At 64.2% G+C, this 55110-nt stretch carries 56 protein-coding genes (1 of these 56 only partly in view); 20 read left to right on the top strand and 36 right to left on the bottom strand.

The genetic code is table 11. The features are described from left to right. Window positions 1-371 carry the 3' portion of an MFS transporter gene (locus tag AC07OE_RS18350; RefSeq protein WP_495072018.1) on the top strand. The gene continues 856 nt to the left of window position 1, outside the view, so the window shows 371 of its 1227 coding nt (coding positions 857-1227); the start codon falls outside the window, past its left edge; its stop codon occupies window positions 369-371. Here AC07OE_RS18350 and AC07OE_RS18345 read toward each other — a convergent pair. The 9 genes from AC07OE_RS18345 to argS form a co-directional block, all read right to left on the bottom strand. Then, on the bottom strand, window positions 361-792 hold the full coding sequence (locus tag AC07OE_RS18345) for a putative toxin-antitoxin system toxin component, PIN family (protein ID WP_495072017.1): 432 nt from the start codon (window positions 790-792) through the stop codon (window positions 361-363). The two genes, AC07OE_RS18350 and AC07OE_RS18345, sit on opposite strands and share 11 nt — an antisense overlap. After that, entirely contained in the window at window positions 785-2056 is a 1272-nt protein-coding gene (locus AC07OE_RS18340; RefSeq protein ID WP_495072016.1) for a THUMP domain-containing class I SAM-dependent RNA methyltransferase, read from the bottom strand. Before AC07OE_RS18340 ends, AC07OE_RS18345 begins: the two co-directional genes overlap by 8 nt. After that, window positions 2053-3666, bottom strand: coding sequence for an RNA polymerase factor sigma-54 (gene rpoN / locus AC07OE_RS18335; protein ID WP_495072015.1), 1614 nt, complete (start codon window positions 3664-3666; stop codon window positions 2053-2055). Before rpoN ends, AC07OE_RS18340 begins: the two co-directional genes overlap by 4 nt. After that, on the bottom strand, window positions 3666-4442 hold the full coding sequence (gene lptB, locus AC07OE_RS18330) for an LPS export ABC transporter ATP-binding protein (RefSeq protein WP_495072014.1): 777 nt from the start codon (window positions 4440-4442) through the stop codon (window positions 3666-3668). Before lptB ends, rpoN begins: the two co-directional genes overlap by 1 nt. Continuing rightward, the gene (lptA, locus tag AC07OE_RS18325; RefSeq protein WP_495072013.1) at window positions 4439-5047 is read right to left on the bottom strand and encodes a lipopolysaccharide transport periplasmic protein LptA; all 609 of its coding nucleotides are present in this window, start codon (window positions 5045-5047) and stop codon (window positions 4439-4441) included. Before lptA ends, lptB begins: the two co-directional genes overlap by 4 nt. A 75-nt stretch (window positions 5048-5122) precedes the next feature. Then, the gene (locus AC07OE_RS18320) at window positions 5123-6055 is read right to left on the bottom strand and encodes an exopolyphosphatase (RefSeq protein ID WP_495072012.1); all 933 of its coding nucleotides are present in this window, start codon (window positions 6053-6055) and stop codon (window positions 5123-5125) included. Between the two features lie 84 nt (window positions 6056-6139). Further along, on the bottom strand, window positions 6140-6793 hold the full coding sequence (locus tag AC07OE_RS18315; protein WP_495072011.1) for a thiol:disulfide interchange protein DsbA/DsbL: 654 nt from the start codon (window positions 6791-6793) through the stop codon (window positions 6140-6142). A 63-nt stretch (window positions 6794-6856) separates the two neighbouring features. Continuing rightward, window positions 6857-7537: an SPOR domain-containing protein gene (locus tag AC07OE_RS18310; protein ID WP_495072010.1), complete on the bottom strand. Its 681-nt coding sequence runs from the start codon at window positions 7535-7537 to the stop codon at window positions 6857-6859. A gap of 71 nt (window positions 7538-7608) precedes the next feature. Next, window positions 7609-9294 (bottom strand): arginine--tRNA ligase, encoded by a 1686-nt coding sequence (argS, locus tag AC07OE_RS18305; RefSeq protein WP_495072009.1) that lies wholly within the window; start codon window positions 9292-9294, stop codon window positions 7609-7611. A 134-nt stretch (window positions 9295-9428) separates the two neighbouring features. Here argS and AC07OE_RS18300 point away from each other — a divergent pair, with 134 nt between their 5' ends. Beyond that, the gene (locus tag AC07OE_RS18300; protein WP_495072008.1) at window positions 9429-9740 is read left to right on the top strand and encodes a hypothetical protein; all 312 of its coding nucleotides are present in this window, start codon (window positions 9429-9431) and stop codon (window positions 9738-9740) included. Between the two features lie 55 nt (window positions 9741-9795). On the opposite strand, the gene ubiA is transcribed toward AC07OE_RS18300, so the two are convergent. The 7 genes from ubiA to recG form a co-directional block, all read right to left on the bottom strand. Next, window positions 9796-10665 (bottom strand): 4-hydroxybenzoate octaprenyltransferase, encoded by an 870-nt coding sequence (gene ubiA, locus AC07OE_RS18295; protein ID WP_495072007.1) that lies wholly within the window; start codon window positions 10663-10665, stop codon window positions 9796-9798. A gap of 70 nt (window positions 10666-10735) precedes the next feature. Then, complete coding sequence (locus AC07OE_RS18290) at window positions 10736-11692, bottom strand: LysR substrate-binding domain-containing protein (RefSeq protein ID WP_495072006.1); 957 nt, start codon at window positions 11690-11692, stop codon at window positions 10736-10738. A gap of 4 nt (window positions 11693-11696) precedes the next feature. Next, window positions 11697-12593: a DMT family transporter gene (locus tag AC07OE_RS18285; RefSeq protein WP_495072005.1), complete on the bottom strand. Its 897-nt coding sequence runs from the start codon at window positions 12591-12593 to the stop codon at window positions 11697-11699. 6 nt (window positions 12594-12599) lie between these two features. Next, on the bottom strand, window positions 12600-13415 hold the full coding sequence (locus AC07OE_RS18280) for a substrate-binding periplasmic protein (RefSeq protein WP_495072077.1): 816 nt from the start codon (window positions 13413-13415) through the stop codon (window positions 12600-12602). A 32-nt stretch (window positions 13416-13447) separates the two neighbouring features. Further along, window positions 13448-14440 carry a hypothetical protein gene (locus AC07OE_RS18275; protein WP_495072004.1) on the bottom strand — a complete coding sequence of 331 codons (993 nt, stop codon included), beginning with the start codon at window positions 14438-14440 and terminating at the stop codon, window positions 13448-13450. Next, window positions 14437-14925 (bottom strand): SRPBCC family protein, encoded by a 489-nt coding sequence (locus tag AC07OE_RS18270; RefSeq protein ID WP_495072003.1) that lies wholly within the window; start codon window positions 14923-14925, stop codon window positions 14437-14439. The genes AC07OE_RS18275 and AC07OE_RS18270 overlap by 4 nt, the downstream gene beginning before the upstream one ends. A 149-nt stretch (window positions 14926-15074) precedes the next feature. Beyond that, window positions 15075-17222, bottom strand: coding sequence for an ATP-dependent DNA helicase RecG (gene recG, locus AC07OE_RS18265; RefSeq protein WP_495072002.1), 2148 nt, complete (start codon window positions 17220-17222; stop codon window positions 15075-15077). Between the two features lie 56 nt (window positions 17223-17278). Between recG and queA the strand changes: the two genes are divergently transcribed. The 3 genes from queA to tgt all read left to right on the top strand — a co-directional run bounded on the left by queA (window position 17279) and on the right by tgt (window position 20344). Then, a complete protein-coding gene (gene queA, locus AC07OE_RS18260; RefSeq protein ID WP_495072001.1) occupies window positions 17279-18361 on the top strand; it encodes a tRNA preQ1(34) S-adenosylmethionine ribosyltransferase-isomerase QueA in 1083 nt (360 codons plus the stop codon). 137 nt (window positions 18362-18498) lie between these two features. After that, the gene (locus AC07OE_RS18255; protein ID WP_495072000.1) at window positions 18499-19035 is read left to right on the top strand and encodes a fatty acid desaturase CarF family protein; all 537 of its coding nucleotides are present in this window, start codon (window positions 18499-18501) and stop codon (window positions 19033-19035) included. Between the two features lie 73 nt (window positions 19036-19108). After that, on the top strand, window positions 19109-20344 hold the full coding sequence (gene tgt / locus AC07OE_RS18250; protein WP_495071999.1) for a tRNA guanosine(34) transglycosylase Tgt: 1236 nt from the start codon (window positions 19109-19111) through the stop codon (window positions 20342-20344). Between the two features lie 7 nt (window positions 20345-20351). On the opposite strand, the gene AC07OE_RS18245 is transcribed toward tgt, so the two are convergent. The 6 genes from AC07OE_RS18245 to AC07OE_RS18220 all read right to left on the bottom strand — a co-directional run bounded on the left by AC07OE_RS18245 (window position 20352) and on the right by AC07OE_RS18220 (window position 25715). Further along, on the bottom strand, window positions 20352-22109 hold the full coding sequence (locus AC07OE_RS18245; RefSeq protein WP_495071998.1) for a methyl-accepting chemotaxis protein: 1758 nt from the start codon (window positions 22107-22109) through the stop codon (window positions 20352-20354). 47 nt (window positions 22110-22156) lie between these two features. Then, on the bottom strand, window positions 22157-23431 hold the full coding sequence (locus tag AC07OE_RS18240; protein ID WP_495071997.1) for an FIST signal transduction protein: 1275 nt from the start codon (window positions 23429-23431) through the stop codon (window positions 22157-22159). A gap of 30 nt (window positions 23432-23461) precedes the next feature. Next, window positions 23462-24121, bottom strand: a complete 660-nt coding sequence (locus tag AC07OE_RS18235) for a PhaM family polyhydroxyalkanoate granule multifunctional regulatory protein (protein WP_495071996.1) — start codon at window positions 24119-24121, stop codon at window positions 23462-23464. A 90-nt stretch (window positions 24122-24211) separates the two neighbouring features. Next, entirely contained in the window at window positions 24212-24670 is a 459-nt protein-coding gene (locus tag AC07OE_RS18230; RefSeq protein ID WP_495071995.1) for a copper chaperone PCu(A)C, read from the bottom strand. Between the two features lie 30 nt (window positions 24671-24700). After that, window positions 24701-25252, bottom strand: a complete 552-nt coding sequence (locus AC07OE_RS18225) for a YcnI family copper-binding membrane protein (protein WP_495071994.1) — start codon at window positions 25250-25252, stop codon at window positions 24701-24703. Between the two features lie 100 nt (window positions 25253-25352). After that, complete coding sequence (locus AC07OE_RS18220; RefSeq protein ID WP_495071993.1) at window positions 25353-25715, bottom strand: hypothetical protein; 363 nt, start codon at window positions 25713-25715, stop codon at window positions 25353-25355. 136 nt (window positions 25716-25851) lie between these two features. On the opposite strand from AC07OE_RS18220, the gene AC07OE_RS18215 reads away from it, so the two are divergent. Both AC07OE_RS18215 and AC07OE_RS18210 read left to right on the top strand, forming a co-directional pair. Then, window positions 25852-26208 carry a TraR/DksA family transcriptional regulator gene (locus AC07OE_RS18215; RefSeq protein WP_495071992.1) on the top strand — a complete coding sequence of 119 codons (357 nt, stop codon included), beginning with the start codon at window positions 25852-25854 and terminating at the stop codon, window positions 26206-26208. A 62-nt stretch (window positions 26209-26270) separates the two neighbouring features. Then, a complete protein-coding gene (locus AC07OE_RS18210; protein ID WP_495071991.1) occupies window positions 26271-26876 on the top strand; it encodes a MarC family protein in 606 nt (201 codons plus the stop codon). On the opposite strand, the gene fghA is transcribed toward AC07OE_RS18210, so the two are convergent. The 3 genes from fghA to AC07OE_RS18195 are packed head-to-tail and all read right to left on the bottom strand — an operon-like array spanning window position 26877 to window position 29982. Then, the gene (fghA, locus tag AC07OE_RS18205) at window positions 26877-27746 is read right to left on the bottom strand and encodes an S-formylglutathione hydrolase (RefSeq protein WP_495071990.1); all 870 of its coding nucleotides are present in this window, start codon (window positions 27744-27746) and stop codon (window positions 26877-26879) included. Next, on the bottom strand, window positions 27746-28864 hold the full coding sequence (locus AC07OE_RS18200) for an S-(hydroxymethyl)glutathione dehydrogenase/class III alcohol dehydrogenase (protein WP_495071989.1): 1119 nt from the start codon (window positions 28862-28864) through the stop codon (window positions 27746-27748). Before AC07OE_RS18200 ends, fghA begins: the two co-directional genes overlap by 1 nt. Then, the gene (locus AC07OE_RS18195; RefSeq protein WP_495071988.1) at window positions 28861-29982 is read right to left on the bottom strand and encodes a fumarylacetoacetate hydrolase family protein; all 1122 of its coding nucleotides are present in this window, start codon (window positions 29980-29982) and stop codon (window positions 28861-28863) included. Before AC07OE_RS18195 ends, AC07OE_RS18200 begins: the two co-directional genes overlap by 4 nt. 77 nt (window positions 29983-30059) lie before the next feature. Here AC07OE_RS18195 and AC07OE_RS18190 point away from each other — a divergent pair, with 77 nt between their 5' ends. The 4 genes from AC07OE_RS18190 to purU all read left to right on the top strand — a co-directional run bounded on the left by AC07OE_RS18190 (window position 30060) and on the right by purU (window position 33228). Then, window positions 30060-31175, top strand: coding sequence for a DUF3108 domain-containing protein (locus AC07OE_RS18190; RefSeq protein ID WP_495071987.1), 1116 nt, complete (start codon window positions 30060-30062; stop codon window positions 31173-31175). 6 nt (window positions 31176-31181) lie between these two features. Further along, the gene (locus AC07OE_RS18185) at window positions 31182-31913 is read left to right on the top strand and encodes a DUF3108 domain-containing protein (RefSeq protein WP_495071986.1); all 732 of its coding nucleotides are present in this window, start codon (window positions 31182-31184) and stop codon (window positions 31911-31913) included. 87 nt (window positions 31914-32000) lie between these two features. Continuing rightward, window positions 32001-32303 (top strand): BTH_I0359 family protein, encoded by a 303-nt coding sequence (locus tag AC07OE_RS18180; RefSeq protein ID WP_495071985.1) that lies wholly within the window; start codon window positions 32001-32003, stop codon window positions 32301-32303. A 76-nt stretch (window positions 32304-32379) separates the two neighbouring features. Beyond that, entirely contained in the window at window positions 32380-33228 is an 849-nt protein-coding gene (purU, locus tag AC07OE_RS18175; protein WP_495071984.1) for a formyltetrahydrofolate deformylase, read from the top strand. Between the two features lie 10 nt (window positions 33229-33238). Here the strand turns inward: purU and AC07OE_RS18170 are convergent, their stop codons facing one another. The 4 genes from AC07OE_RS18170 to AC07OE_RS18155 form a co-directional block, all read right to left on the bottom strand. Further along, window positions 33239-34924, bottom strand: a complete 1686-nt coding sequence (locus tag AC07OE_RS18170) for a methyl-accepting chemotaxis protein (protein WP_495072076.1) — start codon at window positions 34922-34924, stop codon at window positions 33239-33241. Window positions 34925-34983: 59 nt separating this feature from the next. After that, on the bottom strand, window positions 34984-35823 hold the full coding sequence (gene asd / locus AC07OE_RS18165; RefSeq protein ID WP_495071983.1) for an archaetidylserine decarboxylase: 840 nt from the start codon (window positions 35821-35823) through the stop codon (window positions 34984-34986). Window positions 35824-36091: 268 nt separating this feature from the next. Further along, window positions 36092-36673 (bottom strand): bactofilin family protein, encoded by a 582-nt coding sequence (locus AC07OE_RS18160; protein ID WP_495071982.1) that lies wholly within the window; start codon window positions 36671-36673, stop codon window positions 36092-36094. 113 nt (window positions 36674-36786) lie between these two features. Continuing rightward, entirely contained in the window at window positions 36787-37563 is a 777-nt protein-coding gene (locus AC07OE_RS18155; RefSeq protein WP_495071981.1) for a tetratricopeptide repeat protein, read from the bottom strand. Window positions 37564-37677: 114 nt separating this feature from the next. Between AC07OE_RS18155 and AC07OE_RS18150 the strand changes: the two genes are divergently transcribed. From AC07OE_RS18150 to AC07OE_RS18135, 4 genes are all read left to right on the top strand, one after another. After that, window positions 37678-38550 (top strand): LysR substrate-binding domain-containing protein, encoded by an 873-nt coding sequence (locus AC07OE_RS18150; protein WP_495071980.1) that lies wholly within the window; start codon window positions 37678-37680, stop codon window positions 38548-38550. A gap of 72 nt (window positions 38551-38622) precedes the next feature. Continuing rightward, window positions 38623-40125 (top strand): FAD-linked oxidase C-terminal domain-containing protein, encoded by a 1503-nt coding sequence (locus AC07OE_RS18145; protein ID WP_495071979.1) that lies wholly within the window; start codon window positions 38623-38625, stop codon window positions 40123-40125. Window positions 40126-40128: 3 nt separating this feature from the next. Continuing rightward, the gene (locus AC07OE_RS18140) at window positions 40129-40494 is read left to right on the top strand and encodes a CidA/LrgA family protein (protein ID WP_495071978.1); all 366 of its coding nucleotides are present in this window, start codon (window positions 40129-40131) and stop codon (window positions 40492-40494) included. Continuing rightward, window positions 40487-41206, top strand: a complete 720-nt coding sequence (locus tag AC07OE_RS18135; RefSeq protein ID WP_495071977.1) for an LrgB family protein — start codon at window positions 40487-40489, stop codon at window positions 41204-41206. Before AC07OE_RS18140 ends, AC07OE_RS18135 begins: the two co-directional genes overlap by 8 nt. An 8-nt stretch (window positions 41207-41214) precedes the next feature. On the opposite strand, the gene AC07OE_RS18130 is transcribed toward AC07OE_RS18135, so the two are convergent. After that, window positions 41215-41625: a hypothetical protein gene (locus tag AC07OE_RS18130; RefSeq protein WP_495071976.1), complete on the bottom strand. Its 411-nt coding sequence runs from the start codon at window positions 41623-41625 to the stop codon at window positions 41215-41217. A 208-nt stretch (window positions 41626-41833) separates the two neighbouring features. On the opposite strand from AC07OE_RS18130, the gene AC07OE_RS18125 reads away from it, so the two are divergent. Further along, the gene (locus AC07OE_RS18125; protein WP_495071975.1) at window positions 41834-42130 is read left to right on the top strand and encodes a Bor family protein; all 297 of its coding nucleotides are present in this window, start codon (window positions 41834-41836) and stop codon (window positions 42128-42130) included. Between the two features lie 112 nt (window positions 42131-42242). Here AC07OE_RS18125 and AC07OE_RS18120 read toward each other — a convergent pair whose 3' ends face one another. From AC07OE_RS18120 to AC07OE_RS18105, 4 genes are all read right to left on the bottom strand, one after another. Continuing rightward, a complete protein-coding gene (locus AC07OE_RS18120) occupies window positions 42243-42551 on the bottom strand; it encodes a hypothetical protein (RefSeq protein WP_495071974.1) in 309 nt (102 codons plus the stop codon). Between the two features lie 115 nt (window positions 42552-42666). Further along, window positions 42667-44484 carry a carboxyl transferase domain-containing protein gene (locus tag AC07OE_RS18115; RefSeq protein ID WP_495072075.1) on the bottom strand — a complete coding sequence of 606 codons (1818 nt, stop codon included), beginning with the start codon at window positions 44482-44484 and terminating at the stop codon, window positions 42667-42669. A 33-nt stretch (window positions 44485-44517) separates the two neighbouring features. Further along, the gene (locus AC07OE_RS18110) at window positions 44518-45213 is read right to left on the bottom strand and encodes a ProQ/FINO family protein (protein WP_495071973.1); all 696 of its coding nucleotides are present in this window, start codon (window positions 45211-45213) and stop codon (window positions 44518-44520) included. Window positions 45214-45248: 35 nt separating this feature from the next. After that, window positions 45249-46106 (bottom strand): phytanoyl-CoA dioxygenase family protein, encoded by an 858-nt coding sequence (locus tag AC07OE_RS18105; RefSeq protein WP_495071972.1) that lies wholly within the window; start codon window positions 46104-46106, stop codon window positions 45249-45251. A gap of 104 nt (window positions 46107-46210) precedes the next feature. On the opposite strand from AC07OE_RS18105, the gene AC07OE_RS18100 reads away from it, so the two are divergent. Both AC07OE_RS18100 and rocF read left to right on the top strand, forming a co-directional pair. Continuing rightward, window positions 46211-47218, top strand: coding sequence for an asparaginase (locus AC07OE_RS18100; RefSeq protein ID WP_495071971.1), 1008 nt, complete (start codon window positions 46211-46213; stop codon window positions 47216-47218). Continuing rightward, window positions 47215-48129 carry an arginase gene (gene rocF / locus AC07OE_RS18095; RefSeq protein ID WP_495071970.1) on the top strand — a complete coding sequence of 305 codons (915 nt, stop codon included), beginning with the start codon at window positions 47215-47217 and terminating at the stop codon, window positions 48127-48129. Before AC07OE_RS18100 ends, rocF begins: the two co-directional genes overlap by 4 nt. A gap of 9 nt (window positions 48130-48138) precedes the next feature. Here the strand turns inward: rocF and AC07OE_RS18090 are convergent, their stop codons facing one another. After that, a complete protein-coding gene (locus tag AC07OE_RS18090) occupies window positions 48139-49149 on the bottom strand; it encodes an MBL fold metallo-hydrolase (RefSeq protein ID WP_495071969.1) in 1011 nt (336 codons plus the stop codon). A 62-nt stretch (window positions 49150-49211) separates the two neighbouring features. Between AC07OE_RS18090 and AC07OE_RS18085 the strand changes: the two genes are divergently transcribed. After that, window positions 49212-49616, top strand: a complete 405-nt coding sequence (locus AC07OE_RS18085; RefSeq protein WP_495071968.1) for an MAPEG family protein — start codon at window positions 49212-49214, stop codon at window positions 49614-49616. A 109-nt stretch (window positions 49617-49725) separates the two neighbouring features. After that, the gene (locus AC07OE_RS18080) at window positions 49726-51924 is read left to right on the top strand and encodes a putative bifunctional diguanylate cyclase/phosphodiesterase (RefSeq protein ID WP_495071967.1); all 2199 of its coding nucleotides are present in this window, start codon (window positions 49726-49728) and stop codon (window positions 51922-51924) included. A gap of 12 nt (window positions 51925-51936) precedes the next feature. Here the strand turns inward: AC07OE_RS18080 and AC07OE_RS18075 are convergent, their stop codons facing one another. Then, entirely contained in the window at window positions 51937-54963 is a 3027-nt protein-coding gene (locus AC07OE_RS18075) for an L-glutamate gamma-semialdehyde dehydrogenase (protein WP_495071966.1), read from the bottom strand. Window positions 54964-55110: the final 147 nt, after the last annotated feature.

Raw genomic sequence — 55110 nt, 5'->3', positions numbered from 1 at the left:
CGCGGCTGGGCGCTGCCCTCGTGGTGGCCGCCTTTCTGGCCATGGGTCTGGGCGCGCTGGGAGCGGACAGCCCGCTGTGGCTGCTGGCCCTGGGCGCTGTGGTGTTTGACCTGGGCGTGCAGGCCAGCCTGATTGCGCACCAAACCATCGTCTACAGCTTGGAACCCGCCGCACGCAGCCGCCTGAACGCCGTGCTCATGGGTGGGATGTTCATCGGCATGGCCAGTGGCGCCTGGCTCGGCAGCCTGGCGCTGGCGCAGTGGGGCTGGGCGGGGGTGTGTGGTCTGGCAGCCCTGGCAGCGGCCACCGCACTGGCCGTACGGCTCTGGCCGGTGGCCGGCGCCAGTGCCGAAGCGCTATCTATTCGATAGCTACCCGCGCAGCAGCGCCGAGGGCAAGCAGCCGTTTTGCCATACAAAGCACGGCGTGGTCCTTGCTCAGCACCGGGCAGCGGTGGGCCACGGCGAGGTCAATGAACTTCTGGTCGTCCGGGTCTTTGCAGGTCACGCAGGCCTTGGGCGGGACGTCCACGGTCTGTACCTGGGCATCGCGCGCCTGCAGCACCTGCGCTGCGTCCAAACCGTAAAAGGCCAGCCGCTTGGCGATCTGCGGGTAGGCCAGCACACGTTCCAGTTCGTCGCGCATGGGGGCGGTGGCAACCCACCGCAGGCGCCCGGCCTGCAAGGCGTCGCGAAGCGGCGGCGTGGCCGCATCGTTGAAGACCAGCAGGTCCAGCACGATGTTGGTGTCCAGCACGATCTGGCCCACACCGTCCACCGCAGCCTCAGTCATTGGGCTCCTGGGCAGCAGGTGTGGCCCCCTTGGCCAGGCGGCCCTTGACCATGTCGAACTTGAACAGGCGGCACTCCAGCGGGCCGTTCCACATGGGCACGCGGCGTGATTCCTTCAAACGCATCTTGCTAGGCAGCTTCAGGTCCGGCGTCAGCACCCAGGCGGTCCAGCCGCTGTAGTTCTTCTTCCAGTGGCTGGCCAGTTGGTTGAAGAAGTCCACGCCCTCGTCGGTTTGCGCCAATTCACGCGCGCCAAAGCGGGCGCCCTCGCCCTCCCCAGCCACACCGCCGATGCCGATACGTTCGCCATAGGGCGGGTTCAGCACCATCACGCCGCCGCCCTCAATCGGGGGCATGCGCTGCAGCGCGTCGCCGCCGCGGAACTCGATCACATCGGCCACGCCGGCGCGCTGCGCGTTGCGCTGCGCAAAGTCCACCATGCGGTGCGACACATCGCTGCCGTAGATCAGCGCGGTCTGGCCCGGATCGGGCTTGACCACGTTGGCAGCAGCCTCGGCCTTCATGTCCGCCCATTCCTGCGAACGGAAGGGGCGGTATTTCTCGAACGCAAAGCGACGCAGCGAACCGGCCGCGATGTTGCAGGCAATCTGCGCGGCTTCAATGGCCACGGTGCCGCTGCCGCAGCAGGGGTCGTACAGCGGCATCAGGTCGTCGTCCCCCGAGGCCCAGCCGCTGGCGGCAATCATGGCGGCGGCCAGGGTTTCCTTCAGCGGTGCATCGCCCTTGTCTTCGCGCCAGCCGCGCTTGAACAGCGGCTCGCCCGAGGTGTCGATGTACAGCGAGCAGGCGTCGGTGGTCAGGTGGGCGTAGATGCGCACATCGGGCCACTGCGTGTTCACATCAGGGCGCACGCCGTTGGCCACCTCGCGGAAGCGGTCGCACACGGCGTCCTTCACCTTGAGCGCGGCAAAGTTCAGCGAGGTCAGCGGGCTGTGCTGCGCCGTCACCTCGACCTTGATGCTTTCCTTGGGGGTGAACCACTGCTCCCACGGCACTTGCAGGCCGGCGCGGTACAGGTCCTGCTCGCTCCGGTACTCGGTGTACGACACCAGCACGAGCACGCGCTGGGCCAGGCGGCTGTAAAGGTTGAGCAGCATGGCGTGCGCAAACGAGGTGCGCACGGCCACGCCGCCACGCTGCTTGGTCACGCAACCGGGGGGCAGACCGGTGATCTGCAAAATCTCCGGCGCCAGGTACTCCTCCACGCCGGCTGCGCAGGGGAGAAAAAGGGTCAGTTGGTTCATAGCGCTTTGCGGAGTGAGGCGGGGGCGATCTTCAGGCCCTCGCGGTATTTGGCCACGGTGCGCCGTGCGCACTCGATGCCCTGCTCCTTGAGCATGTCGGAAATCTGGTTGTCGCTCAAGGGCTTTTTGGCGCTCTCGGAGGCGATGAACTGCTTGATCAGCGCGCGCACCGCGGTGCTGGAGGCATTGCCACCGCTCTCGGTGCCCAGGCCCGAGCCAAAGAAGTACTTAAGCTCAAAGGTGCCAAACGGCGTGGCCATGTACTTGGCCGTGGTCACGCGGCTGATGGTGGACTCGTGCAGGCCCAGCTCGTCGGCAATCTCGCGCAGCACCAGGGGGCGCATGGCGAGTTCGCCGTGGGTGAAGAAGTTTTTCTGCCGCTCCACGATGGCCGTGCTCACACGCAGGATGGTGTCAAAGCGCTGCTGGATGTTCTTGATGAACCAGCGCGCCTCTTGCAGACGCTGCTGCAGCGCAGCGTGGCCCGCACCGTCGCGGCCACCACGGTGGTTGCGCAGCACATTGGCGTAGATGTCGTGCACTTTGAGACGCGGCATGACGTCGGGGTTGAGCTGCACACGGAACTTCGGAATGCCGCCGGCCTTGCCGATGGCCACCACGAGCACGTCGGGCACGATGATGTTGCGCTCTACGTCCACAAAGCGGCGCCCGGGCTTGGGCTCCAGCCGGGCGATCAGCGCAATCGCCTCGCGCACCAGCGTGTCGCTGCCCACACCCATCTGCACCAGACGCTTGATGTCGCGCCGCGCCAGCAGATCCATGGGCTGGCGGCAAATGCCCAGCGCGACCTGCAGCACCTCCAGGCGGTCATGCTCGCCATCTTCTTCGGCATTGGCCAGCAAATGGGCTACTTGCAGACGCAGGCATTCGCCCAAATCGCGCGCCCCCACGCCCACAGGCTCCAGGCTGTGCAGCAGGCCCAGGGCCACGGTGAAGTGGTGCGCCAGGTCCTGCAGTTGTTCTTCGTCGCCGGGGTTCAGGCTGCGCGCCAGGTCTTCCAGCGGGTCTTCCAGGTAGCCATCGTCGTTGAGGGATTCGATGAGAAAGCGCAGCGCGGCCGCATCGGTGGCATTGGTACGCAGGCTTAGGGCCTGGCGGTGCAGATAGGCTTGCAGCGATTCGGTGGAGCGCGCCAGCTCGGTGGCGTCCTTTTCTTCGTCGTCACCCAGGTTGTTGGCCTTGGCCTTGGCGTCCACACCCCACTCGCCATCGTCGGGCGTCATTTCGGTGGTGCCGTCGCCTTCCCAGTTGGGTTCGTCGCTGCTGCTCAGCGGCGCCGCTTCTTCATCGCTGGAGGCTCCAGCCCCCGTGGATGTTGCGTAGTCAGCTACAGAATTAGGAGCGTATTCAGCGTCACCGGTCTCTGACAGCCGATCGCCTTCGCTCACCGTTGCGTCGGAGGTGCTGAGCCCGAAGTCCTCGCGCTCGGCCCGGTCCTCGGTCAGTTCCAGAAACGGGTTTTCGTCCAGCATCTGCTCCACCTCCTGGCTCAGCTCCAGCGTGGAGAGCTGCAGTAGACGGATGGACTGCTGCAACTGGGGCGTGAGCGCCAGGTGTTGGGAGACGCGTAAGGAAAGACCCTGCTTCATCACATCTTGAAGTGTTCGCCGAGATAGACGCGGCGCACATCGGCGTTGTTCACGATCTCGGAGGGGGTGCCCTGCGCCAGCACATGGCCGTCACTGATGATGTAGGCGTGGTCGCAGATGCCCAGGGTTTCGCGCACGTTGTGGTCGGTGATCAACACCCCGATGCCGCGTCCCTTAAGGAAGTTGATGATGCGCTGGATCTCGATCACCGCAATCGGGTCGATACCGGCAAACGGCTCATCCAGCAGGATGAAGCGCGGCCGCGTGGCCAGCGCCCGTGCAATCTCCACCCGGCGCCGCTCACCGCCCGACAGGGCCAGCGAGGGCGATTCGCGCAGGTGCTCCACACGCAGATCCTGCAGCAGTGCGGTCAGGCGTTTTTCAATCTCGACCGACGTGAGCGGCTCGCCCGCCTCGTCGCGCTGCAGCTCCAGCACGGCGCGCACGTTGTCTCCCACATTGAGCTTGCGGAAGATGGACGCCTCTTGCGGCAAATAGCCCAGTCCCAGGCGCGCGCGGCGGTGGATGGGCATGTGCTCGATGGACTGGCCATCAATTGTGATGTCCCCAGCGCTGGCGCGCAGCAGGCCCACGATCATGTAGAACGAGGTGGTTTTGCCCGCACCGTTGGGGCCCAAGAGGCCGACCACTTCGCCGGTGCGCACGGCCAGCGAGACATCCTTGACCACCTGGCGTTTGCCATAGGATTTTTGTAAATGCCGGGCTTCCAGCCGCCCGGTACTGGTGTCCGGGGCTTCTTGGGGAATGTCGCTCACTGGGCGGGCTTCTCAAGTTGCGGCGTGGCACGCAGGGTGGCGCCGGGCTGGGGCGGCGTGGCGGCCTCGGACTCGGGTTTGGGCGTCAACATGGCGCGCACGCGGCCGGCCGGGGCGGCAGCCGTCTTGGGGGCGCCGTCCACGGTGAATTTGTCGGTCAGGTTTTCATAGAGGATGACGGCGCCCGTCACCTCATCGGCCAGCGTGGCCCCGCGCAGGCGGCGCAGCTGGGCTTTTTTGACAAAGCGCACGGTGTCGGCCTTGCCGTCGTACTCGATGGTGTCGCCATCACCTTCAATGAACTCGTCCAGGCCTTCTCGCTTTTGCCGGAAAAACGCGGGAGTGGCGGTCGAACCGGTCACCACGCCGTACTGGTAGCCATCGGGGTCCTGGCGCACCTCAATCTGGGCGCCACGGATCAGGATGCTGCCCTTGGTCAACACCACATGGCCGGTGAAGACACTGACCTGCTTCAGGTCGTCATAGCGCAGGGCATCCGCCTCCACGTTCATGGGCTTGTTTCGGTCGGCTTTTTCGGCCCACGCAAGGCCGCCTGCGCTGGCAAACACCAGCGACACGGTCACAGACAGGATGGTTTTTTTCATAAAGGCACGAAACTTGCTCGAAAAGCGCTTCGGCCATTGTACCGAGCGCTTTGCGCATTTCGCGCCTTGGCGGGTTCAGCCGTCGGCGTTAATTTTTTTGACCAACGCCTGCAACACTTCGGCAGCCCGGTCGTTCTCCACCTGGCAGGTGCCCGCATTGGCATGGCCGCCCCCGCCGTAGGACAACATCAGCTCGCCGATATTGGTTTTGGAGCTGCGGTTGGTGATGGACTTGCCGGTGGCAAACACGGTGTTCTGCTTCTGCAGACCCCACAACACGTGGATGGAAATATTGGTCTGCGGGAACAGCGCGTAGACCATGAAACGGTTCACTGCAAAAATGGTGTCTTCGTTGCGCAGGTCCAGCACCAGCAGGTTGCCATGCACGGTGGAGCAGCGCAGCAGCTGCTCCTTGGCCTTGGCGGCGTGGTCAAAGTACAGCTCCACGCGCTCCACCACATCGGGCAGCTGCAGAATCTCGTCAATGCCGTGGTGGCGGCAGTACTGGATCAAATCCATCATCAGCTGGTAGTTGCTGACGCGGAATTCACGGAAGCGGCCCAGTCCAGTGCGCGAGTCCATCAGGTAGTTGAGCAGCACCCAGCCCGTGGGGTTCATGATCTCGTCGTGGCTGAAGCGGGCCGAATCGCCCTTGTCCACGGCTTCCATCATGTCGTGGAAGCGGGCCGGAAAGCGGCTGGCGCCGCCATAGTGGTCGAACACCACGCGCGCGGCCGAATCGGCGTCGGGCAGGATGATGTGGTTGGGGCGCTCGCCCGTGTTGCGCACGGTCTCGGACTCGTGGTGGTCAAAAGCCAGGTGCACGCCGGGCACATAGGGCAGGTTGGTGGTGATGTCGCGGTCGGACACCTCCACCTTGCCATCCTGCATGTCCTTGGGGTGGACGAATTTGATCTCGTCGATCAGGTCCAGCTCGTTGAGCAGCACCGCACACACCAGCCCATCAAAATCACTGCGGGTGACCAGCCGGTACTTCTGATGTGCCATGGGGAAACTCTCCACAAAGGGGTTGAATGACAAATCATTCTAGCCCTGTGGATTGCCTCTGCGGCCCGCGCAGAGGCGTGTTTTTTAGCGGGCGGTACGCGCTTGGACGATCAGCGCGTCCACGATCTGCAGCGCGCGCTGCATGTTGCCGGCGATGGAGCCATCGGTGTAGTAACGGCCAGCCACACCCAGGGCGGGCACGCCTTCCACCTTGTAGGCGTTTTGTAGCTGGGCGGCCTTGGTCGCCTTGGTAGCCACGCTGAACGAGCTGTACTGCTCGACAAATTTGGCCTTGTCCACGCCCTGCTTGGCCACCCATTCGACGATGGCATCACCACCGCTGAGGTTTTGCCTCTCCACATGGATGGCGGCAAACACCTTGGAGTGCAGCTTTTCCACCAGGCCCATGGCCTCCAGCGCGTAGTACAGGCGCTGCTGGGGCACAAAGCTGTCCTGGAAAGCCACAGGCACGCGGCGGAAGGACACGTCCTTGGGCAGCTTGGGAATCCAGGCCTGCAAGGTGGGTTCAAACGCATTGCAGTGCGGGCAGCTGTACCAGAAGAACTCCACCACCTCGACCTTGCCAGCAGGGGCCTCCACGGGAGCGCGGGGGTCCACAGGCTGGTAATCAGTGCCCGCTTGCGGGGCTTTGGCCTGTGCCTGGGCGCTGGCGGCCCACAGGGCGGAAGATGCGATGGCGGCGCCAGTGGCGGCTTGGGTAAATACGCGACGTTTCATGGGTTCAAAAGCTCCAAAGTGCCTGGATGGGAGTGGACTGGGCGGGGAAAGTTCCAGCGCTGCTTAGCGCTGCACGCGCACCAAGGCGGTTTCCAGACCGCTCTTGTCCAGCTTGTCTTTGGCTTTGTCGGCGTCGTCCTTTTTGTCGAACGGGCCTACCCGCACGCGGAACACCGGGCGGCCCGACTGCTCGCGCTCGGAGATCTTGGTCTCAATGCCGCTGAGCGACAGCTTGGCGCGGTGGGCCTCCGCATCTTCAGCGGTACGGAATGCGCCCACCTGCACAAAGTAGGTGAATGCATCGGCCTCGCTGGCTGCGCCCGCCTTGGCCTTCGCCAGGTCGCCCAGGGGGTCTGCCGACACAGCGGGTTTGAGTTCGCCCTTGGCGTCCGGCTTGGCGGCCTTGGCATCCTTGGGGTCTGCCTTGCCATCGGTCTTGGCATCGGCTTTGACGTCTGCCTTTGTCTCCGGCTTGGCGGCCTTGGCGCCCGACGCGGCAGAGGCCGGTGCGGCAGCAGTGGGCACCGCAGGCGCAGGGTTCTTGCCGTAGAGCAGCGCGTTGGGATCCCAGTTCTTGTTCTTCTGGGCTTCGGCCGCGTCCTGGTCGGCGCTGCGGCTCTGGCTCTTGTTGATGAAAGGCACGGGCACCTTGGTGACGTACACCGCCACGGCCAACGCGGCCCCCAGGCCCACCACCACACCGACGATGAAACCCACAATGGTTCCGCCACGTTCAAACTTCATGTGCTGCTTTCTCTCTCTTAATCAGTGAGGGTCACAGCACATTGCTAGGCAAGTGGTCTGACCCCCAAGTCTCACATCTTTTGCGGGGCACTCACGCCCAGCGCCGCCAAGCCATTGTGCAATACCTGCGCGGTGGCTGCGACGAGCGCCAGACGCGCCAGTTTTACCGCTTCGTCGTCCACCAGGATGCGCTCGGCATCGTAGTAGCTGTGGTAGCTGGCGGCCAGTTCGCGCAGGTAGAAGGTCACGTCATGCGGCGCGTTGTCGGCCGCTGCGGCGGTCAGCATCTCGGGGTACTTGGCCAAGAGCAGCATCAGGGCCTGGGCCTGCGGGCTGTCCAGCGCCGACAGGTCCACACCCTTGAGGCTGGCTACATCCCCACCCCAGGTGGCCAGCACCGAGCAGATACGCGCATGCGCGTACTGCACGTAGTACACCGGGTTGTCGTTGTTCTTGGTGACGGCCAGGTCCACGTCGAAGGTGTATTCGGTGTCGGGCTTGCGGGACAACAGGAAGAAGCGCACGGCGTCCTTGCTGGTCCATTCGACGAGGTCGCGCAACGTCACATAGCTGCCCGCGCGCTTGCTGATCTTCACCTCTTCGCCGCCCTTGACCACGCGCACCATGGTGTGCAGCACGTAGTCAGGGTAGCCCTGGGGAATGCCCACGCCTGCGGCCTGCAGGCCGGCGCGCACGCGGGCGATGGTGCCGTGGTGGTCCGTACCCTGGATGTTCACCACCTTGGTGAAGCCACGCTCCCACTTGGCGATGTGGTACGCCACATCGGGCACAAAGTAGGTGTAGGTTCCGTCCTGCTTGCGCATGACGCGATCCTTGTCGTCGCCATAGTCGGTGCTCTTGAGCCACAGCGCGCCGTCCTGCTCGTACGTCTTGCCGGCGGCCTGCAGGCGCTTCACCGCGTCGTCCACGCGGCCGCTGGTGTAGAGGCTGCTTTCCAGGTAGTAGTTGTCGAACCTCACCGCAAACGCCTGCAGGTCCAGGTCCTGCTCGTGGCGCAGGTAGGCCACGGCGAACTGGCGCATGCCGTCCAGGTCGTCGATGTCGCCACTGGCAGTGAACTCACGGTCGTCGGACTTGACGGTCTTGCCCGCCAGGAAGTCGGCGGCAATGTCGGCGATGTAGTCGCCGTTGTAGGCTGCGGCCTTCTCGCCGCTGGGCCATTGGTCGTCACCGGGCTTGAAGCCCTGGGCGCGCAGATGGGTGCTGCTGGCCAAGGTGCCAATCTGCACGCCCGCGTCGTTGTAATAGAACTCGCGGTACACATTCCACCCCTGGGTTTCCAGCAGGTTGCAGATGGCATCCCCCAGCGCGGCCTGGCGGCCATGGCCCACGTGCAGCGGGCCCGTGGGGTTGGCCGACACAAATTCGACCAGCACGCGCTGGCCGTTGGAGGGCTGGTAGCCAAACTGGGCGGCCTGGCCCAGCACCTCGCGCACGATTTCCTGCTTGGCCGCGGGTTTCAGGCGGATGTTGATGAAGCCGGGGCCGGCGATCTCGATGTCCTGCACCCACTGGGCATACACGGGTGTGGCCAGCAGCGCGGTGCGCAGGCTCTCTGCCAGGGCGCGGGGATTTTGCTTCAGCGGCTTGGCCAGTTGCATGGCGGCCGTGGTGGCGAAATCGCCGTGGGCCGCCACTTTGGGGGATTCGAAGGCGGCTTTGGCACCCGCGCCAGGGGAGAGGGTGTCCAGACAGGCGGCCAGCGCCTGCAGAAGGTCGTGTTTGACAGTGAGCATCTGCCGATTTTACGGGGCTGCCCCGAAACCCCGACCAGCGGTCAACGGCGCTGTCATCTTTTCGTTATAAGCTTCAAACCGTTAGGGGTTTTCTGCAACGGCGGCCTCGCTGCCACTTTTTGATAGGACGACTGATGAAACAACTGATCTCCCTCGTGGCTCTGGGTCTTGCTTTGGCCGTGGGTGGCGCACACGCCGCTGACCCAAAACCCGCCGCTGCCAAGAGCAAGCTGGCCACCTGCAGCTCGGAGGCCAAGGGCCTCAAAGGTGACGAGTACAAAAAGAAACGCGATGAATGCATGAAGGGCGATGGCGCCGCCGCCGCACCAGCCGCCAGTGCGGCCCCGGCGCCCAGCCCCGCCTGCGAAAAGTCGGCTGCCGACAAGAAGCTGCACGGCGCTGCCAAGAACGCCCACATCAAGAAGTGCATGGCGGACGCGAAGTAAGAGCCAGCCGCTCCCCCAAAAGCCCGCCCAGTGCGGGCTTTTTTACGCCCCCGATTTACATTCCAATAGCCAGCGCCAGCCCCACAAACACCGCAAATCCCACCCAGTGGTTGAGGCGGAAAGCCTTGAAGCACCCCTCACGGCTGCGGTCGGCGATCAGCGTGCCGTGCCAGACCACCTGCGCCCCCGCCACCGCCACACCCAACCACCAGGCCCAGGGGCGCACCAGCGCCGACTGCACCAGCCAGGACCACAGCGCCAGGTAGACAACGTAGAACCCCAGCACAGCCGTTACGTCCCAACGGCCCAGCGTGATGGCCGAAGTCTTCATGCCGATCTTCAGGTCGTCATCCCGGTCCACCATGGCGTACTCGGTGTCGTAGGCCAGCACCCAAAACAGGTTGCCGACCAAAAGTGCCCAGGCCTGCCAAGGCACCGCCCCCGTAACGGCGGCTAAGGCCATGGGAATGCCAAAACTGAAGGCCACACCCAGCACCGCCTGCGGCATGGAGACATAGCGCTTGGCATAGGGGTAGACCAGGGCCACGGCCAGTGCGGCAAATGACCAGGAAATCGTGGCGGCGTTCGTCGTCAACACCAGGCCAAAGGCGGCCAGCGCCAGCACGGCGCCCACGGCCAGCGCCTCGCGCGTGGAGATTCGCCCGCTGGTCACTGGGCGCTGTGCCGTGCGTTTCACGTGTTTGTCGAACTCGCGGTCGGCCACGTCGTTGACGCAGCAGCCCGCGCTGCGCATGAGTATGGTGCCCAGCGTGAACACGGCCAGTAGGTGCCAGCCGGGGAAACCACCCGCCGCCAGCCACAGCGCACTCAGCGTGGGCCACAGCAGCAGCAGCCAGCCCGCGGGGCGGTTCCAGCGAATCAGGTCCAGGTAAAGGGAGCGCTTGGAGGAAAAAAAGGAGGGCACAGATTTGCTATGAATAAGAGAGCTACAAGCCAAATATTGACGGGGGCTTGTGGCCCATTTTGCTCAAAAATCAGGACAAACGCGTGACACCGGGCAGTTCGCAGCCATAGACCGCGTTGCGCAGCGCGGCAATAGCCTCGTAGCGGGTGAAACTGCGCCGCCACGCCAGCACCACGCGGCGCGTGGGCGGAGGCAGCTTGCCGTCCTGCACCGGCAGGTATTTCACAAAGGGTTCGTCGCCGCGGCGCTTCTTGGTCTCAAACGCATCCTTGGGCACGGAGAGGCGCGGCACCAGGGTGATGCCCATGCCCGCGGCCACCATGTGTTTGATGGTTTCCAGCGATGAACCTTCAAAACTCTTGCGGATGCCTTCTGCGTCACTGGAGAAACGCGCGAACTCGGGGCACACCTCCAGCACGTGGTCGCGGAAGCAGTGGCCATTGCCCAAGAGCAGCATGGTCTCGCTCTTGAGCTCTTCGGTGGTCACGCTGTCTTGCTTGGCCAGCGCATGGCTGGTGGGCACGGCGGCAAAAAACGGCTCGTCGTACAGCGGCGCCAGCGCCAAGCCCGTGTCGGGGAAGGGCTCGGCCAGGATGGCGCAGTCGATCTCGCCGGTGCGCAGCATTTCCAGCAGCTTGACGGTGAAGTTCTCCTGCAGCACCAGCGGCATCTGGGGCGACTTGGTGATGACCTGGCGCACCAGGTCCGGCAGCAGGTAGGGCGCGATGGTGTAAATCACGCCCAGTTTCAGGGGACCGGCCAGTGGGTCCTTGCCGCGCTTGGCGATGTCTTTGATGTTGGCGGCCTGCTCCAGCACGCTTTGTGCCTGGCGCACGATCTCTTCGCCTAACGGCGTCACGGTCACCTCGTTGGCGCTGCGCTCGAAGAGTTTGACGTCCAGTTCCTCTTCCAGTTTCTTCACCGCCACCGACAGCGTGGGCTGCGAGACGTAGCAGGCTTCGGCCGCTTTGCCAAAGTGCCGCTCACGTGCCACGGCCACGATGTATTTGAGTTCGGTCAGGGTCATGGCGCTATTCTCCTCCCACCCGGCCTGTGGGTTCCACTATGACCAGCGCAATCCCACACACCAGGAGGCCCGCCCCCAACCAAAAGGCCAGATCCGGCGCCTCCGCAAACAGCAGCCAACCCAGCGTGGGACTGAACAGCAGCAGCGAGAAGCTGCCCGCCTCCACCGCCGAGGCATCGCCCGCGCGGTAGGCAAAAAAGTAGCTCAGGTAAATGCCGGCCGCCGACACACCCACCACGGGCAGCAGCCACCACAGGTCCGGCGACACGCTGGGCAGCGTGAAACCCGTGAAGGTGCCAAAAGTGAGCCAGCAGGCCACCTGGCTCCAGGTCAGCACCGCAATCGGGTGCTCCTGGCCTGAATATTTCTTGAGCACCACACCCAGCATGGACTCCATGAGCGCGCCAAACAGCGCAACGAATGCTGCAGGGTGGAATGCCTCGGCCCCGGGTTGCAAGATCACCAGCACCCCGCCAAAACCCACCACCACGCCCATCCAACGCAGCCAGTGCGGCTGCTCACCCAGCAACCACACGCCCAAGGGCAGCATGAAGAGGGAGCCCGTCATCAGGTAGGCGCTGGCCTCGGCCAGCGGCAGGTGCGACACGGCGTAGGCCGCACACCAAGCGGAGGTGACGATGAAGCCTGCCCGCAGCAGGTGAATGCGCGGCTGGCGCGTGGCGATGAGGCGTCCGCGCGTCCACGCCACTACGGGCGCCAGCATAGCCAGCACCACGGTAGCCTGCAAAAACAGCACCTGTTTAGGCGCAATGCCGGTGGCCATCAGCCGCTTGTTGCAGGCGTCCAGCACGGCCCAGCAGGCCATGGCCAGTACCACCAGCAGCACACCGCGCGTATTGCCCGCCAGCGCGACCCAGCGCGCACGCAACCCGAACCCCATGCGCACCTAGCGACAACCAATCTGGTCCGCCGAAGCGGGGCACGGCACATACCGCTCGCGGATCGTTTTGAAGCTGCCGTCCGACAGCATGCTGCCCAGCGCCTTGTCAAAGGCCTCGGCAAATTCGGCCGTGTTGGAAGCCTTGCCAATGGCCGTCTGTGCTGGCTCTGCCGATGTCACCACCTTGGTCCTCACCATGGCCTGGGTCAGGCCCAGCTGTTGCAGTTCGACAAGGCCCGTGGTCTCGTCGGCAATCAGCCCGTCCAGGCGGCCCAGCTCAATCATGGCCCAGGCATTGCGGCGCAAGGTGACCGGGGTCAGACGCGCCTGAAAGTCGGCGTGGTCCTGCAGGGCCTTGTAATCCGGTCCATAGGCCACGCCCAGCTGGATGCCCAGCCTGAAATCGGTGCCAACAATGTCGGCAAGCCGCTGGATGCGGTACTTGCCGGCAGCAGCCTTGCCCACGAACAGCACATTGGGCGAGCGGTTTGTGGGGCGGGAAAAATAGGCAAAGCGCTCGCGCTCGGGTGTCTTCAGGGCGCCCGGCAGGATGTCGAGTCGCCCAGCTTCCAGCTCCAGCAGTGCGCGGGCCCAGGGCAATTCCACAAACCGGGCCTCGCAGCCCATGCGGCTCAGCACCTCCCGGGTCACATCAATGCCCAGGCCTGCGAGCTGCCCATCGGCCGTGCGGTAGGAATACGGCACATCGTCGTACCAGCGCACCGTCTTCTGGCAGGGCACAGCCTGCGCCGTCAACGCTGACAGCAGCAGTGCGGCGCACAGCAACACCGGCCGCAACCAGCGCGCGGGAATGGGGGGCATCTTCACGGAGTTCTCTGGCATGGGACCGGGATTTAGCGTACCGAAATTTCACCGCTGCGCAGCTTGTCGCAGAGGATTTCCAGACGCTCCTTCCACGCCCGGCGCACGTCCGAGTGCGCCCCCTTGAACATGCGAAAGACCTGGAGTTCGGGCTCGGCCTCGGACCAGTATTCATCGCGTACGCCAATTTCCAGCTCGGCCCCCAGGGATGTCACCTTGGCGCCCAGCAGGTTGGTGTGGATCAGCAGCTTGTTCGCGTACAGCGTGATGCGGCCCCGCGTATCGAGGTCAATGAACCAGTCAATCTTGCCGTCCGGGTTGTAGCCCACTTCGCTGGTGCCGCTGAAACCTGCGCTCTGGCGCCACTGGGCAATCTGCTCCGTGGGCTCGAGCTCACCCACCGCGGCCTGGCCCGCCGCCTTTTGCGCGCGTGCCAGGCGCTTGGCTTCCGCCGCTTCGGCATCCAGCTTCTGCTGTGCCAGCTGGGCCTGTTGCGCCAGGTTTTTCTCCAGCTTTTCCACCCACACCCGCACCTGCCCGGCGAACTGGTTGAAGCCCATGGCGATTTTTTCGTGCACATGGTCCATGCGCAGGGCGGAGCGCTCACCTCCGCTCTTGCCTTCGGCCGCAAAGGCCATTTCGTCAGACGCATGGAACTCGATGGTGCACAGCCCGGTGGGCTGGGGCTCCTCCTGGTCGGGCAGCTTGCGCATGGCACGCGACACCTCGATGCGCAGGCCCGGCGCAGGCAGGGTCACCTTGAGGCTGCCTTGCTGCTCCTGCTCTTCCCCGCCCTCCAGGGCCTGGTGCACGTAACGCCCGTGGGACGTTTGCACCACCAGTTGCTGCGCACTGCGGTGCACCTCTACCGTCAACCCGTGGGCGCTGAAGCGCAGACCGCCGGGAATAGCCGTGGTGCGGGTCTTCAGCAAAGATGCCTGGTATTCCACATACCCATACGCGCCCCCCACCAGCAGGGTTGCAAACCCCACCAACCAGATGATCCACAGCCACTGCTCATTCATGCGCGCAGCCCCTGCATGTAGGCCACCAGCTGGTCCAGCGCCGTGCTCCAGCCGTGAGTAAAACCCATAGCCTCGTGCTGCTGGCGGGTGGCTGCGTCCTTGTGCTGCACCAGGGCGGTGTAGCGCGTGCCGCTGCCCTCGGGCTGCAGCGTGATGCTGGCCGTGACAAAGGGGTTGTTCGCTGGGCGGTAGCCCGGGCCCAGCGCATCGGTCCACACCAGGCGCTGGTTTTCCACCACCTCGAGGTAGCAGCCCGTGTGGTCGTTGTCCTGCCCTTCGGGCGAGCGCATGGTGGTGCGGAAGATGCCACCGGGGCGCAGGTCAATCTCGCAGTCCACCGTTTGCCAAGGTGCGGGGGTGAACCAGTGCACCACGTGCTGGGGTTGGGTCCAGGCAGCCCAGACCAGCGAAGGGGCCATGGGCACCACCCGCTCCAGCGACAGGTCAAGCTCGGGGTTGAACGCGGGAATGGCAGTAGAAGGCATGGGCAGGCTTTCTTGGCAACGACAAAACGCTATTGTTTTAGGAGCTACTGGCGCAACATGGACGGGGGCCAGGCCTTGTTTTCACAAGAAACGCCACCGTCGCCGCCGAAATAGCCCGCGCCTAGCGTAGCAGGTCTGGGGCATAGGCTTCAAGCTTTGAGGTACTCGGCCTTGCCGCCCAACCAGCGCGCCACATGCTTGTGGGCCAGGTGCGGGTAACGGTCCAGCAGCATGGGCGCCTCGGCCCGTGCCCACTCCAGCAGCGCGGTATCCGTAGCCAGGTCGGCAAAGCGCAGCATGGCCTCGCCGCTTTGGCGTGCGCCCAGGAATTCGCCAGGCCCGCGAATCTCCAGGTCGCGCCGCGCGATCTCGAAGCCATCGTTGGTCTCGGCCATGGCGCGCAGGCGCTCGCGCGCGGCCTCGCCCAGGCGCGGCGCATCGCCGGTGGAGTACAGCAGCACGCAGGCCGAGGCCGCCGCGCCGCGCCCCACGCGGCCGCGCAACTGGTGCAACTGCGAGAGGCCAAAGCGCTCGGCATGCTCAATCACCATGAGCGAGGCGTTGGGCACATCCACCCCCACTTCAATGACCGTGGTGCTGACCAGCACCGACATCAGCCCCGCGGTGAACGCGCCCATGACGGCCTTTTTGTCGTCCACATGCATACGCGAGTGCAACAGCCCTATGAGCACGGGCTGGCCATCGGCGCGCGTGGCACCCTGCAGCGCCTCGGCCAGGTCTGCATGGGTTTGTGTGGCGTTGGTCAGGTCCAGCGCCTCGCTCTCTTCGATGAGCGGGCACACCCAGTACACCTGTCGACCCTGGGCAATCTGGCCGCGGATGCGCTCGATCACCTCGTCGCGCCGGTGGTCGCTCACTACCTTGGTGACGATGGGCGTGCGCCCGGGTGGCAACTCGTCCAGTGTGGAGACATCCAGGTCCGCGTAATAGCTCATCGCCAAGGTTCTGGGAATCGGCGTCGCCGTCATCATCAGCATGTGCGGCTCCATCGCATCGTGCTGCAGCTTGTTGCGCAGCGCCAGGCGTTGGGCCACGCCAAAGCGGTGCTGCTCGTCGATGATGGCCAGCGCCAGGTTCTTGAACTTCACCTTCTCCTGGATGATGGCGTGCGTGCCCACCACCAGTTGGGCCTCGCCGCTCTCGATCAGCGCCAGCATGGCGCGGCGCTCCTTGGTCTTTTGCGTGCCGGTGAGCCAGGCGGTCGTAATGCCCAGCGGCTCCAGCCAGCCCAGCAGCTTGCGGAAGTGCTGCTCAGCCAATATCTCGGTAGGCGCCATCAGCGCACACTGCCAGCCCGCGTCGATGCAGGTGGCAGCGGCCAGCGCGGCCACCACGGTCTTGCCGGCGCCCACATCGCCCTGCAACAGGCGGTGCATGGGAATGTGGCGCCCCATGTCATGCGCAATTTCCTCGCCCACGCGTTGCTGCGCACCCGTCAGCCCGAACGGCAAGGCCTTGAGCAGGCGCGCATGCAGCGTGCCACCCAGCACGGCGCGCAACACGGGCGCACGCAGCGCCGCGCGCTCGCGCCGGCTTTGCAACTGGCTGATCTGCTGGGCCAGCAACTCCTCGGCCTTCAGGCGCTGCCAGGCCGGGTGGCTGTGGTCTTCCAGCGTGTCCAGCGACACATCGGGCGTGGGGTGGTGCAAAAAGTGTAGCGCCTGGCGCAGTGTCCACAAGGGCTGGTGGCCGATTCCGTGGTGCAGCACATCCAGATCACCGGGCGCAAAGGTGTCCGACAGATCCGAGCGTGCCAAGCCTGCCAGCACGGCCTTGCGCAGGTAGGGCTGGGGCAGGCCGGCCACCGTGGGGTAGATGGGTGTGAGCGCCGTGGGCAGGCTGCCGCCAGCGGCCCGGAAACTGGGATGCAGCATGGTGCGGCCCATGAAGCCGCCCTTCACCTCGCCGCGCACGCGGATGCGGTTGCCCACCGCCAGCGCCTTTTGCTGCGAGCCGTAGAAGCTGAAAAACCGCAGCGTGCAGGTGCCAGATCCATCGTCCACCGTCACGATGAGCTGGCGGCGCGGGCGAAACGTCACCTCCTGGTGCGTCACCACGGCCTCGATCTGCGCTTGCTGACCGTCACGCACCTCGCTCAGCTTGACGATGCGGGTCTCGTCCTCGTAGCGCAGCGGCAGGTGCAGTGCCAGGTCAATGTCGCGTTTCAGGCCCAGTTTCTCCAGCGCTTTTTGCGCGGGGGATTTGGTGTCGCCAGCCCCGCCCGCCGTGCCTTCCTTGGCGGCGTCATCGGTGCGGGCGGCGGGTTTCTTGGGCATGGGACAATTCTGCCCTGTCTTTTTCTTGGAACGGGCCTGTCCGGCCCTCAAGCAGCATGCAAGCTTTCTTCCCCGGCACCCAGCGTGCCTTCGCCCTGAGCGATTTTGACTTTGAACTCCCCGAAACCCTGATTGCCCAGCACCCCGCCGCCGAGCGTTCAGGCTCGCGCCTGCTGGATGGCACGGGTGCTGCTTCGGTGGACCGCATTTTTCGCGAGCTGCCCGGTCTATTGAAGGCCGGTGACCTGCTGGTCTTCAACGACACCAAGGTCATCAACGCACGCCTGTTTGGCGAAAAGTCCACGGGTGGCAAGGTGGAGCTGCTCATCGAGCGCGTGCTGGGCGGCAACCAGGTGGCGGCCCATATGCGCGTGAGCAAGAAGCCTGAGGTGGGCGCCACCATCAAGATGGTCTGCGCGCCTGGCTTTGACGACGACCTCAGCGCCACGCTGCTGGGCCGCTGGCCGAATGTGGACGGCCCGATCTACCGCTTTGTGCTCAGCAACGACCAAGGGGACGACCCCTACACACTGATGGAGCGCCACGGCCATGTGCCGCTGCCCCCGTACATCACCCACAGCGATTCACCCGAAGACGTGCAGCGCTACCAGACCGTGTTTGCGAAAAACCCCGGCGCCGTGGCCGCCCCCACGGCTGCACTCCACTTTGACGAGGCGCTGTTTGCCCAGCTGGATGCCATGGGCGTGCAGCGCGCGCATGTGACGCTGCATGTGGGCGCTGGCACCTTCCAGCCGGTCAAGACCGAAAACCTGGCCGAGCACCACATGCACAGCGAGTGGTACAACGTGCCCGCCGAGACCCAGGCCGCCATAGCCGCCTGCAAGGCGCGCGGCGGCCGGGTGGTGGCCGTGGGCACCACCACCGTGCGCACGCTGGAAAGCTGGGCCAAAACCGGGCTCGCCAGCGGCGACACCACCATCTTCATCACGCCGGGCTTTGAGTTCCAACTGATTGATGTGCTGGTGACCAACTTCCACCTGCCCAAGAGCAGCCTGATGATGCTGGTGAGCGCCTTTGCGGGCTACGAGCACATCATGGGCCTGTACCGCGACGCCATTGCACGCGGCTACCGCTTCTTCAGCTATGGCGACGCCATGCTGCTGCAGCGCGCGGCCTGAACCCCGCCTGCCGGCACCAAGCCATTCCGCCCAAGGTATCGCCTGGCGATACTTGGTAAGCAAACACCCGTGTTGAACGCATAGTTTTCGACACTCGCCTCCGTTGCAGGGGCCTTCGCCCTGGCCAGGAGCGATGTATGTGGGTGATGCAAGTGGCGGTGGGCGTGTTGGTGGCAGATCTGGTCTCAGGCCTGGTGCACTGGTTTGAAGATGCCTATGTGCATGCCGACATGCCGCTGCTGGGCAAGTGGCTGGCGCGGGTGGCCGAGGACAACCGACTGCACCACCACAAGCCCCGCGCCTTCCTGACCAAAACCTGGTGGCAAAGCTCGTGGGACCTGGTGCTGCTCTCGGGTCTGATGCTGGCCCTGGCCTGGGGGCTGGGCTGCCTGAACACGGGTGTGTGTGTATTTGCCCTGCTCACGGCGAATGCCAACCAGTTGCACAAATGGACGCACCAGAACCGGCAGGAGAAAGGCGCACTGGTCCACACCCTGCAGCAATGGCGCATCTTGCAGACGCCGCGCGCACATGGCCGCCACCACCGTGGTGCCCGCGATTCGGACTACTGCGTGGTCACCAATGTGCTGAACCCGGTGCTGGAACGCCTGCGCTTCTGGAAGCGGCTGGAGGGGCTGATCCTGCACACCACAGGCGTGCGCCGGCAAGCCTGAGCCACCCCGATAGCGTTCTGGGCGGGTTCGGGGACAATACCCGGTCCCGCTTTGCCTCTGTGAACCACGCGCCATGACTGCCACCTCTGACCTGCCCCGCCTGAAATTCGACCTGCTGAAGGACGATCCCGCCACCGCCGACGGCGCCTACCTGGGCAGCCACGCGCGCCGCGGCCGCCTGACGCTGAACCACGGCGTGGTGGAAACCCCCATCTTCATGCCCGTGGGCACCTATGGCACAGTCAAGGGCGTCATGCCGCGCAGCCTGCACGACATGAATGCACAAATCATCCTGGGCAACACCTTCCACTTGTGGATGCGCCCGGGCCTGGATGTCGTGGAGAAATTTGGCGGGCTGCACCAGTTCGAGAAATGGGACAAACCCATCCTGACCGACTCCGGCGGCTTCCAGGTCTGGTCACTGGGCGAGATGCGCAAGATCAGCGAGGAAGGCGTGAAGTTCGCGTCTCCCGTGAACGGCGACAAGCTGTTCCTGACGCCCGAAATCAGCATGCAGATCCAGACCACGCTGAACTCCGACATCGTGATGCAGTTCGACGAGTGCACGCCTTACCTGTCAGTCGAACCCAAGACCAAGGGCCAGATCACGACCGAGCGCGAAGCGCGCAGCTCCATGGAACTCAGCTTACGCTGGGCCAAGCGTTGCCAGGACGAGTTTGCCCGGCTGAACAACCCCAATGCGCTGTTTGGCATCGTGCAGGGTGGCATGTTCGAGCATCTGCGCGACGAATCATTGGCCGGGCTGGAGGCACTGGACTTCCCCGGCATTGCGGTCGGCGGCCTGTCGGTGGGCGAGCCCAAGGAAGACATGATGCGCGTGCTCAAGCACATTGGCCCCAAGCTGCCCAAGCACAAGCCGCACTACCTGATGGGCGTGGGCACACCGGAAGACCTGATTGCCGGTGTGCAAAACGGCATCGACATGTTCGACTGCGTGATGCCCACCCGCAACGCGCGCAACGGCACCCTGTTCAGCCGCTATGGTGATTTGAAGATTCGTAATGCACGCCACAAGAGCGACGAACAGCCATTGGATGTGACCTGCACCTGCTACGCCTGTGCGGGCACCAGCGGCGTGAGCTGGGCGAACGGCGGGCGCGAAGGCTTTAGCCGCGCCTACCTGCACCACCTGGACCGCTGCGGCGAGATGCTGGGCCCCATGCTGGCCAGCGTGCACAACCTGCACTACTACCTGAACCTGATGCAGGAAATCCGCGATGCACTGGATGCGGGCCGCTTTGGCGCCTTCATCCAGCAGTTCCACGCCGACCGCGCGCGCGGCGTGTAGGCGTCGTTCAGAAGGTCTCCCAGTCCTCGTCCCCACCGGCGGGCACCAGCCGCGCGCTGGTCTTGGGCAACACCGCTGCCAGCGCTGGGACCTTGACGGGCGCGGGCTTGGATACCGCCGCAGGCTTCGACACCGCTGGACGTTGTTGAGGTTTGGTGGGGGCCTCCACTGCCTTCTCAAGGGCCTTAACCGGGGTCGACTGGGCTGCCGGACTGGCCCCTTGTCCCTCGGCGAGTCGGAACACAGCGACAACCTGCACCAGGTCCTGCGCCTGGGACTTCAGGCTGCTGGCAGCCGCCGCCATTTGCTCCACCAGCGCTGCGTTCTGCTGCGTGGTGTGGTCCATCTGTGTGATCGCCTCTCCCACCTGCGATACGCCCGCGCTTTGCTCATTGCTCGCTGCGCTGATCTCTCCCATGATGTCCGTCACCCGCCTGATGCTGGTGACGACTTCGGTCATCGTCTCGCCCGCCTTGTCCACCAGCGTGGTGCCTTGCTCCACCCGCTCTACGCTGGCGTTGATCAGGCTCTTGATTTCTTTGGCGGCTTCGGCGCTACGCCCTGCCAGGCTGCGTACTTCGGAGGCCACCACCGCAAAGCCACGGCCTTGTTCGCCCGCGCGGGCCGCTTCCACGGCAGCGTTCAGCGCCAGGATGTTGGTCTGAAAGGCGATGCCGTCGATCACGCTGATGATGTCGCTGATCTTGCGCGAGGCGTCGTTGATGCCTTTCATGGTTTCCACCACCTGGCCCACCACTTCACCGCCCTGCACGGCCACTGCGCTGGCGCTTTGCGCCAGCTGGTTGGCCTGGCGGGCGTTGTCGGCGTTTTGTTTCACCGCAGAGTTGAGTTCTTCCATGCTGGCGGCGGTTTCTTCCAGCGCACTGGCTTGCTGTTCCGTGCGCGCGCTCAGGTCGTGGTTGCCTTGCGCTATCTCCGCACTTGCCGTGGACACCGATTCAGAACCGCTGCGCACGCTGCTCACAACCTTCACCAAACTGGCCTGCATGGTCTTCATGGCTTGCAACAACTGGCCCAGTTCGTCCCGGGAATCCACTGCGACCTGACTCGACAGGTCACCGGCCGCCACCTCCTGCGCCACATTCAAGGCATTGCCCAACGGACGGGTGATGGAGCGGGTGATCAGCGTGGCCGCCACGCTGGCCAGCACCAGGGCCAGGACCACGGCGCCGACCATGATGCTGCGCGCCGAGGTGTAAGCAGAGGCGGCCGACTTGGCTGATTGATCGGAACCCAGGTGGTTGAGCAGAATGATCTTGTCCAAAGCCTCGCCAGCTTTGTTGTACATCTTCTTGGACTCGCCCTCCATGATGGTCCGTGCGATGGCTTTGCTGTTGCGCTTGGACGCCTCGATCAACTGGTCATGCAACTTCATGTACTGCTGCCAGTCCTCGCTGAAGCCCTGGTAGAGCGCACGCTCTTCGTCGGAACTGATCAGCGGTTCGTAGACCTTGCGGGCTTCATCCAGCTTGGACTGGGCCGTGGCCATGGTCTTCTCGGCTTCGGCCATGCCCGCATCGCCCACATTGGTCACGTGCTGCATTTCGGAAATGCGGAAGTTGGCAAATGCGGTGTTGATCTTATTGGCAGCTTCCACACTGGGCAACCAGTTGTTGGCAATATCACTCGAGCTGACATTCATGGAGGCCATCTGCGTGAGGGCCAGCACCGCCATGGCCAGCAGCACGGCGGCCAAGGCACCAAAGCCGCCGTACAAGCGGGTCGCAATTTTCAGATGTCCCATCCAGTCTCTCCTCTTTTTTTGTTCCAACGGTCCTGATGGTCAGGCGCTTACCCAGACGCAGTAAATACCGTGAGCACCCCGGTATAGCCAAACACATGGCGGTGGCTAATCTCACCACCCGCAAAAAAACCGACGAGCGGCACATCGCCCAACGCACGGCGCACGATGTGCATCTCTGCACTGGGTCCGCCAAAGTGCGGGCCACCACGGCCCGAGCAGCTCACATACAGCGCACCGGCGATGCGGCGTGCCGGGTGGGGTGCAGCTTCCAGCTCGCTTTGCTGCAGGGCCGTGGCCACCTCCAGCGTCTGCTCCTGCGGCTCCAGCTCCTCGCGCACCTCGGCGCAGATACGCATCAGGTCCGCCTTGGCGGCCTGCATGTTGCGCTGACAAAACGTCAGCTGCGCACCCTCCTGCACCTGATCGGCCACGGCTACGCCACGCCGTCCCGGATCCAGGCCAATGATGTGGCGCACGGTCACATCGTTGCCAAAATTGCCGGTCTGGCGCACGGCAGCGCTATCGTTGGCGGCTCCCTCTTGCGGTTGCACCAGTCCCACCAGCGTGGCACGGACCACGTCCAGCGCCTCTTGCGGCCGCTCCAGCGACACCCCCAGATCACGCAGCATCACATCCAGCGCGGGCTCCCCATCCAGCGCCACCACCACGTTATGTGCGGCCTGCGTCACCACATGGGTGGGCGACACAGGCTTGCAGCCCTGGGTAACGCGCGACACCAGGTCCACCCCCTCGCCAAACGCCACGCCACTCAAGCCCCCGGTGAACACCCCGCTGGCGGCGCCATGGCCGCTGAGGTTGCCATCGGCCGCCACGGCAAATTGCACGCTCTGGGTGCGGCTGCTGGAAAGGCCGCCAAACAGGTAACCGCTGTCGGTGCGCCGTGCCATCTCGTCGATGAGTTCCGCAAGGTCGGGCGTCTCGCCGTCGGCATGCACCAGCGCGGTATGGGCCTCAAAGCCCAGCCCCAACGGCGCAATGCCTGAGAACACGCGGTACTGGTGGCTGGGCAGTTCCAGCAGCATCACGGCCAGAGCCGGTTCGTCAAAATATTCCACGTTGTTCGATGCAATACCAATGCCCACGGTGCCCGACCAGTCGGTCACCAACGGCAGTTCGCCGCTCAGATGCTCCAGGATGTCCTGGGCATGGGGGGCGTAGTGGTCGGTGATGTAGAGCAAGGCAAGGCTCGGTGCGGTGGCGTAACCTGGCAGCGTCATCTGTGCGCGCAACTGCGCCAACACCAATGCAGCGGCCATGGGCCATTGCGGGTGGGTTGCGTGGGCGTACGGAAACAGGGACATACGCCTGCGCCTGGACGACGAGGTGAGGGCTTAGCGGCCCGTGGTCTTGCGGGCGGTGGTTTTACGCGCAGCGGGGCGCTTGGTCACGGCCTTTTTGCCCGCCGCAGTAGCCGACTTGAGCGCTTCCTTGGCCAGACCGGAGGCCATGTTCTTCGTCATGTCCACCGCAGTTTTGGTCGTGGCCTCTTTCATGGCGCTGGCAGCAATGTTCTGGAACTGCTGGGTCAGCGAGCCCCACAGTTGCAGGGGGTCCACCAGACCGGTAGCGCTACCCGCCTTGGCGGATTTGGAGTTGCCGGTCACATCAGAAAAAGTCTTCGCAGTCGATGCGGCTTTTTCGGTCACACGCTGCACGCTGCTGGCCACCGAGTCGGCCGCCTTGAGCTTGAGCGCATTGGCCACGTCGCCGATGTTGAAGTTCATGCCCTTGAGCGTGGCCAGGGTCATCTTCTGCACCTCCAGCGCCTGGATGGTGGCACCCAGTGCGCGGGAGTTCTGCTCCAGCCAGAAGTGCACGTTTTTGAGCTCTTCGATGCGTTTGTCCAGCTCCTCCACATTCAGCGTGGGGGCCACCCAATTGGCGAGGTTGGGCATTTGCGGAATGTTGGTGGCGGCACCTTTGGCCAGGTTCTGCAAAAAGTCAAAGCCCGGGACAAACTTGCCAAAACCGGAGGTGTCTGCATCGCTCATGGTTGCTCCAATGGGCCTGTGAACCAGACCACTGCGCACAGCTTACACCCAATGCAAGGGCCATGACCACCACCACAGCCCCGTACCCACTCAGGGTTTGCCCGGCATGGGGGTGCTGGTGGCCACAGGTACCTGCAACTCCTTCTTGCTCTCCACGCCCTTGGCATCCTGGAACACCAGGGTCATGGGGATGGTGGTGTCCTTGCGCAGTGGCAGCTTCAGGTCCATCAGCATTACGTGGTAGCCGCCCGGACTCAACGTCACCGGTTTGCCCGCGGGCAGCTCCAGCCCGCCCGGGACGGCGCGCATTTTCATCACGTCGCCCTCCATCTTCATCTCATGCACTTCGGCCACCCCTGCGACCGGGGTGGAGACGGCTACCAGCCGGGTGCCCTCTTTGGCGGTGAGCTGCATGAAGGCGCCGCTGGCCTTCTGGCCCTGCACGGTGGCGCGAGCCCAGGCGCCGCTGACGTCAACGGTCTGCGCCCACAGGGGGGCGGCCACGGTAGCGATCAGTAATGTGGCGATGGAAAGTTTCAGGGATTTCATGGAATGCTCCGTTGGGTTGAGGGTGCCGAATCAGTGGGCATGGCCGCCGGCGGCCTGGACGTCCAGCACTTCCAGCGCGGCGGCGGGAGACTTCAGACTGTGGGCGTCCTGGCCGGCGGCCGGGATTTCCACCCATTCGTTGCGGCCGACTTCGCAGACCTGAACGACCTTGAACCACAAGGTGCCGGGCTGGCGTGGCGTGGTGCCGCGCAGCACAAACTCGTCGTACAGCGCGCTGGGCAAGGCGTTCTCGGCGCCCTTGGCGGTCCAGGTGATTTCCTGGACGCCCTCGGTGTAGCGGGTGCCGTGCATGTCATAGGGCTGGGCCAGCGGCCCCACTTGGGTGGACACCGCCCAGCCGGGCTTCACCATGGGCTGGGCTGCGTTGAAACCAGCCGGAATCGTGACCTTGATGGTGGTGGTGGCTGAAGCCCCACACCCATGTCCGACCTGCAGCACGGCGCGGTAGCCAGCACCTGCCGCTGCGGCGGGGTCTTGCAGCGTTACGTGAGCAAAAGAGGCGCTAGCCCCCGTCAATGCTGCACAAGCAGCTACCAATTGAATAGCAAATTTTGAAGTCATAAGGAATACCAAAGAGGCGCAAGCCCACTGCGGGGACGCGCAAGCGAACCACCGCCCAGGAGACAGCGCTTCGCAAAAAATAAAAGAGAAAGGAGAGGGTTCAGCCCAGCGCAGGCGGGCCGCGCGCGGCAGAGGCCGCCACGACAGCCCCCACGGGGCGCTGGGCCAGGGCGCTGCGCTGCACATGGGCGAGGGCGCCGGGCGCATGCACGGCCACCGCGGCCGCAGGTGGAGCGCCTGCCACCATGCACAACACGCAATCCAGCGTATGGCCCATGGGTTGGGGCGCATCGCCATCGGCGCCAGCCTTGAGCTGCACCACCCCAGCGGCAGAACACACCAGGGTCAGCGCCTGTGGGTTGACGACCGGGGAGGCCACCGCCGCGCCCAGCGACAGCGCAAACCACACCAGCATCCATCGGGCGATGGCTCGGGTTTGGCGCAGGGACTGGAGGGCGGACATGGGGCTGAATTATGACGCAGGCCCCACAAGCCCCTCATGCCACATCCGGCATTTGACCCACATCAATGCAGATACGACGCCAGGCGCGCAAGCTCCCCATGGAACGCAACTTTGCCCTTTTCCCCTGGAGTACCTGATGGCCACCAACGAACTTTTTAAACTGCAACTGCTCGAGCAACGCGACGCCCTGCGCTCGCAACTGGCCACCCTGCGCGGTGGCAACGCCACGAGCAGAACCCAGGCCTCTGCCGAACACTTTGCCCCCAACCAGGACTCCACCGCCCAGACAGCGAGTGAAAAAGAGCTGGAGTTTGCGCTGGACGAACACGAAAGCGCCGAGCTGCGCCAGGTGGAAGCCGCGCTGCTGCGCCTGCAGGCAGGCACCTATGGCCGCTGCGTGGATTGCGGAATCGACATCCCCGATGCGCGACTGCACGCAGCCCCCGAGGCAGAGCGCTGCATCGCTTGCCAGGAGGCGGCGGAACACGCCTGACGCTGCTATTCTCGGGCGCTTCCCCGATTGAGGACGCTGGCGATGCCAGCGCAGCTCCCATGATGAATTACACCTTCGCCTCGGCAACCATTCTGCTGATCCTGATCACGGATCCGGTCGGCAACATTCCCATTTTTGCCAACGCGCTCAAACACGTGGCGCCCGAACGGCGTCCCAAGGTCATCCTGCGCGAGATCCTGATTGCGTTTGCGCTGCTGCTGACGTTCATGTTCGTGGGCGAGAGCTTTTTGCGCGTGATGAACCTCAGCGAGTTGTCGCTGCAGATCGGCGGCGGCGTGATCCTGTTCCTGATCGCATTGCGCATGGTGTTTCCCCCTGCAGCCACGACCGAGGGTGAACTCATGGCGGAGCCGCTCATCGTGCCCCTGGCGGTGCCAGCCATCGCTGGCCCGTCCGCCCTCGCGACCGTCTTGCTGTTGGTATCCCAGCAGCCCGACCGGCGCATGGAGTGGATCGGCGCGCTGTGCGTGACCATGTTGGTCAGCGCCGTAGTGCTGGTGTCGGCCGAACGCATTCAGCGTTGGATTGGCACGCGCCTGGTCGTGGCCGTGGAACGGCTGATGGGCTTGGTGCTGGTGTCGGTCGCGATTGAGATGATGCTGCGCGGCATCAAGACTTTTGTGCAACAGGTGGCCGCCGCCACCTGATTACACCGAAAGGCCCAGCCCCTGCGCGTGGTGGCGCAGGTGGTCTTCCATGAAGGTGCTGATGAAGTAGTAGCCGTGGTCGTAACCCGCGTGGCGGCGCAAGGTGAGAGGCTGGCCCGCCGTGGCACACGCCGACTCGAACAGATGCGGGTGCAGTTGCACGTCCAGAAACTTGTCCGCCAGCCCCTGGTCCACGAGGATGCCCTGCGCGAACAGCGGCGCGCTGCGTTGGGCCATCAGGGCTGACGCATCATGCGCGGCCCAGGCCGCGCGGTCCTCGCCCAAGTAGCCCGCAAACGCCTTGTGTCCCCAGGGACACTGGCTGGGTGCGCATATGGGCGCGAAGGCAGACAGGCTTTGGAATCGCTGCGGATGGCGCAGCGCCAAAGTCAATGCCCCATGGCCGCCCATGGAGTGGCCAAACAGGCCTAGGCGATTGACATCGACCGGCTGGCTCGCACCCACCAACGGCAGCAACTCGTCCAGCAGGTAGCTTTCCATGCGGTAGTGCTTGGCCCACGGTGCTTGTACGGCATCCAGGTAAAAGCCGGCACCCACCCCAAAGTCCCAGGACTCGGCCTCGCCCGGCACACCGGCGCCGCGCGGGCTGGTGTCGGGCGCAATCAGCGCCAGCCCCAGTTGGGCCGCCACGCGCTGCGCACCGCCTTTGGCCATGAAGGTTTCTTCGGTACAGGTCAGGCCGGCCAGGTACATGACCGCCGGCACCGCGCCCTGCTGCGCCTGCGGCGGCAGAAACACCGAGAAGCGCATGGGCAGGCCGATGGTGCTGGAGGCGTGTTGGTAGTAACGCTGCACGCCACCAAAGCAGGCGTGTTCGCTGAGCAATTCCAACCTGGGCAATGCTGCCATCAGTAAATCACCACACCGCGGATCGACTCACCACGCTTCATAAGGTCAAAGCCCTGGTTGATGTCTTCCAGCGGCATGGTGTGCGTGATGAGGCTGTCAATGTTGATCTTGCCTTCCATGTACCAGTCCACGATCTTGGGCACATCGGTGCGGCCACGTGCGCCGCCAAAGGCCGAGCCTTCCCATTTGCGGCCGGTGACCAGCTGGAACGGGCGCGTGGAGATTTCAGCACCGGCTTCGGCCACACCGATGATGATGCTGCGGCCCCACCCCTTGTGCGTGCACTCCAGCGCCTGGCGCATGACCTTGGTGTTGCCGATGCACTCGAAGCTGTAGTCGGCGCCGCCATCGGTCAGTTGCACAATCGCGTCGACGATGTTGCCGCCTGCGGCCTCGATGTCCTTGGGGTTGAGGAAGTGCGTCATGCCGAAGTCACGCGCCATCTTTTCACGGGCCGGGTTCAGGTCCACGCCGATGATCTTGTCCGCGCCCACCATCTTCAGGCCCTGGATCACGTTCAGGCCAATGCCGCCCAGACCAAACACCACGGCGTTGGCACCGGCTTCCACCTTGGCAGTGAAGATCACCGCGCCGATGCCGGTGGTGACGCCGCAGCCGATGTAGCAGACCTTGTCGAAGGGCGCGTCGTCGCGGATCTTGGCCAGCGAGATTTCGGGCGCCACGGTGTAGTTGCTGAAGGTGCTGGTGCCCATGTAGTGGAAGATGGGATCGCCATTCAGACTGAAGCGCGAAGTGGCATCGGGCATGAGGCCCTTGCCTTGGGTGCCGCGGATCAGCTGGCACAGGTTGGTCTTGCGGCTGAGGCAGAACTTGCAGGTGCGGCATTCGGGCGTGTAGAGCGGAATGACGTGGTCGCCCTTTTTGAGCGTGGTCACGCCGGGGCCCACGTCCACCACAATGCCTGCGCCTTCATGGCCCAGGATGGCGGGGAAGATGCCTTCGGGGTCGGCGCCGCTCAGGGTGTAGTAGTCGGTATGGCAGATGCCGGTGGCTTTGATTTCGACCAGCACCTCGCCGAACTTGGGGCCTTGCAGGTCCACGGTTTCGATGGTCAGGGGCTGGCCTGCTTTCCAGGCGACGGCGGCACGTGTTTTCATTCGGGTGTCTCAGTTGGGGTTTCGGTGGGTGGTTCGGAAGTGTCAGATGTCCCGGCAATGGCATCAGTCGCGACAGGGGCAACGGGGGCCGCTGCGGGCGCGCGGCCCTTGAACTCGGGCGGCACGACTTCCTGCAGGATGGCGCCAAACACGCTCTGGCCATCGCGGCCCTTGACCTCGATGCGGATCGTGTCGCCGTACTGCATGTATTCGGTACTGGGCTGGCCGTCCTGGAGGGTTTCCATGGCGCGCTTCTCGGCAATGCAGCTGTAGCCATTGGGCCAGTCGGTGCGGTTTTTGCGCGCCACGCCCTTGTTGCTGATGGTGCCCGAGCCAATGATGGAACCGGCCCGCACACGGCGTGTCTTGGCCAGGTGGGCAATCAACTGGCCAAAGTGGAAGGTCATGTCGCTGCCGGCCTCGCACAGGCCGACCTTGCGGCCATTCCAGGTGCACTGCACGGGCAGGTGCACGCGGCCACGCGCCCAGGCTTCGCCCAGTTCGTCGGGCGTCACGGCCACCGGGCCAAACGCCGTGGCGGGCTTGCTCTGCACAAAGCCAAAGCCCTTGGCCAACTCGTCAGGGATCAGGTTGCGCAGCGTCACGTCATTCACCAGCACCAACAGGCGCACGGCATCAATCGCGCGGTCGGGCGGGCAGCCCAGGGGCACGTCGCCGGTGATGGCGGCCAGCTCAGCCTCGAAGTCCACGCCCCAGGCGGGGTTGGCACAGACGATGTCGTCCTGCGGGCCGGCCAGGTCGTCGCTGCCGCCCTGGTACATCAGCGGGTCGGTGTAAAAGCTTTCGGGCACCTCGGTACCACGGGCCTGGCGCACCAGCTCCACGTGGTTCAGGTACGCCGAGCCGTCGGCCCACTGGTAGGCGCGCGGCAGCGGCGCCATGCACAGGGCGGGATCAAACGGGAACGCATGGCGCGCGCGGCCGTGGTTCAGGCTCACGTACAAGTCTTGCAGTTGGGGGGAGAGGTAGTTCCAGTCGTCCAGCACCTGCTGCAGGCGATTGGCGATATGGGTGGCGTAATGCGCCTGGGTCAGATCGCGGGAGACGACCACCAGCTGCCCGTCGCGGGAGCCATCTTGGTAGGTAGCGAGTTTCATGCGGGCATTTTCGCCGGGTTTGGCGGGTAGCCCTGCCACCTGTCTACCGTACACTGGACTTTTGCGTTCTACCCAGCATGTCTTTGGCTTTGCCTTTGGTCGCACTCCCCCACACACGTCTGCCCTCCTGGCCACTCAAAAGCCTGGCCATGGTGTTGACCGCGGTGCTGAGTGTGCACTGGTGGCTGCTGGAAGGGGCTCCGCTGCAGTGGCTGGCGGGCGCTTTCGATGCACCGCCTACGGCTAGCGCCATCGTGATGCAGACCCGGGTGCTGCCCCTCCCCGAAGCCGCGCCGCCAAGGGCCGTCCCGGCGCCTGCCGCTTCCCCCCCCAAACCACGCGTGCCAACACGCCCAGCGCTGGCGCCCGCCACAGCAACAGCCACAGCGGGCATTGCGCCAACAGATTCCGTGCCTTCTACGCCTCCAGCCCCCGTATATTCTGCGTCATCCGCTCCTGAAACCATAGCAGATACACCCACTATCCCCGCCGCGCAAGCACCGGCGACCACCGCCGCGGTGGCGGCTGCACCCGCGGAGCGCCCCCAGCACTACGCCTTCCCGCCGCCCGTGCGACTCAATTACGACCTGGACGCACTGACGGGCGGCAGGCGTGATACGGGCGGTGCCAAACTCCTCTGGAAGCACGACGGCACCAACTACCAGGCCAGCCTGATTGCCACCAAGTTCTACATCAACCTGCGGCAGTGGACCAGCAAAGGCACGCTGGCCGAGACCGGCCTGGCCCCCCTACGCTTTGGCGATAAAGGCCGCGGCAGCGAGGTGGCGGCGCATTTTGTGCGCGACGAGGGCAAAGTCATCTTCAGCGCCAACACCCCCGAGGCCCCGCTGCTGCCCGGCGCCCAGGACCACCTCAGCGTGTTCATGCAGTTGGCCAGCCTGTGGGCCGGCGAGCCACAGCGCTTTGCTGCGGGCGACAGCCTGGCTTTCCAGTCGATTGGCCCGCGGCAAAGCGAAACCTGGACCTTTGTGGTGTCCCCGGAGGAGACCATCACCGTGCCGGGGGGGACGTTCAGCGCCGTCAAACTGACGCGCGAGCCCACCGGCGACTACAGCACCAAGGCCGAACTGTGGCTGGCCCCCAAACTCGCCTACCTGCCCGCCCGTATCCGCCTGACGGAAAGCAATGGCAACATGCTGGACATGGTGTGGACCGACAGCGAACAACCCTGATTTTTTATGCCCAAGACATCCCTGCCCCGCTCTCTCCTTGCATCCTTGTTTCTCTGCACTGCCGCGGTCCTGCCATCGCTGGCCGCCGCGCAAACCGTAGCCGTGCCGCCTGCGGTACGCCTGAACTACGACTTTGAAGGCGTGATTTCCTCGCCCTACACCGGCAGCGCCGAACTGCTCTGGCAGCGGGAGGGCACCAGCTACACCTCGCAACTGGTGGTGCGCAAATTTGGTCTGAGCCTGCAAACCTGGACCAGCAAGGGCAACCTGACGGCCGAAGGCCTGGAACCGCTGCGCTTTGTCAGCAAACGCCTGGGCAAGGACGAGATCAGCGCTAACTTCCTGCGCCCACAGAACAAGATCACCTTCAGCGCCAACACCCCCGATGCCGCGCTGGAGGCGGGCGCGCAGGACCAGCTCAGCGTGTTCATGCAACTGGCCAGCGTGGTGGCCGGCGACCCCGGGCAATGGACGGCAGGCAAAACCGTGAATTTCCAGGCCGTGGGCGATCGCTATGCCGAGAACTGGACCTTCAAAGCTGGTGCGCTGGAACCCATCAAGGTACCGGGCGGCACCTTCCCCTCCATCAAGCTCACGCATGAGCCCACAGCCGAGCGCAGCCAGAAACTGGAGTTGTGGTTTGTGCCCAGCGTGGGGTATTTGCCACTGCGCATCCGCATTACGGAATCCAACGGCGATTTTCTGGATTTGCTGTGGACGAACAGCCAAAAACTCTGAACTTTGCGCGGACGGGCACTTTTCCTGCTACTCTTGAAACCGTAAAGATGACACCCATTTGGCATGTATCTCTCGTTGGAAAATACTATGCACACCCTGTACGACTCTGAAACCTTCTCCGTGACCCACATGCTGGCCAATGGCGAGCCCGAAGACCGGGTGGTGGAAAAAACAGAGCGTTTCCCCATGGGCGTGCCCACGCTGGCCCGCCATGGCTTCGAGATTGTGGACAAGCGCTCCGGCAAAGAGGTCTACCTCGATGGCTCCTGGGCCGAGCTGTTCCAGCAACACATCCAGGCCTGGCAGGTAAACACCCCCACCCAGGAAGAAGTGGAAGACACGCTGGAAGGCTACGCCGAACTGGCGCAAAACCCCGTCATCGTGCACTAACCTCCCCCATTCCCGCGACAAAGGCCGCTCCCCGAGCGGCTTTTTCATGTGCGGGGAACTGCGACAATCCATGCCCATGAGCCAGACCTACATCCTTACCTTTTCCTGCCCCGACCGCCTGGGGCTGGTGCACGCCGTTTCGGGCTTTTTGCTGGAACGCGGCGGCAACATCGAAGAAGCCGCCCAGTACAACGACCCCGACACCGGCCTGTTCTTCATGCGCGTGCAGTTCAGCTGCAGCCAGCTGAGCCACGCCGACCTGCGCGCCCAACTGGGCAGTTTTGCCGAGCCACTACACCTGCAATGGAGCCTGCACGCCACGGCCCAACCCATGCGCACCGTGCTCATGGTCAGCAAGGAAGGCCATTGCCTGAACGACCTGCTGTTCCGCTGGAAAAGCGGACTGCTGCCGCTGGACATCCGCGCCATCGTCAGCAACCACCGCGAGTTCTACCAGTTGGCGGCCAGCTACAACGTGCCCTTCCACCACATCCCGGTGACCGCGGCCACCAAGGCACAGGCCGAGGCCAAGGCCTACGAGGTGATTGAGTCCGAAGGGGCCGAGCTGGTAGTGTTGGCGCGCTACATGCAGATCCTGAGCGACGACCTGTGCCGCAAGCTGTCGGGCCGCGCCATCAACATCCACCACAGCTTCCTACCCAGCTTCAAGGGTGCCAAGCCCTACTACCAGGCGCATGACCGCGGGGTGAAGCTAATTGGTGCCACCGCCCACTACGTGACGGCGGATCTGGACGAAGGCCCCATCATCGAGCAGGATGTGGCCCGCGTGGACCACAGCAAAACAGTGGAAGACCTGACCACCCAGGGCCGTGACACCGAGAGCCAGGTGCTGGCCCGCGCGGTCAAGTGGCACAGCGAGCACCGGGTGCTGCTGAACGGCCACAAGACCGTGATCTTCAAGTAAACCGGCGCCGTTAGCGCAGCAGGGGCTGCGCGCTATCGCCTTGCAAAGCAAAGCGGCCGACCAGCTGGTCCAGCGATTGGGCCTGTTCATCCAGCGACTGGGCCGCCGCCGCCGCCTGCTCCACCAACGCTGCGTTTTGCTGCGTACTGTCGTCAAGCTGTGCGACTGCGCGGTTGATCTCCTCGATGCCCGAACTCTGCTGTACCGAGGCGCCTGAAATTTCTTCCATCACGGTGCTTACCTGGGCCACGGTCTGCGCCATCTCGCGGATGGTTTGACCGGCGCGCTGCGCCAGCTCGGCCCCATCCTTCACCTGGCTGGACGAGGCCTCGATCAACGCATTGATCTCACGTGCGGCCTTGGCACTTCGTTCGGCCAGCGAACGCACTTCGGCCGCCACCACCGCAAAGCCGCGGCCCTGTTCGCCCGCATGCGCGGCTTCCACCGCGGCGTTGAGCGCCAGGATGTTGGTCTGGAAGGCAATGCCTTCGATCACGCTGATGTTGCCGTGGATCGCCTGCGTGCTCTTGCTGATCTGCTCCATGGTGGACACCACGCTGGCCACGACATCGCCGCCCTGCTTGGCCGAGCGCGTAGCCGCGCTCGAAAGCTGGGCTGCATGCGTGGCGCTATCGGCATGGCGCTTGGCAATGGTCGCCATCTGCTCCACATTGGTCGTGGTTTTTTCCAGCGAGGCGGACTGCTGCTCGGTGCGCTGCGACAGGTCCAGGTTGCCCATGGAAATTTCGCGTGAGGCATTGGCCACTTGCTTGGAGCTGCTGGCAATCTCACGCATGGTGTCCGCCAGCTTGCCCTGCATGTCGCGCAACGAGTACAACAGGCTCTCGGTGTCCTTGGGGTCAATCGCAATGTGCATGGACAGATCCCCCTGGGCAATGCGACTGGCAATGGATTTGGCATAGGCCGGCTCACCACCCAGCTGGCGCACTAGGCGCCGGGTGACCCAGCCGCTGATGGCCAGGGAGAGCACAAACAGCAGCACCATGATGCCGACCACCCAGGTCTGCGACGACTGGTAAATCTGCCCGGCGCTCACGATGGTGGCCTCGGCCGACTTGGAGCGCTGGTCTACCAGCAGGTCCACGATCTTTTCGAGCTTGCGCGTGTCGTTGAGCAGGCGGGCGTCTTCGGTGGGCACATCGGTGCTCATCTGCATCAGGTCCAGCGGCTGCTCTTTCACCAGGGCGATATAGGCGCGCTGGCGCTTGGTCCAGCTGGCCATCGCGTCAATCAGTTGCTGACTGGAGGCGCTGCTTTCTTCCGAACTGGAGAGGCTCTTGATGGTTTCGAGGCGCTGCGCGATTTGGGTCAGGCTGGCTTCGATGTCAGTGCCCAGCGTGTTGCGTTCGCCGGCGGTGGTGGCCGTCAGCAGTTGGGACTGGGCGCGGCTGGCCCGCAAAATCAGACCGCGGGCCTGCTCAGCGGCCTGACCGGCGGCATATTCCTGCTCGTAAATCGCCTTGGTGGAAGCGTTGAGCCGCCCCATCTGGAACAGCGAGAACACGCCAATGGCTACGGCCCCGGCAAGCACGCTCGCGAACGCGAGCCAGAGGCTGGCCCGCACTGACAAATTTTCCAGCATCGCCCTTTTGGGACGTTGGTGCGGGACCTGCGCCTGATCGTTTGAATCTTCCAGGGCCAACGCGCTTTGTGTGGAAAGGCTATCCATTTTTATCCCCCAACGTGGGTTTTTAAGGTTTCAGGATACCGCTTTTCCCCTAAAGGCCAAGCGGGTTAAACACCCATCTCTTCGCCCAGCTGCACCGGCTTGGCCGGCGCCCACTGGGGTGAAAAGTTGAGCGCGCCCGGCTTGAACAGCAGGACGACAGTGGAACCAAGCAAGAAGCGTCCCATTTCATCACCCTGGCGCAACACCACCTTGCCGGCGTCGTAGTGCCATTCGGTAATCTGAGGCAGGCGCGGCGGATTGACCAGCCCGTGCCACACCGTGGCCATGCTGCCCACCACGGTGGCACCCACCAGCGTAAGCACAAAGGGGCCGTGGTCGGAATCGAACACACACACCACACGCTCATTGCGCGCAAACAGCCCGGGCACGCCGCGTGCCGTCGTCGGGTTCACCGAGAACAGGTCGCCCGGCACGTAAATCATGCGGCGCAGCACGCCATCACACGGCATGTGGATGCGGTGGTAATCGCGCGGGCTCAGGTAGATGGTGGCAAACGTGCCGTTGTCGAACTGCGCCGCCAACGCGGCGTCTCCGCCGACCAGGGCGGTGGTGCTGTAGTGGTGGCCCTTGGCCTGGAAGATCTGGTCTTTCTCGATCGCGCCAAATTGGCTGATGGCTCCATCCACCGGACATACAAAGGGGGTCGAGGCGAGTGGGCGCACACCTTCCTTGAGCGCGCGGGTGAAAAATTCGTTGAACGTGGCGTAGGCGGCTGGGTCTGGGTTGGCGGCTTCGGCCATGTTCACGTTGTAGCGGCCAATGAACCAGCGGATCAAGGCCGTGGTGGCCTTGCCGCCCCGGGCACCAGCCACCAGGCCGCCAAAGGCGGTCAGGGCTTTTTTGGGGAGCAGGTACTGCGGCAGTACGGCTAGGGTGTCAGACACAGGGCAACTCCCGAGGGAAAAAGATGGCCATTCTACTGAGCACCCTGGGTGGAAACAGGCTCCACATTGCCGTGCACGCAGCCGATTGGCTGGCGCACGTCAAGGGGTCACAGGAAGTGATGCGGGACTGTAAGCGCAAGTCGCGCTTGTGGGGCTGGTTGCCCCTGCGAGCGGCCAATTCAGCGGCACTATTAGTTTGGCTGATGGCGGGCTCACCCGCGGGAAAGATGGGTGTACGAAGGAGGCGCCCCAACGCCTCCTCTTTTTGTTATGCGGCGTTGAGAAGGCCCATTCTGGATGGTGGCGACACCTCAGGTCGGTTGGCAGCGCCAAACTGGATGTCACCCATCAGCTGCCCGCCCTCCTGAATGACGACCTTGCCGTAGCGGATCTTGCCGCTCACCCGTCCGGTGGCGTAGATCACCAGCTTCTCGCGCACCGTCAAATCACCGTTGAATTCACCATGAATTTCGGCGTAGTCGATCTCCGCAGAGCCCTTGAAGGCACCGATCTCGGTAATCTGCATTACGCGGGAGTCCATCGTCGCCTCCACCGTTCCTTCCACCACGAGGGTGTCGCAGTCGGTGATCTCCACACCTTTGAGCTTGATATTGGGACCCACCGTCAACTTGCTGCCGCCTTCCTTGGTGGGAGCCCCCGAAAGGACCGATGCCGCCGCGCTGCCGGTCGTTGCAGCAGGCGCAGGCGCTGGTACCTGTGCTGGGGCAACGGGTGCACTTCCCCCACTGTTGGGAGCAGAGCCAGACAATCCATGGGGCTGGCTAGGGGTTGGACGGGGGTTGGCCGAATCCGTGGGGCGTTTGCCAAAAAAAGGGGGCTGCATCGTCATCAGAATTCTTTCGAGTTGGAAAGAATTCATACTAGCCCCGACCCCTTGTAGAAATCTTTAGTCAATTGCAACATCCCTGACTCAAATGCCCCTAAATGTTGCAAGCGTCACCGCTATTGTTTTGCGTCAAATCGCTGCAGTATCTGTATTGCGACTGGATCCCCGGCTGCTGCTGCCTTGCGCAACCAGTACAACGACATGCGCATATCCGCGGTAACACCCATGCCCTTCGCATACATGTATCCAAGCGTGGTTTGCGAAGGAGCGTGTCCCGCGCTGGCTACCACCTGCAATAGGGACACTGCCCGTTTTTGATCTGCCGGAACACCCTCCCCGTCTTTGTACAACAGAGCAAGGTTGTGGTTAGCCAGGACATAGCCCCGGTCAATCGCCAATTGGTAATAGTCTGCTGCCTTCTTCGCATCCTTCTGCGTGCCTTTTCCTTTGTAATAGAACAGTCCGGTGTTGTAGGCAGCAACGGCATGCCCTCCTTGGGCTGCTTTCGAGAACCACCTGAACGCCTCGGTGTAACTTGGAGGCCCTGAGTCATTCAGTATCTGAGCTAGGTTGAACTGAGCATTGGTGTGACCTTGGTCGGCAGCCCTTTTGAACCAGAGGGCAGCTTCCTTGCTGTCAGGAGGAACGCTCTGTCCCTCCATGTGCATGATGCCTAGATTAAATTGAGCGTCTGCATTATTTGCCTTTGCCGCTTCCTTAAAGAGCCGGTAGGCCTCGACAAAATCCTGTGGCTTACCTTTTCCCCATGCGACCAAGCCTCGCGTAACGAGTGCGTCGCTACTTGCCAAATCCTGCTTTGCAAACGCAACTGAGGAGATCCAAAAAAGGGCGCAAATATATAAAACAGCGCGAAAGAACGTCGAAAAAATCATAGAGAACGAATTCTCTCTGTCCACTCCCGAGATGGGTATCCCCCATCCGAGTGAATTGGGGACATTCGCTGCAGAGATAACAACCACAGAACTCACTGATGGCATCATTGCCCCATGAGCGCCACCCGCATCCCGCCTATCCAGTGCCTGCTGACCTTTGAGGCGCTGGCGCGGTTGCGTTCAGTCTCGCTGGCGGCGGAAGAGTTGTTTGTGACGCCCAGCGCGGTGAGCCACCGGGTGCGGCAGCTGGAGCAGATCATTGGCACCAAGCTGTTTGGCCGGGCCGATTTTTCGCTGACCACCGAGGGCAGCGAGTACCTGGCCCATGTGCGCGAGGGCCTGGCCATCTTGCAGAAGTTTCCCAGCGCATCCGCCGCGCCCGGCAAGCGCAAGCTGCGCCTGGCGGTCACACCCACGTTTTCGCGCTCCATCCTCATCCCGCGCCTGCGCCAGTTCACCGACGCCTACCCCGAGATCGATCTGACGCTGCAGGTATCCATCCCGCTGCTGGACGTGGTGGCCGAGGACGCCGACCTGATGGTGCGCTTTGGCCCGGGCCGCTATGCCGACATGGAGCACTCGCTCTTGATGAAGGACGAGGTGACGCCGCTGGCATCGCCCGCCTTTGTGCGCGAGCATGGTCCGTTTGAGACGCCGCAGGACATGGCCAACCTGCCCTTCTTGCGCAGCCCGCTGGAGCCCTGGCGCACCTGGTTTGCCGCCAACGGGCTGGACTGGCCCGAGCCGGCGGACGGCTCGCAGTTCAACGACATTGGCCTGATGTGCGACGCCGCGGCGGCTGGCATGGGCGTGGGCCTGGTGCGCCTCAAACTCGGCGCGCCCTGGCTGGAGAATGGTTCGCTGGTGCGGCTGTATGACAACAACGTGCCCAGCCCGCACGCCCACTACCTGTGCTGGCGCACCGGCGCCATGGACCGCTGGGAAGTGGCCGCCTTTGCCGAGTGGTTGAAAAAAGCGGTGGGCTAGGCACCAGTTTCTTCACGCCACGGCGCCCGGCTTTCCACTAGAGTGCAGACAACGCCGCCCGAAACGCCCGCCATGAACGCCCCTGCCCCCGCCAGCCTCCAGCATTCGCTATCAAAATCAGAGCTGCTTGCGCAGATTCTGCGGGGGCTGGCGCCCCATTTACCTCCACATGCGCTGCTGTACCAGACGGAAGACACCACGCCGTACGAGTGCGACGGGCTGACCGCCTACCGCCAGCGCCCGCTGCTGGTGGCGCTGCCGGAAACCGAAGATCAGGTGGCCGCCGTGCTTAAGGTCTGCCATGGCCTGAACGTGCCGGTGGTGGCACGCGGTGCGGGCACCGGCTTGTCGGGCGGGGCCATGCCCCATGCGCTGGGCGTAACGCTCTCGCTGGCCAAGTTCAACAAAGTCCTGAAGCTGGACAAGCGCAGCCGCACGGCGGTCGTGCAGTGCGGCGTGCGCAACCTGGCCATCAGCGAAGCCGCCGCGCCGCTGGGCCTGTACTACGCGCCCGACCCCAGCAGCCAGATCGCCTGCACGATTGGCGGCAACGTGGCCGAGAACTCGGGCGGCGTGCACTGCCTGAAGTACGGCCTGACGCTGCACAACGTGCTCAAGGTGCGCGGCTTCACCATGGAGGGCGCGCCCATTGAGTTTGGTGGCGATGCGCTGGACGCGCCGGGCTATGACCTGATGAGTGTGGTGGTGGGCAGCGAGGGCATGCTGGCCGTCATCACCGAAGTGACCGTGAAGCTGGTACCCAAACCCCAGTTGGCACGCTGCATCATGGCCAGCTTTGACGACCTGCGCAAAGCCGGCGACGCGGTGGCCGCGGTGATTGCGGCGGGCATCATCCCGGCCGGGCTGGAAATGATGGACAAACCCATGACTGCGGCCGTGGAAGACTTTGTGCACGCGGGCTACGACCTGACGGCCGAAGCCATCTTGCTGTGCGAGAGCGATGGCACGCCCGAAGAGGTGGAAGAAGAGATTGGCCGCATGACCGAAGTGCTGCGCGCAGCCGGCGCCACCGGTATTGCGGTGAGCACCAGCGAGGCCGAGCGACTGCGTTTCTGGAGCGGGCGCAAGAATGCCTTCCCTGCCAGCGGCCGCATCAGCCCCGACTACATGTGTATGGACAGCACCATTCCGCGCAAACGGCTGGCCGACATCCTGCTGGCGATTGCGGAGATGGAGAAGAAATACCAGCTGCGCTGCGCCAACGTGTTCCACGCGGGCGACGGCAATCTGCACCCACTGATCCTGTTCGACGCGAACGACGCTGACCAACTGCGCCGCTGCGAACTGTTTGGCGCCGAGATTCTGGAAACCAGCGTGGCCATGGGCGGCACGGTGACGGGCGAGCACGGAGTGGGCGTGGAAAAGCTCAACAGCATGTGCGTGCAGTTCAGTGCGGAGGAAAACGCGCAGATGTTGGCGCTCAAAGCCGCGTTTGACCCCCAGGGTCTGCTGAACCCCGGGAAAGTGATTCCCACGCTGCAGCGCTGCGCCGAATACGGCCGCGAACTGGTGCGGGGCGGCAAGGTCAAACACCCGGACCTGCCACGGTTCTAAACCATGCAAGGGCTGCGCGGCTTGGCCTGGTTGCTGGTGCTGCAAAGCGCGGGGGAGCTGCTGGCGCGCGCGCTGCACCTGCCGTTTCCCGGCCCGGTGGTGGGCATGGTGCTCCTGCTTATCGCTCTGCGCTGGCCGCTGGTGCGCGAGCCCGTGGCGCAGTGCGCCGACTTTTTGCTGGCCCACCTTTCGCTCCTGTTCATCCCGGTCGGCGTGGGCGTGATGACGCACCTGGCGCTGCTGAGCCAGTACGGTGGGCGCATGCTGCTGGTCTTGGTGCTGTCCACCTGGATCGGCCTGACCGTGACGGCGCTGGTGCTGTATTCGCTGAGCCCTGCTGACGCGGCGGAGGGTACCCGCGATGTCTGACTTTGTCGCACTCTGGGTCTATCTCTCGGCCACGCCGCTGTTTGGCCTTACGGCCACGCTGGTGACCTATGTGCTGGCGCATGCGCTGTACCTGCGCGTGGGCCAAGCGGCCTGGGCCAACCCGGTGTTGTGGAGCGTGGTGGTGATTGCAGCCGTGCTGCTGGCCACGGGCGTGCCCTACCCCACGTATTTTTCGGGCGCGCAGTTCATCCACTTCTTGCTGGGGCCCGCCGTGGTGGCGCTGGGCTGGCCGCTGTGGCAGCGCCGCGCCCAGGTGCAGCAACGTTGGGGGCGCTTGCTGCTCGCGTCTTTGTTGGGCGGCGCAGCGGCCAGCGTGTCTGCCTTGGCACTGGGGTGGGCCATGGGGCTGCCGGCCGATGTGGTGCTGTCGCTGGCACCCAAGTCGGTCACCGCGCCGGTGGCCATGGGCATTGCGGAGAAGATTGGCGGCATTCCTGCGCTGTCGGCCGTGTTTGCGGTGCTCACCGGTTTGACCGGCGCACTGAGCGGCAAGGTCTTGTTCAGCCTGTTGCGCCTGCCATACACCCAAAGCGGCTGGGCCGCGCGCGGTTTTGCGCTGGGCACCGCCTCCCACGGCATTGGTGCGGCGCGCGCGCTGCAGGTGAATGCGGATGCCGGGGCCTATGCGGGCCTGGCGCTGGGGTTGCAGGTGGTGTTGGCATCGCTGCTGATGCCGCTGTTCTTCCGCTAGCGCAAAGGCTAGAAGCGCGAACTGATCTGGAAGTTGACGTTGCCGGATTCGCCCACAAAGGCGCGGTACTCGAAGCGCAGGCCAGACGTGACGGTCTGCCCGAAGCTCAGCTGGGCCAACATGCTTTTAGCGCCGGGGTCATACGCCAGCGACAGGGGGCTGCCCGAGAAGGAGGTGAGCGTAAGACCCACTTTTTTGCGCGTGCCGTCGTAGCGCGTGTCGTAGGCCACCAGGTAGTCCTTGAGCGAGGCTTCCAGCTGTTTTCGCTGGCCATCGGCCTCAAGGAGCATCGTACGGTCCTTGCTGGCCATCGATGAGGGCGGCACCAGGCTGTAGCTCACGGGTTGCACTGCCTCTTGCCCATGGGCCAGCCCACCCGCAAGGGCGAAGGCGGCAAGGGTGAGGGCAACAGACTGCAAGGCGAACTCCTTGGAATGGGAATTCACTATGGCATGCGGCCTGACACTTGAAAAGATGGAAAACGCGGGTTTCCTGTTACCAATTGCGCAAACTGTGTGCGCCACACCACAGACTTACCCGAATTTTCAGGCAGCCAAAACCCGTTCCATAATGGCTTCGTCTCCTACCGAGGCACAACATCAATCTATTTTTCAGGGAGTATTCGGTATGTTCAAACCCGTTTTGGCAACTTTGGTTGCAGTGGCATTGCTGGCTGGTTGCGCCAACCAGCGTTTCAACGTGGCCGGCGAGCTGCCCGCCAACCCTTCCGCCAAGTCCGAAGACAGCCAGACCTTCTTCCTGAGCGGCATTGGCCAGATGAAGAGCGTGGACGCTGCGCAAATCTGCGGCGGCGCCAGCAAGGTGGACGGCGTGGCCGTAGAACAAGCCCCTCTGGACGTGCTGTTCGGCATGATTACCCTTGGCATCTACACCCCCCGCACGGCACGCGTGTACTGCAAATAAGCGCCCCGCGCTCCAGCAAAAAGCCCCTCGTCGAGGGGCTTTTTTTATTGCGCTACTGACTTCAATTTATTTCTCTGAACTTCTACAAAAAATTACCGAATCGGCATCAGAGTTACCTTCTATAAATATTGCCAAAAACCCGTGGTACCGCCACATACCACTGCAGCCACCCAAGAAACGCGAACACAGGAGTTGCAGCAAAGAAGGCCTCCGTGGTCGTGAATATTCCGGTACCTAGAAGTGCAAAAACAAACAGTTGCCCGAGCAAACCAAAGGGATAGGTCAGCACCTGCTGCACTGCGAGAAGAGCGGTAGCGATCCACCCCAAATTCGGAGGCGCCACATCTGACACCAAAATTCCGCACCCGATAAGTAGAACAACTCCGATATACACCCATCGATTCATGACAGCTGACTTCATTGAGGATTTCATGCTTGGGATGCGATTTGACGCACGCTGCAACGCCTATTTGGACACGTGACACTTTATCAGCGCTAAAAAAGCATATGAACACCCAATAAGCTAGAACTCAATCTCACCAAGTATCAATAAAGGGTCCCGTAAATTCCTGCACCTTGCCGGACTCCAACCCCGCCACCAGCCAGCCGCGCGTGTCGGCCGGGTCCAAGACCGCGTCGATCTCCAGCGTGGCGGCCATGTTGAGGCCACTGCCGGCCGCGTATTGCTGGGCCAGCAGGCGCTGGAACAGGGCTTCGCGCTCGGCACCTTCGGGCACAGCCTCCAGCTCCTTTTTGAAGCCCAGGCGCACCGCGCCTTCCAGCCCCATGGCGCCAAACTCGCCTGTGGGCCACGCCACGGTGAAGAGGGGCGAATGAAAACCGCCCGCCGTCATGGCCATGGCGCCCAGGCCATAGCCTTTGCGCAGCACCACGCTGAGGTAGGGTACGCGCAGATGCGCCGCGGCAATGAACAGACGGCTCACATGGCGCACCTGGGCCGTGGCCTCGGTGTCAGGCCCGACCATGAAGCCCGGCGTGTCCACCAGGCTCACGAGGGGCAGGCCATGCGCGTTGCACAGCTGCAGGAAACGCGCGGCCTTGTCGGCCGCATCGGCATCGATGGCGCCGCCCAGGTGCGCGGGGTTGTTGGCCAGCACGCCCACGGGCCGACCCGCTATGCGCGCCAGCGCGGTATGGATACCCAAGCCAAAACCGGTGCGCAGGTAGAGCACGCTGCCCACGTCGGCAATGCCTTCTACGGCGGCGCGCGTGTCGTAGACGCGTAGGCGGTTCTCGGGCACCACATCGCGCAGCGCCGTGGCATCGGGTGCGGTCCACGTAGCGGTGAGTCCCTGGAAGAACGACAGATAGTGGCGCGCCGCAGCCACTGCTTGTGCTTCGTCATCCACCAGCACGTCGATCACGCCATTGGCGTGCTGCACAGCGCTGGGGCCAATCTGCTCGGACTTGAAACTGCCCAGGCCGCCGCCTTCCACCATGGCCGGGCCGCCCATGCCGATGTTGCTGGCGCGCGTGGCAATCACCACATCGCTGCAACCCAGCAGCGCCGCATTGCCGGCAAAGCAGCGGCCTGCAGCAATGCCCACCACAGGCACCTGGCCATTGAGGCGCGCAAAGCTGGCAAAGGTGGTGACATGCAGGCCCGCCACGATGGGCATGTCCACATCGCCCGGGCGGCCACCGCCGCCTTCGGCAAACAGCACCACGGGCAGCTTATGTTGCAAGGCGATGCCCAGCATGCGGTCCGTCTTCTGGTGGTTGCGCATGCCCTGGGTACCGGCCAGCACGGTGGCGTCGTAGGCCATGACTACGGTACGCTGGCCGTTGACCGTACCAATGCCCGTCACCATGCCGTCGGCCGGTGTGTTCTGGATGAGATCCTGTTCGGTGCGTCGGCTGCGCTGGGCCGCAACGGCTAGCACGCCGTATTCGATGAAGGAGCCGGGGTCGCAGAGGTCGGCAATGTTCTCGCGCGCGGTGCGCAGGCCTTGGGCATGGCGCTTAGCCACGGCCTCGGGGCGGTTGGCGTCAGCGGTGAAAGCCTGGCGGTCGCGCAGGGCTTGCAGGTCGGCACGCGCGCTAGTGGAGGCTGCGGCCCCTGCTGGTGTGGGCTGTTGGGCAGTATTTGATACCAAATCAGCCTCTAGCCCACGTGGAATATGCGCGAGCAGCTCCCAATTTAATAGCACATCCTTCTCTTGCACCAACTCGCCTGCGTCAAAACACAGGTGGGTGATGCGGCCCGCGGCCGACGCACGCACCTCGTGTTCCATCTTCATGGCTTCGAGGATGACGAGCACGTCACCGGCCGCTACGGTCTGGCCAGGTTGCACCAGCCACTGGACGACGCTGGCCTGCAGGGGGGAGAGGATGTTGGGCATGGCGGCATTGTGGGCCGCCCTTGGTTAGCCCGCCGTCAATTGGGGGACAACCGCTCCGGCGTTCGTTGCGCGCGCCAGCATGCGACTCACCGCGCGCGGATCCATGCCGTACATGTCGGCAAAGACTTCCACGGTTTTTCCGCTGGCTGTGAAGGCCTTCAGCAGCGCTTCGGTCTTGGCGGCCCGGGCGTTGGCTTCGGCCATGGCCTCGTCAAGCACCGCGTTGGCGGCTTCATCGCGGCTGCGCACCAGCTCGCTGTAGGCCTGGGGTGCCAGGCCCGAAGCCTCCCAGGCCACCACAATGCGCTGCAGCAGCTTGGGGCGCAGGTTTTCCTTGCTGCGGGTTTGGCGGCGGCGGAACACTTCCAGCAAGGCGTGGTGCACGTGCTCCGGCGCCATCGCCTCGACAGACTTGCCCTGCAGGTCATGCCGATCTTCGCCCGAAGCCACCACCGTCAGGTAGCGGGTGGAGCGCGCGTGGTGGGCTAGCGCCGCCTTCAGGCTGACAGGCTCAAACACGTCGGGATGTGCGTCCAGCAAGTCCTGAAAAATGCCACGCTTCATGGGCAGGAAGGTCGCGCCAAACATGTGGGGGTAGAACTCCGCCATCTTTTCCAGCACCGGGAACACATCGGGTCTGGACGCACGTTGGGGCGCGACGATAGGGGCGTCAGCAGCCTGTGTTTCGGTTTCGGGCGAGGTGGGCAAAGCAGCGGTCATGTCAAAACTTCGGAGAGGCAGGGAAAAGCCCTCCATCATGCCAGTACAAAGCCCCGCACCGGATCCGCGGGGCCGCGTTGCAGCCAATTGGTCGCTGCGTACTCGGTGCTCGCGTCCGTCGCATGCAAGGTATACGCGTGCCGCGACACCGCCGAGCGATTGGGCGCGCTGTAGTGCGGCAGCAGGCCATGGAAGACCACCAGGGCGCCGGCTTTTACCTCCAGCGGAACCGCGTTCACATTGCTGGCCGGCCAGGGCGTAGCGTCCAGCTTCTTCATGGTGATGGTGTCGCCATGGCGCTCGAAGCGCTCGCGCAGCACGCCACGCGGGCCGCGGTGGCCGCCGGGTTCGGTCCACAGGCAGCCGTTGTCCAGCGTCGCGTCTTCCAGCGCAAACCAGAAGGTGGTCACGCTGATGGGCGTGGTGTCGAAGAAGGTGGCGTCCTGGTGCCAGCCCACCTCGCCGCCAATGCCGGGCTGCTTGAAGATGTACATGGACTGCCAGACCTGCGGTCGGGTCAGACCCACATCGGCCGCCACCTCGGCCAGGGCAGCGCCGTGGCTGAAGGCCTCGAACACCGGGTCCTTGTCATGCAGCGCGTGGCCGATCTTGTTGATGGACAAGGCCTTGGCCTGGCGCAATTCACCGTCAGGGCCAAACGCCTCTTCCTCAAAAAAACAGCTGATGCGGTTGGCTGAATCCAGAAAGTAACGGTCTACCTTGCGCACCTGGTCGTTGGTGGTGAAGATGGTCTTGCTCTCGTTGGGGTCAAAGGCCTCGACGATGGCCTCGGCCCGCGCACGCACGGCAGCAATTTCGGCGGCGGGCTTGAAGTTCGGCAGGATGAGGAAGCCATCCTCGTGGTAGCGGGTTTTCTGTTCGGGTGTCAGCATGGGGCTATGCAAAGTTGGGCTGTGGCCATAGCGTTTCAGTATAGACAGGGCCGGCCCAAACCGGGGCAATTCGGATACGCTTGTGCGCAGGAGACCGTTAGCCCATGAACCTCGCCCCCCTGATCCAGCTCACCCGTGGCGGCACGCCTGAATGCCTGCACTTTGGCGCCGTGGCCGTTGTCAACCGCGCCGGCCAACTCAAGGCCTTTGCGGGCGACCCGCACCTGGTTACCTTCACCCGCTCTACGCTCAAAGCCCTGCAGGCCCTGCCCTTTGTGGAGGCTGGTGGCCCTGCGCAGTTTGGCTTTACGCAGGCCGAGAACGCCCTGCTCTGCGCCAGCCACAACGGCGAGGCCATGCACGTGGATGGCGCCAACAGCATGCTGGCCAAGGCCGGCCACACCTACAAGACGCTGCGCTGCGGCTGCCATGTGCCGCTTTTGTTCAGCTACTTTGACAAGGGCGCGCCCGAAGGCGCCACCTACACCGAGGCCCACAATAACTGCAGCGGCAAACACGCCGGGTTTGTGGCCTATTGCGTGCAGCATGGCCTGCCGATGGACGACTACACCGCCGCCGACCACCCGCTCCAGCAGGCCATTGCCCGCGATGTGGCACGCGCCGTGGGCATGGACGTGCAAGACATGCCGCGCGGCATTGACGGTTGCTCGGCGCCCAACTTCGCGATGCCCCTCTCCAATCTCGCGCGCGGCTATGCGCGCCTGGCCAGTGGCGCTCAGGATGCCGAATTTGGCGCCAGCTTTGCATTGCTGAGCGAAGCCATGACGGCCCACCCCGAGATGGTGAGCGGCACCGGCCGCAACGACCTGGACTTCATGCGCGTGGGCCGGGGCGACTGGGTGAGCAAGGTGGGTGCGGACGGCGTGCAGGTGGTGGGCAGCAAAAGCCGCGGCGAGGCCTTTGCACTCAAGATCATCGATGGCAACAAGCCTGCGCTGTTTGCGGCCAGCGTCGAGATCCTGGACCAGCTGGGCTGGCTGGACGATGCGCAACGTGCGGCGCTGCAGCCCTGGCGCGCGGCCGAGATTCGCAACGCGCGCGGCCTGCTGGTGGGCGAGCGGCTCCCTGTCTTCCAACTGGAAACACCATGAACACCAAGATCAGCCTCATCGGCGCGCCCACCGACATTGGCGCGGGCAGCCGCGGCGCCAGCATGGGGCCAGAAGCCCTGCGCGTGGCCAACATCACCAGCGTGTTGCAGGGCCATGGGCTGGAGGTGCTAGACAAAGGCAACCTCAGCGGCCCCAGCAACCCCTGGCTGCCACCGGTGAACGGCTACCGCCACCTGACAGAGGTGACCGCGTGGAACCGCAGCCTGCACGACGCGGTGTATGCCGAGCTGCAGGACGGTCGCCTGCCCATCGTGCTGGGCGGGGACCATTGCCTGGGCATTGGGTCGATTAGCGCCGTGGCGCGCCACTGCCGCGACGTGGGCAAGAAGCTGCGCGTGCTGTGGCTGGACGCGCATGCCGACTTCAACACCAACACCCTCACGCCCAGCGGCAACATCCACGGCATGCCCGTGGCCTGCCTGTGCGGCTTCGGCCCGCAGGAGCTGATCGAGATTGGCGGCCAGGTGCCCGCGATTTCACCCAAGTGGGTGCGCCAGATCGGCATTCGCAGTGTGGACGAGGGCGAGAAGCGCTTTGTGCATGAGCAGGACCTGGAGGTCTTTGACATGCGCTACATCGACGAGATGGGCATGCGCGCAGCCATGGAGCTGGCGCTGGCCTTGACGGACGCCAACACCCACCTGCATGTGAGCTTTGACGTGGACTTTCTGGACCCCGACATCGCGCCCGGCGTGGGCACTACCGTGCGCGGCGGCCCCACCTACCGCGAGGCGCAACTCTGCATGGAGATGATTGCCGACACCGGCCGCATGGGCAGCCTGGATGTGTTTGAACTCAACCCCGCGCTGGACGAACGCAACCGCACGGCCGAGGTGGCGGTGGACCTCATCGAATCGCTCTTCGGCAAAAGCACCCTGATGCGCAAATAAGCGGCAGGCCTACAGCGGGATGCTGCGCGTCTCGCCATGGCGCATCAGCCACACACGGTCTTGCGGCAGAGCGCGCTGCGCCAGCGCCGCAGCCAGGTCCTTGGGCGGCTGGTCAAACGCCTCCTGCGTCAGCATGAAGGTCCCCCAGTGCACGCCCATGGCCTGCTTGGCGTCCAGGTCCAGCATCAGTTGCACCGCGTCTTCGGGGTTCACGTGCATGGGCTTCATGAAATCGCGCGGCAGGTAGGCACCTATGGGCAGGGCGACAAAGTCCATGGCACCTATGCGCTGGCGGATGGCCTTGAAGTCATTGCTGTAACCGGTGTCACCGGGAAACAGGAAGCGCCACGGCGCATGCGCGGGCCGCAACCACTCCAGGCAGTAGCCACCCCAGCGGGAGGCATTGGTGTCCCACGGCGTGCGCCGGCTCCAATGCTGGGCGGGCGTGAAGTGCACGCGCAGCTCGTGCGGCAGGTCGAAGGTTTGCCACCAGTCCAGCTCGGTCACATTGGCAATGCCACGCTTGTCAAACCAGGCTTTCAGCCCCAGGGGCACGATGAACTCCGGCGTTTGCCCGGCAGCCAGCAGGCGGCGGATCGTGGCGTCGCACAGGTGGTCATAGTGGTTGTGCGAAATCAGCACCACGTCAATGCGCGGCAGTTGCTCCGGCGTCAGCGGCGCCGGGACCCGGCGGGCGGCGCCCACCTTGCCCATGGGCCCGGCAAATTCGGCCAGCGTGGGGTCCATCAGCACATTCAAACCCGCCACCTGCAGCAAGACGCTGACATGGCCCAGCCAGGTCACGGCCGGCACCTCCGGCTGTTGCAACAAACGGGCATGGTCCACCGCCACCGACCATTCCCGTGCAAACGCGGCGTAGCCACCTGCAGGCTCCGATTGGGGTTTGAAATCCCCTCGCAGCGAGCGCCAGACCATTTCGTACCAGGGGAAATTGCCAATCACCACCGTAGGGTCGGTATTGCCAAAGCGGGTGACAGGAGGTGCAGAAGCAGGGTTCATGGGGTGCGGAAGTAGGGGCGACGGTCCTCCATAATGCCGCAGCTATAACAAGGAGACATTACATGGCTGCAATTCACGCCCTTTTGGGCTTCACCGGCTGGACCCTGCTGCTGGTCACCGCGGTGTTTCTGTACCGCGGCGTCCGCTTTCTGGGGGGCACACCCATCAACTCCTGGCCGCGCGGCGCCAAGCCTACGGACGACCCGGGCTTCATCAAACGCCTGGAAGACGCCCACGCCAACTGCGTGGAAAACCTGCCACTGTTCGCCGTCATCGTGCTGGCCGCCGCGGCCTTGGGCAAACTGGACGCCATCGCCGCGCTGGCGCCCTGCGTGCTGTATGCCCGCGTGGTGCAAAGCCTGGTCCACCTCAGTGGCACGGGCCGCCTGCAGGTGCTGGTGCGCGCCAGCTTCTGGGCCGCGCAGGTGGTGCTGTTCTTTGTGATGCTGACCAAGCTGTTCAGCTAGTTCGCCCTGCAGGCCTGCCGCCCGCTGTCGCGGGCGCGCCATGGCAGGGTTCTTGCTGGCTTGTCCGCAGGGGTTTTGGGGTACAGTCATTTGACCCCTCGCGCCCCTGGTGTCGCCACCCTTTATCCGTGCCAGCCAGACTGTGACCGACGACCTGCCCCGCCCCCATGCCCTCGGGCCTGAGACCCCGCAGCCCCTGCCTGTGCGGGCCTGGAGCGGCGCCCTGTTTGAAGAGGATGCCGACAGCCTCTGGAAACTGGCCCTGGAGGGCTCGGGCGCCGGCGCCTGGGACTGGAACCTGGTCACCGGCGAGCAGATTCACTCGCGGCGCTGGCAGGAAATGCTAGGGCATGAAGTCGGCGAAATTCCCCACACCAACCAGGCGTTTGTGAGCCGCCTGCATCCGGATGACCTGGCCCGGGTCACACAGGCGTTCAGCGCCTACCTGGCCGGCCAGGCCGAGCACTACACCGCCGACCTGCGCCTGCGCTGCAAGGACGGTAGCTGGATCTGGGTGCACACGCGCGGCATGGTCGTCAACTACGCCGAAGACGGCAAGCCCCTGCGCATGATCGGCACCCACGTGGACATCACCGACCAGAAACTGGCAGAGGCCACGCTGCGCCAGAGTGAGGAGCGCTGGAAGCTGGCGCTGGAGAGTGCGGGTGACGGCGTGTGGGACTGGCACATCCAGGAAGGCAAGGAATTCCTGTCCAAACGCCTGATCGAGATGTACGGCTTTACCGAAGAAGAGCTGCGCCACCACCCCGATGAGCTGGACCAACGCACCCACCCCGACGACCTGGACCAGTTGACGCGCGACCGCCAAGCCCACTTTGACGGGCTGACGCCCACCTACACCAACGAACACCGCGTGCAGTGCAAGGATGGCAGCTGGAAATGGGTGCTCACCCGCGGCATGGTGATCAACCGCGACGCTGCGGGTCACCCGCTGCGCATGATTGGTACGCACACCGACATCACTGCGCGCAAAAGCGCCGAAGAGCTGGTGCGCCAGCACGCCTACTTTGACGCGCTCACCGGCCTGCCCAACCGGCGCATGCTGCGCGACCGGCTGGAACAGGAAATCAAGCGCAGCCGGCGTGACAACCTGCAGCTGGCCATCCTGTTCATTGACCTGGACCACTTCAAGGCCGTCAACGACACGCTAGGCCATGACAACGGCGACCTGCTGTTGGTGGAAGCTGCGCGGCGCCTGCGCCAGTGCGTGCGTGAGAGCGACACCGTGGCCCGCATGGGCGGCGACGAGTTCACCATCCTGATCACCGAATTGACCGACACCAGCGGTCTGGAGTCCCTGCTGGACAAGCTGTTGCAGAGCATGGCCCAGGTGTTCCAGCTGGGGGCGGAGCAGATGTTTGTGTCCGCCAGCATCGGCATCACCCTGTACCCCATGGACGGTACCGAGGTGGAGGCCCTGTACAAAAATGCGGACCAGGCCCTGTATGTGGCCAAAGGCGCGGGGCGCAACCGCTTCAGCTTTTTCACCCCGGCACTGCAAGAGGCTGCGCTGACCCGGGCCCGTCTTGCCACCGACCTGCGTTTTGCGCTGGGTGCGCAGCAGTTCCACCTGCTGTACCAGCCCATCGTGGCCCTGGCCACGGGTGCGGTCTACAAGGCCGAGGCGCTCATTCGCTGGCAGCACCCCGAGCGCGGCGTGGTGAGCCCTGCCGCCTTCATCCCGATTGCCGAGGCCAGCGGCCTGATTGTGGAGATTGGCGACTGGGTGTTTGACCAGGCCACGGCCCAGGTACAGCAGTGGCGCCAGCGCCTGCACCCGCAGTTCCAGATCAGCATCAACAGCTCTCCCGTGCAGTTCCAGCATGCGCGCACGCAGAACGAAACCTGGGTGCAGCGCCTGCAGGCCCAGGGCCTGCCCGGCGACTGCCTGGCGGTGGAGATCACCGAAGGCGTGCTGCTGGACAGCAATGCCGGGGTCACCGCCAAGCTGCTGGAGTGGCGCGACGCGGGCATCCAGGTGGCGCTGGACGACTTCGGCACGGGCTACTCTTCGCTGTCGTATCTGCAAAAGTTCGACATCGACTTCATCAAGATCGACCAGTCCTTTGTGCGTGACCTGCAGCCAGCGTCCACCAACTTCACCCTGTGCAAAGCCATGGTGGCCATGGCCCATGCGCTGGGCCTGCAGGTGGTGGCCGAGGGCGTGGAGACCGCCGAGCAGCACGACCTGCTGCTGCAGGCCGGCTGCGACTATGCGCAGGGCTACTGGTTTGCGCGGCCCATGCCGGCCGAGGCGCTGGCCGCCTGGGTGGCCGCGCGGGCCTGAGCCCGCCGCCCCTTAGTGCATGCTGGCCAGCAGCGCCGCATTGCCGCCCGCAGCGGTGGTGTTCACGGTCACGGTCTGCTCCGCGCAGAAGCGGTACAGGTAGTGCGGGCCACCGGCCTTGGGGCCGGTGCCGGAGAGGCCTTCTCCACCAAAGGGCTGCACGCCCACCACGGCGCCAATCATGTTGCGGTTGATATAGATGTTGCCCACATGGGCGGCCGCCGCCAGCGCCTGGGCGCGGCTGTCGATGCGGGTCTGGATACCCAGCGTGAGGCCATAGCCCAGCGCGTTGATCTGGGCGATCACGTCCTCAGGATTGCCGTCCCAGCGAACCACCTGCAGCACGGGGCCGAAGATTTCCGCCTTCACATCGGCGATCTGGTCCACTTCGAACGCGTGCGGGGCAATCAGGTTTGCTATTGTTTCCGTAGCTGCTTGTGCAGATTCTGCGGGGGCTAGCAACACTTTTGACTCGAACTTCAGGCGTGCAATGTGGCGCTGGATGTTGTCAAACGCCTCGCGGTCAATCACTGGTCCCAGGTCGGTGGCCAGGTCGGCCGGGTTGCCGGCCTGCAGCTCCTGCGCCGCGCCCTGCAGCATTTCGATCACGCCGTCGGCAATGGCGCTGTGCACCACCAGCAGGCGCAGCGCAGAGCAGCGCTGGCCGGCCGAGCGGAAGGCGCTTTGCACCACGGCGTCCACCACCTGCTCGGGCAGCGCGCTGCTGTCCACCAGCATGGCGTTGATGCCGCCGGTCTCGGCAATCAACGGGACGATGGGGCCGTCCTTGGCCGCCAACGCGCGCTGGATGATCTTGGCCACCTGGGTGGAGCCGGTGAACACCACGCCGGCCACGCCGGGCTGTGCCACCAGGGCCGCCCCCACGGTCTCGCCCGCGCCGTGCAGCAGTTGCAGTGCGTCCGCCGGCACGCCGGCTGCCACCATCAGGTCCACTGCGGCCCTGGCCACGCCCGGGGTTTGCTCCGCAGGCTTGGCCAGCACGGTGTTGCCCGTGGCCAGTGCCGCAGCCACCTGGCCCATGAAGATGGCCAGCGGGAAATTCCAGGGGCTGATGCAGACCCAGACCCCGCGCGCGGTGAGGCGCAGGGTGTTGGTCTCGCCAGTCACGCCGTACTGGTAGCCGGCTTGCGCATGGGCGACAACGGGGCAGCTGATGGGCTGCATGATGCGCTGCGCCTCGTCGGCGTAGTAGCGAAGAAAGTCCACCGCCTCGCGCACCTCACTCACGGCGTCACCCCAGGTCTTGAAGGCTTCCTTCACCAGCAGTGCGCAGAACTGCGGCATGGCGGCCTGCAGCGCATCGGCCGCGCGGCGCAGCACCACGGCGCGTTCTTCCACCGGAACCTTGCTCCATTGTTGATAGCCGCTAGCGCAGGCTGCATAGGCGCTGGGGATGGTTTTCACATCGGCCTCGGGCACCACCGGAACGGGGGTGGTGGCCAGCGCGGCCAGCAGTGGGTCGCGGTGGGCAGGCACGGTCAGGTCCAGCCCCGTGCTGTTGGCACGCGCACCGGCGTGGCTGCCAAACAGGTCGGCCGGCAGCGGCAGGCTGGGCTGGGGTTCCAGGCGCAGCGGCGAGATCAGCAGCTCCTGCATGCCGACGGACTCGTCCGCCAACTGGTGCACAAAGCTGGAGTTGGCGCCGTTCTCCAGCAGGCGGCGCACCAGGTAGGCCAGCAGGTCGCGGTGCGCGCCCACGGGCGCGTAGATGCGGCAGCTGATCAGCGGGTTCTTCAGCACCTCGCGGTACACGCCCTCGCCCATGCCGTGCAGGCGCTGCAACTCAAAGGCCGCGCCGCTCTTGGCACCCATTTGCAGGATGGCGGCGATGGTGGCCGCGTTGTGCGTGGCGAACTGCGGGAAGATGGCGTCGGGCACGGCCAAGAGCGCCCGCGCGCAGGCCAGGTAGGACACATCGGTGTGGTGCTTGTGGGTGAACACCGGGTAGTGCGGCAGGCCCAGCTCCTGCGCGCGCTTGATTTCGGCGTCCCAATACGCGCCCTTGACCAGGCGGCACATGAGCTTGACCTGGTGCTTGCGCGCCAGCGCGGTGACGTGCTCAATGAGTTCCAGCGCACGTGTCTGGTAGGCCTGCATGGCCAGCCCCAGGCCGGTCCATGCCGGGCAGTGGGCGGCCACACGCACCAGCAGCGCTTCCAGTACCTCCAGCGACAGTTCCAGGCGGTCCACCTCTTCCGCGTCGATGGTGAGGTTGATGTTGGCCGTGGCCGCGGCCATGCACAGCGTCCACACGCGCGGCACCAGATTGAGTAGCACCTGCTCGCGGTGCGCGTCTTCGTAGCGCGGGAACAGGGCGCTCAGCTTGATGGATATGCCGTCATTCTTGGCCAAAGCCCCCGTCTTGTTTGCGCGAGCAGCTATGAATTCAATAGCATCTGCATAGCTTTGCAGGTAACGCAGCGCGTCCTTGTCCGTGCGTGCACCCTCGCCCAGCATGTCGTAGCTGAAGCAGACATTGGACTTTTTGCGCGCTGCGTCCGCCTCCTTCATCGCCTCCGGCATGGTCTGGCCCAGTACAAACTGGCGACCCAGCAGCTGCACGGCGCGCAGCGTAGCGGCCACCACGGTGCGCGCACCCAGCTTGGCCATGATGCCGGGCGCGTGCTCGGCGTCGGGTAGAAAGTGCTTGGACAGCGCAATGGCGGTGCTGGACAGACGCGACAGCACCTTGTCGCCGCTGGCCTCGAAGTCAGCGCGGCCCAGCTGGTCGGTGGTGAGCGCGATGGCGGTCTCGGCGTCGGGCACGCGCAACAGCGCCTCGGCCAGGCGCATCAGGGCCAGTCCCTCGGCGCTGGAGATGGGGTATTCCTTCAGCAGGCTTTCCATCGCCCAGAAGGGTGGCGGGTTGTCACGCACGGCCTGCACCCAGGGCGCGGCCACGCGGGCCGCATCGGCCCAGTCCAGCGCCGATTCCAGCGACTGCAGGCGCTGGGACACCGTGGCGCCCTCGGGGCGATAGGGGTTGGGCAGGCGGGAAAGGGCGGCGATGGGGGACATGGAGACTCCGGCGATGGATGAGATTTCTGCGTATTTTTAAGCCATATTCAACGAATATTTATCCATATTTAATGCATTCGATAGTTAAATATTCTTCTCTTTGGCCGACCGAAGAAAATTCAGCGTCCGCAACCATGGTCACGATGC

The organism is Rhodoferax sp. GW821-FHT09E07 (assembly GCF_059416145.1).
The sequence above is the reverse complement of the archived record's forward strand: the minus strand, read 5'-3'. Positions and strand labels throughout refer to the sequence as shown.

Excerpts from the sequence above, each read along its gene's own strand:
- AC07OE_RS18110 (WP_495071973.1), bottom strand. The coding sequence starts at position 45,213 with ATGACCGCTGCTTTGCCCACCTCGCCCGAAACCGAAACACAGGCTGCT.
- AC07OE_RS18235 (WP_495071996.1), bottom strand. The coding sequence starts at position 24,121 with ATGAGCGATGCAGACACCTCCGGTTTTGGCAAGTTTGTCCCGGGCTTT.
- AC07OE_RS18320 (WP_495072012.1), bottom strand. The coding sequence starts at position 6,055 with ATGGCACATCAGAAGTACCGGCTGGTCACCCGCAGTGATTTTGATGGG.
- AC07OE_RS18160 (WP_495071982.1), bottom strand. The coding sequence starts at position 36,673 with ATGACGATGCAGCCCCCTTTTTTTGGCAAACGCCCCACGGATTCGGCC.
- AC07OE_RS18075 (WP_495071966.1), bottom strand. The coding sequence starts at position 54,963 with ATGTCCCCCATCGCCGCCCTTTCCCGCCTGCCCAACCCCTATCGCCCC.
- AC07OE_RS18345 (WP_495072017.1), bottom strand. The coding sequence starts at position 792 with ATGACTGAGGCTGCGGTGGACGGTGTGGGCCAGATCGTGCTGGACACC.
- AC07OE_RS18140 (WP_495071978.1), top strand. The coding sequence starts at position 40,129 with ATGCAAGGGCTGCGCGGCTTGGCCTGGTTGCTGGTGCTGCAAAGCGCG.
- AC07OE_RS18275 (WP_495072004.1), bottom strand. The coding sequence starts at position 14,440 with ATGAATGAGCAGTGGCTGTGGATCATCTGGTTGGTGGGGTTTGCAACC.
- AC07OE_RS18135 (WP_495071977.1), top strand. The coding sequence starts at position 40,487 with ATGTCTGACTTTGTCGCACTCTGGGTCTATCTCTCGGCCACGCCGCTG.
- AC07OE_RS18120 (WP_495071974.1), bottom strand. The coding sequence starts at position 42,551 with ATGAAGTCAGCTGTCATGAATCGATGGGTGTATATCGGAGTTGTTCTA.
- AC07OE_RS18155 (WP_495071981.1), bottom strand. The coding sequence starts at position 37,563 with ATGATTTTTTCGACGTTCTTTCGCGCTGTTTTATATATTTGCGCCCTT.
- AC07OE_RS18125 (WP_495071975.1), top strand. The coding sequence starts at position 41,834 with ATGTTCAAACCCGTTTTGGCAACTTTGGTTGCAGTGGCATTGCTGGCT.
- AC07OE_RS18270 (WP_495072003.1), bottom strand. The coding sequence starts at position 14,925 with ATGCCTTCTACTGCCATTCCCGCGTTCAACCCCGAGCTTGACCTGTCG.
- AC07OE_RS18180 (WP_495071985.1), top strand. The coding sequence starts at position 32,001 with ATGCACACCCTGTACGACTCTGAAACCTTCTCCGTGACCCACATGCTG.
- AC07OE_RS18085 (WP_495071968.1), top strand. The coding sequence starts at position 49,212 with ATGGCTGCAATTCACGCCCTTTTGGGCTTCACCGGCTGGACCCTGCTG.
- AC07OE_RS18105 (WP_495071972.1), bottom strand. The coding sequence starts at position 46,106 with ATGCTGACACCCGAACAGAAAACCCGCTACCACGAGGATGGCTTCCTC.
- AC07OE_RS18220 (WP_495071993.1), bottom strand. The coding sequence starts at position 25,715 with ATGTCCGCCCTCCAGTCCCTGCGCCAAACCCGAGCCATCGCCCGATGG.
- AC07OE_RS18185 (WP_495071986.1), top strand. The coding sequence starts at position 31,182 with ATGCCCAAGACATCCCTGCCCCGCTCTCTCCTTGCATCCTTGTTTCTC.
- AC07OE_RS18340 (WP_495072016.1), bottom strand. The coding sequence starts at position 2,056 with ATGAACCAACTGACCCTTTTTCTCCCCTGCGCAGCCGGCGTGGAGGAG.
- argS (WP_495072009.1), bottom strand. The coding sequence starts at position 9,294 with ATGCTCACTGTCAAACACGACCTTCTGCAGGCGCTGGCCGCCTGTCTG.
- AC07OE_RS18225 (WP_495071994.1), bottom strand. The coding sequence starts at position 25,252 with ATGACTTCAAAATTTGCTATTCAATTGGTAGCTGCTTGTGCAGCATTG.
- purU (WP_495071984.1), top strand. The coding sequence starts at position 32,380 with ATGAGCCAGACCTACATCCTTACCTTTTCCTGCCCCGACCGCCTGGGG.
- rpoN (WP_495072015.1), bottom strand. The coding sequence starts at position 3,666 with ATGAAGCAGGGTCTTTCCTTACGCGTCTCCCAACACCTGGCGCTCACG.
- AC07OE_RS18195 (WP_495071988.1), bottom strand. The coding sequence starts at position 29,982 with ATGAAACTCGCTACCTACCAAGATGGCTCCCGCGACGGGCAGCTGGTG.
- AC07OE_RS18230 (WP_495071995.1), bottom strand. The coding sequence starts at position 24,670 with ATGAAATCCCTGAAACTTTCCATCGCCACATTACTGATCGCTACCGTG.
- tgt (WP_495071999.1), top strand. The coding sequence starts at position 19,109 with ATGACTGCCACCTCTGACCTGCCCCGCCTGAAATTCGACCTGCTGAAG.
- AC07OE_RS18285 (WP_495072005.1), bottom strand. The coding sequence starts at position 12,593 with ATGGGGTTCGGGTTGCGTGCGCGCTGGGTCGCGCTGGCGGGCAATACG.
- AC07OE_RS18240 (WP_495071997.1), bottom strand. The coding sequence starts at position 23,431 with ATGTCCCTGTTTCCGTACGCCCACGCAACCCACCCGCAATGGCCCATG.
- AC07OE_RS18245 (WP_495071998.1), bottom strand. The coding sequence starts at position 22,109 with ATGGGACATCTGAAAATTGCGACCCGCTTGTACGGCGGCTTTGGTGCC.
- queA (WP_495072001.1), top strand. The coding sequence starts at position 17,279 with ATGCAAGCTTTCTTCCCCGGCACCCAGCGTGCCTTCGCCCTGAGCGAT.
- AC07OE_RS18215 (WP_495071992.1), top strand. The coding sequence starts at position 25,852 with ATGGCCACCAACGAACTTTTTAAACTGCAACTGCTCGAGCAACGCGAC.
- AC07OE_RS18145 (WP_495071979.1), top strand. The coding sequence starts at position 38,623 with ATGAACGCCCCTGCCCCCGCCAGCCTCCAGCATTCGCTATCAAAATCA.
- AC07OE_RS18280 (WP_495072077.1), bottom strand. The coding sequence starts at position 13,415 with ATGCCCCCCATTCCCGCGCGCTGGTTGCGGCCGGTGTTGCTGTGCGCC.
- AC07OE_RS18210 (WP_495071991.1), top strand. The coding sequence starts at position 26,271 with ATGAATTACACCTTCGCCTCGGCAACCATTCTGCTGATCCTGATCACG.
- AC07OE_RS18290 (WP_495072006.1), bottom strand. The coding sequence starts at position 11,692 with ATGACCCTGACCGAACTCAAATACATCGTGGCCGTGGCACGTGAGCGG.
- AC07OE_RS18090 (WP_495071969.1), bottom strand. The coding sequence starts at position 49,149 with ATGAACCCTGCTTCTGCACCTCCTGTCACCCGCTTTGGCAATACCGAC.
- AC07OE_RS18150 (WP_495071980.1), top strand. The coding sequence starts at position 37,678 with ATGAGCGCCACCCGCATCCCGCCTATCCAGTGCCTGCTGACCTTTGAG.
- lptA (WP_495072013.1), bottom strand. The coding sequence starts at position 5,047 with ATGAAAAAAACCATCCTGTCTGTGACCGTGTCGCTGGTGTTTGCCAGC.
- AC07OE_RS18190 (WP_495071987.1), top strand. The coding sequence starts at position 30,060 with ATGTCTTTGGCTTTGCCTTTGGTCGCACTCCCCCACACACGTCTGCCC.
- AC07OE_RS18300 (WP_495072008.1), top strand. The coding sequence starts at position 9,429 with ATGAAACAACTGATCTCCCTCGTGGCTCTGGGTCTTGCTTTGGCCGTG.
- rocF (WP_495071970.1), top strand. The coding sequence starts at position 47,215 with ATGAACACCAAGATCAGCCTCATCGGCGCGCCCACCGACATTGGCGCG.
- recG (WP_495072002.1), bottom strand. The coding sequence starts at position 17,222 with ATGCCCAAGAAACCCGCCGCCCGCACCGATGACGCCGCCAAGGAAGGC.
- AC07OE_RS18200 (WP_495071989.1), bottom strand. The coding sequence starts at position 28,864 with ATGAAAACACGTGCCGCCGTCGCCTGGAAAGCAGGCCAGCCCCTGACC.
- fghA (WP_495071990.1), bottom strand. The coding sequence starts at position 27,746 with ATGGCAGCATTGCCCAGGTTGGAATTGCTCAGCGAACACGCCTGCTTT.
- AC07OE_RS18315 (WP_495072011.1), bottom strand. The coding sequence starts at position 6,793 with ATGAAACGTCGCGTATTTACCCAAGCCGCCACTGGCGCCGCCATCGCA.
- AC07OE_RS18255 (WP_495072000.1), top strand. The coding sequence starts at position 18,499 with ATGTGGGTGATGCAAGTGGCGGTGGGCGTGTTGGTGGCAGATCTGGTC.
- AC07OE_RS18310 (WP_495072010.1), bottom strand. The coding sequence starts at position 7,537 with ATGAAGTTTGAACGTGGCGGAACCATTGTGGGTTTCATCGTCGGTGTG.
- AC07OE_RS18100 (WP_495071971.1), top strand. The coding sequence starts at position 46,211 with ATGAACCTCGCCCCCCTGATCCAGCTCACCCGTGGCGGCACGCCTGAA.